This window comes from Caballeronia sp. SBC1, assembly GCF_011493005.1.
Lineage (GTDB): Bacteria > Pseudomonadota > Gammaproteobacteria > Burkholderiales > Burkholderiaceae > Caballeronia.
Genome location: NZ_CP049157.1, coordinates 344,882 through 400,464, shown reverse-complemented (window position 1 = coordinate 400,464; position 55,583 = coordinate 344,882). Strand labels below are relative to the sequence as shown.

Below are 55,583 nucleotides of genomic sequence, written 5' to 3'. Positions count from 1 at the left end.
GGTTGGTGTGGAATTTCAACTCGTCCTGCTTTGCGGCAGGGACCTTGTAAAAGGACAGGGCAATTGCCATGAATAAAATCGACCTCTCAAACGTCTATCGAGGCTACATTGCCTGCCTGAACAAGCAGGACTGGTCGCACTTGGAGCAGTTCGTTCATGAGGACGTGTACTACAACGATCAGCGGATTGGCTTATCAGGTTATCGCGCAATGCTGGAGAGAGACTTTAGTGAAATTCCGGACCTTTATTTCAACATTCATCTGCTGATTTCCGATTCGCCTTGCGTAGCCGCCCGGCTAGGCTTCGCCTGCACGCCAAAGGGAACTTTCCTTGGCCTTCCTGTGAACGGGAAGAAAGTTTCCTTTACAGAGAATGTGTTCTATCAGTTTCGGGAAGGAAAGATCGAGCAGGTATGGTCGGTTATAGATAAGGCGGCTATTGAAGCTCAGCTTTAGTGCGATAAATTACCCATGGTTCGTCACCAGGCGATTGCTTATATTCGTCACGTTGGATTGCAACTAAGGAGTGCGATCAGTCGCGTGCATTTCCGGCGGAATGCACCCCTCAGTGGTCCTTCAACGCGAGACGTCTATCGGGGTAAGTCGATTCCCAGCCGCCGCCGAGCGCCTTGCAGAGGGTGATGAGATTCGCGGCAGCGCTCGCCTTGCTTTCTTCCAGGTTGCTCTGGCCGTCCAGCAGTTGCTTCTGCACGTTCAGCACGTCGAGATAATCAACTGCCCCAGCTTTGTAGCGCTGTTGCGCTACCGAGAGTGCGCGCTGGTTCAGCGCAACCACCGCCGTCAGCCGATCGCGCCGCCGCTGCTCGGCATCGTAGACAACAAGTGCATCGTCCACCTCGCGCCAAGCTTCAAGTACCGTGTGTTTGTAGACGATCGCGGCCTCCTGTTGTTGCGCCTCGCGTAGGTGCAGTGTCCCCTTGAGGCGCCCGCCCTCGAAGATCGGCATTGTGATGGAGGGTCCGACAACAAACTGTCCCGACGCCCAGTTGGCGAGGCTCGAAAGCTGAAGAGTCTGGAAACCCGCGCTGCCATTCAGCGATATACGCGGATAAAAATCGGCTTTTGCCATGCCGATCGACGCCGTGGCTGCATGCAGTTGCGCTTCCGCTCGCCTTATATCGGGCCTGCGTTGCACCAGCTCCGACGGAAAGCCGATAGGCACCTGTGCAGGTAGCTCGGGCACGTCATGCGGCTCGCCAAGCGTTTGACGAAGCGCGCCCGGCTCCTCGGCAAGCAATACGCCAATCGCGTTGATCGTGGTTTCGCATCGCGATTCAAGCGTCGGAATCAGACTTTCGATTGACTCCGCCTGCGCGGACGCGTTGGCCACGTCCAGATCCGTCGTCACGCCTTCATGCACCCGGACCTGAGTAAGCTTCGTGGTATTGCGAGCAATCTCGAGATTTTGTTTCGCAATCCGTAACAATGACTGCATGTCGCGCAACTCGATATAGTCTCGCGCGAGCTCGGCGCGAGCAGACAACAAGACGGCATTTCGGTCTTCGTAGGAAGCGTCCGCCAGCGCGCTTGCGGCTTCGATGCCGCGTCGATTCCGGCCCCAGATATCGAGTTCCCACGATGCATCGAAGCCTGCTTGATAGAGGTTGTAAGCCGGTGAACCCTTCGAGCCCGGCAACGGCGCCACGCCAAGCGGCGCACTACCCGAAGCGGATTGCGGCTGTGTTTCGGTCGGGGTAACCCCGAGCAGCGACAGAATACCGTTCTCGCTTCCGCGCTCGCGATCGTACGACGCTGCGCCGTCCAGCGTGGGATATTCCGCGGCACCCGCCACGCGCTGTTCGGCCCGGCTTTGCCGAAGGCGTGCCGACGCCGCGGCCACATCGAGGTTCGCATCGGCCAGTTGCTGTTCGAGCGCGTTCAACGTGGGGTCGTTAAACAGTGTCCACCAATCTGAGTTGAAACCAGATTCGACAGCCTTGCTCGGTGCTTGCGCAGCTTGGGTACGATCAAAGACTTCCGGCGGCGCGGAGGTGATTGGAGGTTGGAAATCCGGCCCGACCGTGCAGCCCGCTATCACAAGGCACGCCAATATCTCCAACACTAACGCGCCGAAGGGAAAGTTATTCTCGCTCATTTTCTATCTCCCGCTTCCGCCACTGCTTCGGCCACCTCTTTGCCATGCTGGCCGACGGCGACGTCCGTCTCCACAGAAAGCCCCACGCTCAACGCAGACGCCGCCTCCTGACCTTGATCAATAGTGATCTTGACCGGTACGCGTTGGACGACCTTCGTGAAGTTGCCCGTCGCGTTGTCGGGTGCGATAGGGGCAAAGCTCACGCCAGTTGCAGGGGCAAGACTATCGACACGGCCGCGAATCACCACGCCAGGAAAGCTGTCGACCTTGATCTTCACGCTCTCGCCAGGACGCATGTTAGTGATCTGGTTTTCCTGGAAGTTGGCGACGACATAGGCGTCGGAAAGCGGCACTATCGCGAGAACCGGCGAACCGGGCGTCACGAATGCGCCAACCCGCGCGGAACGCCGCCCAACCTTGCCGTCGACCGGCGCGCGAATTTCCGTATAGGACAGATTGAGCTTCGCCTGCTCGAGCGCCGCCTCGGTGCGTGCGAGCGCGCCGGCCGCTTTGTCGCGCTGGGTATCCAGTACGTCCAGGTTCTGCTGGGTCGACGCCAGCGCGGCCCGGTCGTGCGCCTGCTGCGCGAGTTGCTCGGCGAGGGTGCTCGACGCGTGCTGTTGTTCCTGAGCCGTTCCTGCACCGGCTTCCGAGAGATTCTGGTACCGAGATGCGTTGGCTCGCGCAAACTCGATCGATGCGTCGTCGGATTTGAGCGTCGCGCGTGCCTGCGCGACGAGCGAGGGCTGCCGCGCAATCTCGGCATCGTAGTTCGCAACTGACGCCTTTGCCGCTGCCACGTCCGCTTCTGCACTCATCAATGCGGCCTTGAAGTCGCGGTCATCAACTTGTATCAGCAATTGGCCGGCCGTTACTGATTGGTTATCCTTGACGAATACGTCGGATATCTGACCGGCAATACGCGGTGCGACGAGCGTGAAATCGGCCTCTACGTAAGCATCGTTCGTGGATTCGGTATTCGAGCGGCCCAACAACCTTGAGCAAGCGAATGCGCCAACGCTAACCGCGACAACCAGAGCGGCAACACGAATGATCTTGATGGGAGAGCGAGCAACGGATGACATAAATTCGGTCCCTTAATGAGAAGAGGGAGGGGTAGCGCACCACGGCGGATAAATACGCACGGGTAACACGGGCACCAGGAAAAGAAGGGCGATGGCAACACCCGCCATTACCCGATAAAGATCCGCCGAGGTCAGCACCACTGCCTGCTCATGGATCCGGTGTGCAAGTTCGCCGATACCATGAGCCGCGTCGATGCTTTGACTTGCTACAAGCGCGTGATTACCCAAGTGGTCCACGAGCCTGTTCGAATGAAGATGTTCGCGATCGGTACCCAACCCTTCGATCAGACCCGTGGCCACGGCCGCAGAAAATGTTTTAAGCGAGTTGAACATCGCTGAAGCAAATGGACCGTCTGCCGGGGCCAGGCCCGTCGTCACGCCCATCAGGATTGCAAGGATCACCATCGGTTGCGCGATGATCTGCATGGATTGAAGCCAGTAGAAATTGTTGCGAATCCAATCGGACGTGATGAAGGTCCCCATCAGGCACGTGGTGACCATGAGGCACAATCCACCCGCCATGACCCACCGGTGGTCAACCCGCCGCAGATTCAGGAGGGCTGCCGTCAGAGGCAGCGCGATCAATAGAGGGATTGCTATCAGCAAGGACAAGGGTGCAGTCTGCAGTGGCCTGTACGCGTGGACCCTGGCGAGATATTGCCCGGGTATTGCAGCCACGCCGACCAGCAGGATTACCGCGCCCACGAGTGTCATCAGTCCGTGCGTAAAGTTTCTGCGCGAAAGCAACTGCAGCTTGAAAAAAGGCAGCGGGTGAAACCACTCGTTGACGAGGAACGTTACAAACAGCAGCGTCCCGCCAATAAACATCACACGAATGAAGTCGGAATTCAGCCAGTCAAGACGGTCCCCTTGCAGAAGGCCGATCACGACCATGGCCACGGCAGGAAATCCCGTCAGCAACCCGGTCCAGTTGAATGCCTTAAGTCGTTCGAGTTTGAGCGGGTCTGACGGAAGCCCTCGTTGAATCGCCAGGCAACTGACGATTCCAAGCGGCACGATCTGCCAGAAGGCCATTTGCCAACCCACATACTCGGTCCACAAAGCGGCGAGCGGTGTGCCGAGCGACGGCCCAAAGGTTGCTGTAAGTGCGTACCCGGCGAGCCCGTACAGCTTCTCTTTGGGCGGAAGATAACGCAGCGCCACGATGATCAGCATGGGGGGGAGGCATCCGCCGGCAATTCCCTGCAGGACGCGCAACGCATATAGCGTAAGCAGGTTCGGTGCGAAGGGGCAAAGAATGCCGAGGAGCATTGTCGCGATCACGGCACCAATCGTGAATCGCTTGAGCGTGAAGGTGATCCCAAACCACGGAGCAAACACCATGGTCGCGACATTAGCCGCTTCAAATAAAGCAGTCAGCCACGTGCCATCGTCATGCCCAATTGAGAACGCGCCCTGGATGTCCGCCATCGATACTGCAGTGACCTGCTCGTTGAGAATCGCCAGGAGAGACGCAAGCAGCATCCCGACGAGGCCGATGGCGAGACGAAGCGAAAGCGCGGATTGTGTAGGCGTTGGCGGCGCAGGAGCCTTTGTCTGCGGCACAGGAACAGGCACAGGAACAGGCACAGGAACAGGAACAGGAACAGGAACAGGAACAGGAACAGGAACAGGAACAGGAACAGGAACAGGAACAGGAACAGGAACAGGAACAGGAACAGGAACAGGAACAGGAACGGGTGCCGGGGACTCTGCGACGGTCGGCGTTTCCGTTCCAGTTGTCAAAGAGTTGCCTGTAGTCATGGGACTCCCGCTGCTATTCACGTTAAATAGGATATCTAAATATTGATAGTTGAAGGTCACGTGAAAAGCGACGGTCCTCCAACACTCGTAACGGCATGCGACCGGCTTACGCCTGAGGTTGCACCTCTTTAAAGTATTGCGGTGCTTCCCGGCGATCGAACATTCCATATTCCCGGATGATGCGGATATTGCGCAGGCGCGAAGCATCCGCCGTCGGCTCATTGCGTTCCAACGCAACAGCCGCCTTATGGTCGCGCCACGTCACCACCGCGATCACGTCCCCCGGTGCCATCAGTGCGTCGAATACGTCCCAGGAAACGAGGCCAGGCGCGCTTGTATCCACTCCAAGTGATTTCGCCACCATTTCTGCGCTACTCTGCTTGACCCACTCCGGCGAGAATTTTCCGTCATGCAGCGTCACCGCCGTGCCTTGGCCCACCTCAGTGACATCCAGGCGTTGCTCAAGCAAGACCTGTCCCGCGGGTAGTTGGGTATCGCTGACGGTCTGGCCAATGCGCAAGCGATAGTCGGAAAATACCCGGTCACGCGCAGCTTGCATGATCTTGTGGTGCGTCGTCTGGGTACGCCAGCGGATGAGCGACTTCTCGTCGCGCCAGCTCGACAGCGAAAGAAGCCATCCCTTACGCGAGAGACTTGCATAGCGGTTGTTGTCGATAAACCCGTCAATCTTCTCGAGTTCGGGGCGCAGCATCTTGGCCATGCCGAGATACGCGTCGAACTGTTCGGGTATGGGGTGAACTTCAAGCATCGCGGAAAACATGAGCACCTCGTTCGTTTGGTTGGTTGTGCGGCGTGTAGTCATTGTCCAAGATCAGCCACATTCATAGGAGCTCAGGCTAGTGAGGTATTGGGCCAATGAATTGATGAATCTTGCCAACCGGCCATGGACGCCCTCTATAACCATCACTACCTGAAAGAGTCCTTTGCCAACTGATAAGGCAAACTCCGCTGACGCGGGAAAATCATAAAAAGCCGCTACCTGCCAGCTCAAAAGACTTCAGCGTTGAACATTCAGTATCTTCCTTGAATCATTAGATGACGTGGATCGTCACCATGCGGATCACAACGCATAGAATCACGACGTGTAGACGCGCCGATAAGGGTGGGAAGCGAAATGGATAAATTGCGTGAGATGGAGATTTTTGTAGCCATCGTCGACCGAGGCAGCTTTACGGGCGCGGCCGACAAAGTCGGAATGTCGTCCGCCGCGGTCTCGCGGGCGGTCAGTTCGCTGGAATCCCGTCTTGGCACACCTCTGCTTGCCCGGACGACTCGAACGGTTCGTCCGACCGATGCAGGCATGACCTACCTCGAAGCCTGCAGGAAGGTGTTGGACGCCATCACGGATGCGGAAGCAACCATTGCGGCTGATCAACTCAATCCCGTGGGTACGTTGACTATTTCCGCACCGGTCCTGTTTGGCCAGCGCTATGTCGCTCCGCTGGTCAACGCGTTCGCGCTGCGTTATCCCGACGTCAACATCAATGCGGTGTACGCCGATCGAACCACGCGGCTTTTAGAGGAAGGTGTGGATATTGCCATCCGTGTCGGCCATCTCGGCGACTCCTCGACCTTCGCTGTTCCGTTGGGTTTTGTGCGGCGTCGAACGTACGCGGCTCCTTCTTATCTCGCCGCGCACGGGGAACCCCTTCACCCCAGGGATCTGGCCAATCACCACTGTGTGTCCTTCACGGGCGTCTCGCTGCCGCTTGAGTGGGTGTTCAACGAGAACGGTTCGAGGTTGCCTGTCAGGCTTCGGCCCCGGATGATTGTCGACCTCGGTGCCGCTGCCGTGCTCGCCGCCGTCGACGGTGTAGGGATAATCCAGTTGCTGTCGTATCAGGCGGCTCCTGAGGTAGCCGATGGCAGGCTCCAACCTGTCCTGAGCGCATTCGAGCCAGAGTCGACCCCGGTGAGCCTGTTGCATGTGGAACGGCGAAGCGCGAGCGGCAAGATTCGCGCTTTCGTGGAATTCGTGACCGAGACACTGCGCAACAACGCGCATCTTCAGGGCGGCGACGCTACTGCAATGCGGACTTCCCGGTAGGCGGCCACCAGCGCATTGAGATCGAACGCCCTGTTCAGTCCGCTTGGATTGGGCAAGACCCACGCGCGGGCGCCGCCGAATGGTTTGGTTTGTGGTCCCCAATCGATATTGCGCGTGCCGGAGATCGCCGAGAGCGCCATCTTCCCAAGGAAAACGACATACCGCGGTGCGTAGTGCTCGATCTTCCGCCGAAAAGCATCGCCGGCCAGTTCAATCTCCGATCGCGACAGCTCGGCGGCCTGTGCTGTTGGCCGCGCGACGACTGTTGTGAGACCGCAGCCATATCGAAGAATCGTGCGGTCGTCTTCGGGACGAATCTGTTCAGGAGTAAAGCCCGCAAGATGCATGACCCGCCAGAACCGATTGTTCCTGCCCGCAAAATGATGACCTGTCGATGCCGCCCGCATGCCTGGATTGATGCCGCAGAATATTAGCGACAAGCCCGGTTCAAGAAGATCAGGAAGAGATTGTTGGGAATCGACGTCAGTGACAGATGAGACAGTCATTGATAGGACACCTGCTTGCCAGCAGCGTTATCAGCCCACGGCTCTTTGCCTGCCTCGCCGCGGAATCGTTGCCGATATTGCTTGGGTGTTACGTCCAGCCGGCGGGAGAAAGTCGTGCGCATATGCGTGGCGCTGCGAAAGCCGCATTTAAATGCTACGGTCTTCAGCGGTGCATCTGAGTCTTCGAGCAACTTCCTCGCGCTGTCGACGCGAACCTGCTCAACAAACACGGATGGCGTCACCTTTGCATACTTCGCAAATAATCGCGAGAAGGTCCGTCGGCTCACTGCAATTGCGCCCGCGAGCTGTTCGATCGACAGCGCATCGGTTATATGCTCGGTCACATACCGGTACACCTTGCCGATAATCGGATCTTCGTCCCGCCCAGTTCCCATATAGGGGCTGTACTGAGACTGCCCGCCTTCCCGCTGGATATAGACGACAAGACGCTTTGCGACACGCACTGCCAGCTCGTGTCCCCAGTCTTCGGCGACAAGCGACAGGCACAGGTCGATGCCAGCCGTGACGCCTGCCGAGGTAAAGAGGCGTCCGTCGCGAACGAAGATCTTGTCGGGTTGCACACACGCCTGCGGAAATTCGTTGGCGAGACGGCCCGCGTCCGCCCAGTGAGTTGTCACTTCCTTGCCGTCAAGCAGCCCCGCATGTGCGAGCACGAATGCTCCAGTGCAAACGGAGCCGAACCGTGTCGCGTTTTTTGCCTGATTTTGCAGCCACGCCAGAAAGTCATTTGACAGTTGAGCGTCGGGCAATTGCGGCCCTCCTGCGATCAGTAGCAGGTCCCATTGCGTGTCCAGATCAGCGTATCCGAACGGAACGGAAAGCCCCATCCCGTTCGAGCAGGTCACGGTACCGGCCCGGGGGCCCACGAGGCAGACTTCATATTTCTGCTGTTCGGAAAGGATCGTGTTTGCTTCCGCGAACACGTCGAGGGGGCCCGCAACATCGAGCGCTTGCACACCATCGAATATGACAATGGCGACTTTCATGCCGTGACCTTGGTGGAGTGGGTAAGCCCGTTTCCCAATACCGGCGATTCCGTCGGGGTGAGACCGAACGACTGGACCAAGCCTGTTGACCTGTAGTGACGAGCGATGGCCTAGGTTACCGCAATAGTCTAAAAACGGGGACGCACTAGCCGGTAAGAGTCTTTTGCGTCTGTGTAACGAGTCTGGGCTCAAGCGGTGCGAAATGAGCGTCGAGCGTCCGGGTGCAGCGCAACGAAACGTACGACCTTACCGCAGCAGCACCGTTGGCCCTGCGTTGGCCCTGCGTTGGCCCAAATCTCGCGTTAATTGGCCCGACATGGCCACATCCATGTGTTCCTCTCCGCTGCCGGCTGACTAGACTTGGGGGATCGTGGATGCGGCTACAGCCACCCCTTCAAACGTCGCGCTCCAGGTTGATGCGGGGCGGTAACCCAAGGACGGATTCATGAGTCGCTGCTTCGCGACTCCTGCCTGTTTGTTCAGCTTCTATCGTGGTGCTTGTCGAAATCTATGATTGACGAGAATTTAATTTATAGGGCGCTCGCGAACCCGTTCCGACGCGAGGTCTTGAGGTGGTTAAAGACGCCGAACAAATACTTTTTGCAAGGACATGTCGATCTGGGCTGCGGGGTACCGTCAAATGCAATCCACGCGCTCAGTGGGCTATCTCAATCGACCGTATCAGCGCACGTCGCGGCATTGATCGAGGCGGGATTGCTTGTTTCAACCCGCGTTGGTCAGTGGATGTTTCTATCGCGAAATGAAGACGTTATTCGCGCCTTTGCGGTGCAGATCAGGTTGCACCTGTAGCCGCCGGTTTTATCGACTGAGGTGTCGGTCACCTAGGCATACCTTGTTATAGATCGACTAGTTCAGCGGGCTTCGCTGAACATTCAGGTTGGTATCGAAGAACTTCAGCGCGGCATTTCCAATGTACTCGTGCAGTTTGGTGCGGTCTACGCCCGGCGCATCTATACACGATTCCGGCCACGTGTCCCTTCCTTCCTGATCGCATTCGTTGGTGAAGATTTCGTGGTCGACAAGGCCTGGCATCACATCCAGTTGCGCACGGGGAGCGTACTTGGCCGCGAATTGGGCGTTCTCTTTGGGCGGCGCCTGTGTGTCCCTCGCACCAACAATGATGTAGGCGGGCACCTTCAGTTGAGCAACCCCTTCCTCGTCCATTCCGAAACCCGGCAAGTCGCCTGGCGCCATCGCGAAAACCGCCTTGACACGGCTGTCGTACACCTTGAGCGCAGGCCTGGCATCGACCGGCAACCCCTTGCGCAGTGACGCCGGAACCAACTCGTTGTTCTTCCAGCGACGTTGGTACGCGAGGTACTTGTCCGGGTTCACCATTGCGCCACCAATCCAGAGCGACGTGAAGCCTCCCTGCGAATGGCCGGCGACGCCAATCCGGTTCGGATCGATATGCGGTCCCCAGGCTTTATCGTTCAGGAGGAACGTGATGTCCTTGCTGATGTCGACAGGGCGTTGCCAGAGCTTACTCCTCGTGTACATGATCGTTGCGTCGTAAGTGTTGGCGCGGTAGTGATAGAGCGTAGCCACAATATATCCGCGCGACGCCAGAAACTCAGCAAACCAGGCGTAGTAGAGCCCATTGCTGCCATGCCCGTGCGAGAACATGATGAGCGGTCGCTTCACATTGTCTGACACCATGTGAGCGTTCTTGTAGAGGTGCAGGTTGGTAAAGAAAATCATGTGTAACGGCATGTCGGATTTGCTAAGCATAGCTGGGTAAAATAGCGTGAGCGCCAGGTGTCGGTTGCCCTGTGCCGTGTCTACGTATTCCAGCTGTTTCATCCCGACAGGATAGGGAGCGCCAGGCTGATTGGTTTGCGCGCGCGTCATCGCAGACCACGTGCTCAAGCAGCAGCACAGGAGTGCCATTGCAGGACGGATCAATCTACGTTTCGTCAGCAGAGAAGTTTCCATTTTTTCGTCCTCCCGACAACCAGTTAACTTGCGTTGTACGTGAACCCTGCCGGTTTAGCGGACCGTGGCAACGTACGACAGGCCTGAGCGACGACGGTGTGGCCGGGCTGCAACGAGGTCATACGATAAGACATAAGCCAACCGAGGCACGGGCGGCTCGACTCTGTGGCGCGGGCAGGGCGCGCGCTTCACAGCGGAATGAAGTTGATGTGTCGTGCGACCTTCAGGTTATCCCGATGTCGTTTTGCAGAACTGTTCGAAGGACAGCAAATGGCCGCGGTTAGCTAGTCCTCGCTTGTCCACAATATTCCCGCGCTTGAAACGGCCTGATTCCAGGGGCCTGCGCAATGGCATCAATGGCATCGCACACGCTACGCCATGCTTCGGGGAGCGCTCCTGTGATCCCGGGCGAAGCGAGGTGCATCCGGGCCTTTCGATCTTGCAACAGCCACGGTTTTTTGGATACGACGCGGCCCTGTCGATTTCGCGCTCATCGATGGCTGGCCGCTAAGGTCGGGACCGTCGCTGGCCCGGCAAGTTATCGAGATCGTGCCGCCGGAGCTTAGAGTGGGTGGCTTCTTGATGAACGATAACGGCGACCCGGACTATGTCGAATTCATTCGAGATCCTTCCAATGGCTTTCTGTCCGTCAGGTTGCCCATCAAGGGGGGTACGGAACTCTCGGTCAAAATATTCTGACCTTCGATTGTTCGTGAAATCCCTCCAGTCAATTCGTTTTGCGCCGCTTTATCGCGGCCGAAGAGATGTCTACATTTGCACCCACGCAAGTCGATTGGCCCAGAAACAGCCAGTCATTTTGCACGGTACCCACTCTCTTCAAGGAAACGATCATGAGCAAGCTCACAGGTAAAGTAGCCGTCGTCACGGGCGCGTCCAAGGGCATCGGCGCCGCTATCGCCAAGGCACTCGCAGCAGAGGGCGCTTCGGTAGTCGTCAACTATGCAACCAGCAAAGCGGGCGCCGATGCCGTTGTTGCGGCCATTACCGCAGCGGACGGCCGGGCAGTCGCCGTCGGCGGCGACGTTTCGAAGGCAGCGGATGCGCAAGGCATTATCAATGCGGCTATCGACACGTTTGGACGCCTCGATATCCTGGTCAACAATTCAGGAGTCTACGAATTCTCGCCGATCGAGCAGATCACCGAAGAACACTTCCACAAACAGTTCAATACGAACGTATTAGGCGTACTGCTTACCACGCAGGCCGCCGTGGGTCATCTGGGCGAGGGCGGTAGCATCATCAATGTCAGTTCGGTCGTCAGCCGTATTACGCCGCCTTCAAGTGCCGTCTATAGCGGCACGAAGGGCGCGGTCGACGCTATCACCGGTGTGCTGGCGCGTGAACTCGGACCACGGAAAATCCGCGTGAACTCGATTAATCCGGGCGTAGTGGTGACCGAGGGTACGCAAAGCTCGGGGATAATCGGGTCTGACCTCGATGCGTGGGCGCTCGCCCAGACTCCGCTCGGCCGGTTGGGTCAGCCGGATGATATTGCGTCGATCGCAGTCTTTCTTGCGTCGGACGATTCACGCTGGCTGACGGGTGAACAGATTGTTGCGAGTGGCGGCATGCGCTGATCAGGACGGGTGAATGTGCCAGGCGCGGACTGCTGTGGTCCAAGCCGGGCGCGTCGGGATAGTGAACCATTGTTCAGCCGGCATGTGCCTTTACGTAAGCCGCGACCTCCGCATGGGTCGCGAACCAGACGTCTTTCGATTTCGCGTGACGGATGATCTCTTCAAGAATCCAGATCCGCGAACGCGCCGTGATGACATGCGGATGCATCGTCAACTGGAACAGGCCACCGGTCTCGTAGGCATAGTCGAACTCGCGGCGGAAGATGTCGAATACGTCGGCGGGTGGCGTGTAGGGCCGCAGTGACTGGAAGCGATGCATGCTGAAATAGACGGCATCGTCGCGGATCCATTCCACCGGCAGTTCCACGATGCCAGTCGGCTCTCCGTGAAGCAATAGCTCGTAGCAATCCTCGTCCGCCATGAGCGACGAGTCGTAGAGAAGTCCCATCTCCTTCTCGATTGCAAGCGTGTTCGGGCTGAAATCCCACGACGGCGTACGCAACCCGACCGGCCTTATGCCGGTGATTTTTTCAAGCGTATCCGCTGCGCGAAGCATCAGGTCGCGCTCGGCTTCGTAAGGCAGGATAGAGTTCAATTCATGTATCCAGCCATGAATTCCGATCTCATGCCCTTCGGCGACAACGCGACGCTGCTCGTCCTCATGCAGCAGCGCGGCGACCGCCGGCACATAGAAGCTCGCCCTGACGCGATGACGATCGAGGATCTCGAGAATTCGCGGCATGCCGACGCGGCTTCCGTACTGCCCCCAACTGAGCCGCCCGATCGACTTGCCGCCATCGCGCAGTTCGTTCGTCTCGTGGTCACTGTCGAACGAGAGGGCCACGGCGCACTTCGCGCCACCGGGCCAGGACGTCGGCCGCAGCGCGCGGCCCGCACGCGCCTGATTCACGATCTGACGCCATGTTTCGTCTGCCCACTGCCACGGTTCCTGCGCGTGTCCCGATGATGCTGGTGTATTCATGGTTCAGTCCTTGCGAGTGAATGCGGATTAGCGGCCGCCGTCGACCGAGAGAATTTGTCCATTGACGAAGCTGGCAAGATCGGAAGCCAGGAAGATGACGGCGTTGGCGATGTCTTCAGGCGTGCCGAGTCTGCGCAGCGCGATGCCCTCCATCAGCGAGCGTTGCTTGTCCTCCCCGAAAGCGGCCCACTGCTTCTCGGTTGCTTCGTTAGTCCGCACGAAACCCGGCGCGACGCTATTGACGCGAACGCCATGCGGACCGAGTTCGTGAGCGAGCTGCCGCGTGAGTCCCAGCACCGCGTGTTTTGCCGAGCAATAGGCCTGGACGCCGGTCAACGATGCCTGCAACGCAGCGCCCGAGCTGATATTGATGATCGCCCCTTTGCCCGCGCGTTTCATCGCCGGGGCAGCTGCACGGCTTAGCGCGAACGACGCGCCCAGATTGATTTCAATCAAACGGTTCCAGTCGTCGTCACTGACTTTTTCGATTGGTCGATGCGCTTGCCCCGCCACGCCGCCCGCATTGTTGACGAGCACATCGATTGCCATTCCTGCACGTTCCTCCACGCTTTGAATCCATGCCGCCGCGGCAGCTCGGTCAGTCAGATCGACCTTGGTCGTTGTGATACCGTCGCGGGCGAGCTCAGCGAGCGCATCGGCTCTCAGGTCGCAGGCGAACACCATCGCGCCCATTGAAGCGAACCGCTTCGCAATGGCACGGCCAAAGCCGATCGCGGCACCGCTCACAGCTACCACTTTCCCTTCGAATGAGATGTTCATACGCCTAGCAGTTCGTTGAGGTTGTCATCAGAGAGCGGGCGGTCGCCGTTCTCAATTTCGTGGATCATTTGCACCAGTGCGTGCAACTTCGCGCAGTCAATGCCGTGCGAACGGCCGATCTCCACGACCGGCGCGAGCTGCATGTCCACCTCTGTGCGGCGCTTGCGTATCGCTAGATCGCGCCACACACCGGAGTGAGTCTTTGCGTTCGGCCGATTGAACGCCACCATGGCGGCGACGCTGTCGCGTGCCTGGGCTTCGGTGGCTGAACCCCGGAACGCTGCCGGGTCGAAGCCGTTAAAGCCGCGCGGGTTGACGCCTTCGGCGTGCGCTACTTGCATTGCTTCACCTGCGAGGGAGCGCCAGAGCGGCAGGAGTTCGTGTCGTGCAAGACAATCGGCGATGCCAAGCTGGCCGATCGCCTGCGCGAACAATAGCGACCCATAACCCAACTTGCCCCATAGAAAAGACCAGATGTCATCGCTCAAGATTGCGTCCGGTTCGAACGCCTGCATGTCGGCATGCAGTTGCCGCACGCGCGGGGTGATTGCGCCGTCGATCTCGCCGACAACAACTGCCCCACGGTTGCCATAGAGGATCTCGCCTGGCCCGATCCAGTCCGCACCGAAGTTCACGAAGGCGCCTACAGTGCGTTGCGGTCCGACAATGCTCGCGATGAGCTTCTCGCAAAGGCCGTTCTGCAGCGACAGCACGTAGCCATCAGACTCAAGATGCGGTGCGAGCGCACGGCATGCTGCCTCCGTATCCTGTGCCTTCACCGCAAGGAAAATGCGGTCCCAAGTGCCTTCGAGATGTTGCGGCAGAAATGCCGGCGCGGTAACGGTGAAATTGTCGACCGGCCCTGTGATGCGCAGGCCGCGCGACTCGTCGTGAATGGCTTGCACATGCTCGGCCACCACATCGACGAACGTCACAGCGTGTCCCGCGCGGACAAGATACGCGCCTATCGTGCCGCCAATCGCTCCGGCGCCCCAGATCAAGATTCTTTTACCCATCGGATTGATTCCTGTGTGGTTAGAGGAGTTGCTCATGCGCTGTTTCCCGGAAGGTCAAAATGACCAGCCCCGAGATGATCGCGGCCGCCGTCAGATACAGCGAAGGCGAGATAGGCGAGCCGGTCGCGCCGATCAGCCAGGTCGCGATGAAGGGAGCGAAGCCGCCGAAGATCGCGGTCGAAAGGCTGTAACCGATCGATAGCAGCGTCGTGCGGGAATGCGTGGGAAACAGCTCGCACAGCGCAGCAGGCGCGGACCCTGAGAAAGCCGCGATAAACAGGTTGAAGAAAATCTGCACGCCGAGAATGGTGACAAACGAGGCACCGTTGAGAATCACATGAAATAACGCATAGGATAACAATGCAAAACCGGCGCAACAGCCGATTAGGAGCGGCTTGCGCCCAATACGGTCCGACAGAGCGCCGAACAACGGTGTCGCGAGAACAAGAACCAGTAGGGCTCCTGAATTTGACATAAGCGCCTGTGTTGGCGTAAGTCCTGCGTACTTGCTCAGGAAGGTCGGCATATAGCTAAGCATTACGTAGTACGAGACCGTCCAGATGATGGTGAAGCCGAATGCCTTGCTCATCATGGCGAACGCCGCGCCCTTCGGCAGTAGCGTCGTTTTAGCCGGCTCCGCCTGCGCCTGGACGAAAGCCGGCGTTTCGGCAATATTGCGGCGCATGTAGATGCCAATGGGCAGCAAAATTCCGCCGATCAGGAAGGGTAGGCGCCATGCCCATTCCTCCATTTGCGTTGCAGTGAACGATGCGCTCACAATAGCGACGACGACACTGCTGACAAGCGACGACGCAGCGATCGAAGCCTGGCCAAAACTGCCGTACAGACCGCGCTTGGCATAGGGCGCGGATTCAACGATGAACGAAGTGGCGCTTCCCCATTCGCCCCCGGCGGCGAGGCCCTGAATCAGGCGCAGGACCACCAGCATGACCGGCGCAGCCATACCGATGCTGTCATAGGTTGGCAACAGGCCAATACCCACCGTGCCGAGCGCCATGCCAAAAATTGTGATCAGCAATGCCACTCGCCTGCCCTGAACATCAGCAATCCTACCGATCAGTGCCCCGCCGACAGGGCGCGCGAGGAATCCGACACCGAACGCCGCAAAGCTGGCGAGCAACCCGCCAAGGCCGCCGCTGTGAAAGAAGTTCCGGGCCAGCGTGGCGGCAAGGAACGCGTACACCACGAAATCGTAGTACTCCAGAACGTTACCTATCATCGCGGCCATCAATTGGCGGCGAGCTTGAAGCAGCGGAGGTGCATCGGCGACGAACACTGCATTCGCTACCGGGCTATCTACTTGATTCATACGCGTGGCTCCTGAAGAACGACGCACGTGTCGGACACTTTCCTTAGTCGTCGCCGGAGTGTTCGGTCGTTGCGGCTTGCATTGATGGGTGATTGGAAAACTGCGATGAAAATTGCGGAGGTAATCCGGCAATGCAAGCCCGCATGGCCGCGATGATGTTGTCTCGCTTGGCTGCGAAGCGACTTGCCACGCATCCCACGTCGAGCGCCGCCAATGCTGTGCCGTCGGGCCCGAAGATGGGCATCGCGATCCCGATGCCGTCCACAGCAAACTCTTCCTGGACGATGCAGTAGCCGTCTGCCGCTGCGCCGTCGATGAGAACGTTGATCCTGTCCAGGTCCACTACCGTGTCCTGTGTCACCTTCTCGAGCGGCTGCGCGGCGAGGATCGCATCCCGGCGATGGCGCGGCAGAGGAGAGAGCAACACCCGCCCGATCGCCGTGCAGTAAGCCGGGCTGACGCTGCTCAGGTCGACGTCGTATCTGACGACGGAAGCCGCAACCGATTTCGCGAGAAACCTGATGCAGCCTTCGTCGCCCAGCACGCCAAGAATGACTGTCTCGCCGATTTCGGCACAGAGCGCATCCATGGCCGGTTTTGTCACCGCGACGAGCCGGGCCAGGAGATCGCCTCCCCACCCAAAACCACGGCTGCGAAAAGCGTCGTTGAGGCTGTACAACCCGCGTTCGTCGCGCACCAGGTACCCGCGCACGAGCAGTGTGCGTAAGAGGGCCAGCGTGCTGCTCTTCGGCATGCCGAACACGGTCGATACGGTGGTCAATGCAAGTCCTTCCGAAGCCGCCGCGAAATATTCGAGGAGATCGAGCACTCTCGCTGCGGAGCGAACCGAATCGTTCATATATAGGAACTCATTGCAGATATGTGAATTAGCGTAAATGGTGAAAATATGCTCGTCAAGGGGCTCGCGATACGTACCCATTGCGTGTGCCCGAGTGCTGCGGGAAATCCCGGGTAACGGACGTCATCGTGAATTGCATACAATAATTGAACATGTCAGCCGCCAAGCTGGCAAATTCGCAATCCAGGATCTATTTTGCATACAACTGAACCCGCTCAGTCCACTAACAAGTCGGCAGACGACGTCTATTCCGCGATTAAGCGAGCGATTGGGGAAACGCGATATGCGCCCGGTGAATACCTCCGTGAGGAGCAACTGGCGCGCGGGTTGGGCGTGAGCCGCACACCGGTGCGTGAGGCATTTCGCCGGCTCGGGGCCGAGGGTTGGCTAGAGGTCAAACCCAATCACGGCGTACGCGTTAAAAGCTGGTCAATACGCGATGTTGAAGAGATCTTCGAGGCTCGGGTTCTTATCGAGCCTTATCTGACTGGGCGTGCAGCATCGGGCATCGCAGCCCCGGAGCTTGCGACCCTTCGCGCATTGGCGGATGAAATGCTTGAAATTGCGAAGCATCCGATCACGCCCGAATTGGCGGCGCAATGGTTCGCGGCCAACCGGACTTTCCACGACATCATCACCGGGGCGGCCGGGAACGGGCGTCTCGATCAATCGCTCAGGTCGATGAAGGACGTGCCGCTCATCAAGTGGACGTTCGACATATACAGCGACGATGACCGCGCGCGCAGCGCGCGTCAGCACATCGAGATTGTGGATGCATTAGAGAGCCGGGACGCCGTATGGGCCGAAGCCGTCATGACATGCCACATTCGTGCAGCCCAGAAATCGGTAGTCGAAAAATTCAGGCAGGAGCCTGGACAGGCTTGAGATAGTTCTTGAGTTAGTTATCGAGTTAGTTCCGGGGATCACCACGCATCAGCCGTAAAAAGTACACCATCGGAGACAGAACATGTTGAGCACCGTACATGCCGGCGCACGGCTGGACCGATTACCCACCTCCCGTTTTCATCGGCGGATTCTCTGGCTCATTGGTGGCGGCATGTTCCTGGACTCCTTCGACATCTATCTCGCCGGCGGCGTGCTAGGTGCGCTGTCCCGCAGCGGTTGGTCCACGATGCAACTCAACGCCGCGTTCCTGTCATCGACCTTTGTCGGGATGCTGATCGGCGCCTTCACCGCCGGCATTCTCGGTGACGCCAAAGGTCGTAAGTTTACCTATCAGTTCAACCTCGCGATCTTCGGGCTGGCCTCGATCGCGGGTGCGCTCGCGCCGAGTATGAACTGGCTGATCGTCTGCCGCTTTTTCATGGGACTTGGGCTGGGGGCGGAGATCGTCGTTGGCTACGGGTCGATCGGCGAATTCATACCGCCGGCTGTACGCGGCAAATGGTCGGCGTATCTTTCCCTGATCACCAATTCCGCGCTTTTCTTCTCGACTTTCTTGGGATACCTGATCATTCCGGCAATCGGGTGGCGCGCCATGTTCGCGATCGTTGGCGCAGGGGCGCTCGTCATTTGGGTCGTGCGGAAAAAGATGCCCGAGTCGCCGCGCTGGCTGGAGTCGAAGGGGCGTTTCGCCGAAGCCGAAGAGATCCTTGCTCGCATCGAGGGAGAAACGGCGCAGGGACGCGCGTTGCCGCCAATTGCCGATACCACTCCTGTGGTGGCGCGCGTCACCAGTCTGGGCAGCCTGTTCAGACGCTCGTTGATCCGCCGGACGCTGCTCTCGATTTGCGTCCAGGTGGGAATCAATGTGGTGATCTACGGCTTCATCGTTTGGGTGCCGACGTTTCTGATCAAACAGGGACTCGGCATGGCTTCATCGCTCGGTTATACAACCTTGATGTCGCTGGGCGGTCCTGCCGGCGCGCTCCTGGGCGTATTGATCGCCGACAGGGTAGGCCGCAAGAATGGGCTGATCGGTGTTGCGTTAATTGCCGCAGTTGTCGGATGGCTCTATGGTCATTCATCGAGCGTCGAAATGGCCACGCTCCTCGGCTTCGTGCTGTTCACGCTGACATACCTGATGGTGGCCCTCGGCATTGCCACCTACATACCCGAATTGTTCGCCACGGAAAACCGCATGCGTGCCAATGGCATCGCGGGCTCGGCCGGCCGTATTGCGGGCATCGCCGCACCGCAGATTGTCGTGCTGATGTACGCAAGCGGGGGAATCAAGGATGTGCTGTGGGTGATCATCGGCACGTTGCTGGTCATGGCCCTCGTGCTGGCTGTATTTGGCGTTGAAACGAACCAGCGCTCGCTTGAAGATATTTCGGAGCAGCAAGACGAACCCGTTCCCGTTCCGCTGATGGGCCACGACGTCCCACGCGAGCAAAACCACTAACTCTGGAAAACCGATCATGACAAGCAGTACGAAAAGACGCGTCCTGAAAGACAAGCTCGCTGGCGACGAAATCGTAGTGGCGCCTGGTGTTTTCGACCTGATCTCAGTCCGGCTTGCGGACACAATGAGCTTCGATTGCCTGTATATGACGGGCTTTGGAACGGTTGCGTCCTATCTCGGCGTACCGGATGCAGGCATTGCAACCTACACGGACATGCTCAACCGCGTGACGGCGTTTTGCGCCGCGAGTAACACGCCGCTGATATGCGACGGTGATACGGGTTATGGGGGACTGCTAAACGTCGCCAACACCGTGCGCGGATACGAACAGGCCGGTGCTGCCGGCATCCAGTTAGAGGACCAGGAGTTTCCAAAAAAGTGTGGCCATACGCCAGGACGACGCGTGATCGCTGCCGACGATATGGTTAAAAAGATCCAGGTGGCCACGCAAACGCGCCAGGATCCCGATTTCCAGATTGTTGCCCGCACAGACGCGCGTACATCGTTAGGTCTCGACGAGGCCCTGCGCCGCGGAGAGGCTTATGTGAAGGCAGGCGCCGATGTGCTGTTTATCGAATCACCGGAGAGCGCTGACGAGCTGGAGCGAATCGGTAAGTCATTTGACGTGCCGTTACTTGTGAATATTGTTGAGGGTGGCCGCACACCGCAACTGACACCCGCGGAGCTCCAGGCGTTTGGTTTTTCAATCGCTATTTATCCCGCATCCGGCTTTCTAGCGGTGGCAAAAGCGCTCGAGAATGTCTACGAGCAGATCAAGGCTCTCAAGGGCACCGTCCCGGTGCAGGCAGACATGTATTCGTTCGCAAAAATGTGCGACCTGATGGGATTCCCGGCCGTATGGGATTTCGACGAGAAGCATGCGGAGTGACAGGAGAGTAGTCGCTCGCAAAAGCGCCTGCCGAGGGCGCGGCGCGTGCTGATCCGCTCAATGCCTGAGAAACCTGCCGTCGACCGGCGAATCTCTCGTCGAAGCGATGTTAACGCCGGCCGCTTCGGCCCCATACATAGCGCACCCAACGTTGCCACCTGCTCTTCGGTGGAGCGACGGCGTTGCGCGTTGCCTGCGCTTCGCGGTCGCGCTCGACGCTCTTCTGAACCTGTTCATGGATCTGGCGCAACGTCAGGCCGCCGGGGCCCTTCAGTTTGTCGGGATCGGGATTGTCTGTCATGGAAATGGCTAGTTCCTGGCTTGTTACGAATGAGTCAGATTAATCTTGATACAGATGGACAGTCGCGGCAAGCACGTCGGAAGCACGCCGCAGGCGATTTACCGGCCGCAACGCAACGGGACAGGCGCGCAGTCAGAACCGGTAAGCAGCGAAAAACATAGCGAACGCAGATGCGCTCAACCGATGAGCGCGAGGCTTTGACTAGTCCGTCTTCGAATCTGCAGCACTGGCACAATCGGGGAAACCTTCGATCCACTTGGAATCCTCATGCCAGACGCTGTCCCGTCTTCGCCGCCTTCGAAGCCTTCGGTGGCTATCGGCCCCCTGTTTGCGCTGTTTCCCTTCCTGCGCCCCTATGCTGGGCGATGGGCGCTGGCGTTCCTGGCACTGGTGACGTCCGCAGGGGCCACACTGGCGTTGCCGGTGGCGTTCAAATACCTGATCGACCGTGGCTTCGCCGGGGGCGACAGGGCACACATCGATCGCTATTTTCTCGCGCTCTTCTTTGTTTCGCTGGTACTGGCCGGCGCCACGGCGCTGCGCTTCTACCTCGTATCGTGGCTAGGCGAGCGGGTCACGGCTGACCTGCGGCGTGCGGTCTATGACCACGTGCTCAGGATGAGTCCCCAGTTCTTCGAGACTACGCAGACCGGCGAGGTGCTGTCGCGGCTTACCGCCGACACCACGTTGATCCAGACCGTGGTGGGCACCAGCCTGTCGTTGGGATTGCGCAACTTCTTCCTGCTGACCGGCGGCGTGACGATGCTGGCGGTGACCAGCCCGGTCCTGTCGGCGTACATTATCGCCACGCTGGTTGTGGTGGTCGCGCCGATCGTTATCTTCGGCCGGCGCGTGCGCCGGCTTTCGCGCGCGAGCCAGGACAAGGTAGCGAATGCCAGCGCGGTGGCGGGCGAGGTGCTGAATGCCATGCCGACCGTGCAGTCGTACACGCAGGAGCCCTTCGAGGCGCGGCGGTTTGGCGGCGCAGTAGAGCTGGCCTTTGAAACAGCGCTCACGCGCATTCGGGCGCGCGCCTGGTTGACCGCCGTGGTGATCGTGCTTGTGTTCACTGCCATCGTGTTCGTGCTTTGGCTCGGGGCACAGGCAGTGCTCGCCGGGCGGATGACGGCCGGCCAATTGTCCCAGTTCATCCTCTACGCGGTGTTCACGGCCGGCGCGGTGGGAGCCGTCGCCGAGGTGTGGGGCGATCTGCAGCGGGCCGCTGGCGCGACCGAGCGGCTGCTGCAGTTGCTGTCGGCGCGCTCGCCGGTGGTGGAAGCCGAGACAACCGTGCCGCTGCCGACGCGCGGGGAGGGCATCCGCTTCGATAACGTCAGCTTTTCGTATCCGTCCCGCCCTGGTATCGCGGCGCTCTCAGGCCTCTCACTCGACGTCCGCGCGGGCGAGCATGTCGCGCTGGTGGGACCGTCCGGCGCCGGCAAAACCACGTTGTTCCAACTGCTGCTGCGTTTTTATGATCCACAGGCAGGCAGCATTCTGATCAACGGGGTGCCCACGCAGCAAGTGCCGCTCGTCGAGTTGCGCAGGGAAATAGGGGTAGTGCTGCAGGAGTCAGTGATCTTTTCTGGCAGTGTGCTCGACAACATCCGCTACGGCGCGCCCGAAGCCACACTCGCGCAAGTGCAGCAAGCTGCCGACATGGCGGCTGCGGCTGGCTTTATCGAAGAGCTGCCGCAAGGTTACGACACGTTTCTGGGCGAGCGCGGTGTGCGACTCTCTGGCGGACAGCGCCAGCGCATTGCGATTGCCCGTGCGATCCTGAAGAATCCGCCCATCCTGCTGCTCGACGAGGCCACCAGCGCACTCGATGCAGCAAGCGAACGGCTGGTGCAAAAGGCACTGGACAACGCCGCGCAGAACCGCACCACGCTGGTCATCGCGCACCGCCTGGCTACGGTGCAGCAAGCCGATCGCATTGTCGTGATGGAACAAGGCCGCATTGTTGCGCAAGGGCGGCACGCCGAGCTGCTTCTGAGCTCGCCGCTTTATGCGCAGCTTGCTGCCCTCCAGTTCGGCGAGCAACAAGGGCAGGCGGGACAGACGGGGCAGAGTCGCGCTGTGTTCGATCGTGTCGATTCTGCGTGAAGAGCGCGGTACCGTTCAGCCCGCAGAACGCCCAGCCAATGTGGTACCCGCCGCTTCAGCGGGAGGGCCTGCAGGGCCAGTCCGGTCGCCCATCAAGCTTTCGATTTGCTTTGCGACCAGTTGCGCCATGCGGGATGCATCGGCGTCAACGGTCGATTTCTTGTCCCCCACCGCCTTTTTCGCGGCGTCTACTGCCAGCGAGCCGGTCACCACGCCCGGGATCGCGCCGGGCTTTTTGCCGCTCTTCGAATCCAGATCAAACGTCAGTACGACCATTGAGTGGCCCGCTCTCACCGACGACACGTTAACGTGGGTCTTGAGGTCGCTCGCTCCGCTGCCGAAGCCGATCATCACCCGCTCGCTCTTGCTGCCTTCGTCGATCGCAGTGAACTCGCCGTCTACCACCAGGCTCGACACGCCGCCTTCAGCTTTTTCACCGGAGGCTCTTTCTGCCGCTATGTGGTCCTTCTCAAGCTGATCGGTCAGCGCCTTGCAAAACGCGGCTTGAACGTGCTGAGCCAGAACTTGGGGCGTCGAGTCTTCGTCGTTCCCGTGACGCAGCAGCCTGTGCCTGCGCAAACTCCCGGCAATAGAGTGATCCAGCGTGATGTCGTCGGTGCGAACGGTGAAGTCGTGAATCACGACCCGGTCAGGCTTCGGAACGATCTGTCCCTGGCTATTCGGTTCGACTGATTCCACCTTGGCGCTGCCGGTTAAAAAGTTTCCGACGCTGCTCTGGGCATGTGCCCATTGAATCTGCATCACTGTCACGAGCAGAGCCGCGATGACTTTCGGGTTCATCAACATTCCTTCGGGGATCAGCTCGCCGGACGGCCGTGCGAGCCCCGACAACCCGGTTTGGAGTCGCGGAAACAAGCCTGTTAGCTGGTGTGACGCACATGGTGGCGGCTCGACTCTTCAGCTGCCATCCATTTGCGACGAAGCGGCAAGACGTGTCGTGAAACGACGCCGATCCGGCGCAGCATGAAAAAACATGGAACAACATGGAACAGTAAGCACGGTCGGCGGGACCGGATCGGACCGGATCGCCCTGGCTACCGGTTCACAGCGGCACCCTTTGCCGACATACAGTCAGCACCAGTTGCCGGAGCCAACGATGAACAGGGTCGACCTCCAGACGGGGATGCCACATCTGAGAAACCGTAATTTTTTCGGTCGTGACAGGCAGCTCGAAAGCGTAGGTGGTTCTGGATCCAGCCGATTTTTTTGGGTCAGCTTGATTGCTCAGAAACGACGCCGGCACGAGCGCTATCAAATCGGAGGCTCGAGCCACGGTCAGCGCGGCGTGAAAGCTCGGGACCATGGCGACGATCGTGCGTTCTAACCCTAAAGCAGCCAACGCTTGATCCACCGGCCCGCTTGCGCGCCCGTGGCGCGAAGCGACAACGTGGCCGAAGGCGGCGTACCGTTCAGCTGTCACCTCGCGTTCCAATTCGAGTGGATGGCCCTTTCTGACAACGCCGAGAAAGTGATCCCGGAACAGCGCCTGCACGCGGACTTCCGGGCCCATTTCGCCTAAGACGCCAATCTCAAGGTCGACCGAACCTTCTCGTAAATGGGCTGCCGTCTTTTCAGGTTTGGGCGCGAAGCGCAAACGCACGAGCGGTGCGATTGCCGTCACTGCGGCGATAAGCGGAGCGCCAAAGGCTTCCACAAAGCCGTCGTTGGCTCGAATCGTAAAGGTTCGCTGCAACGTGGGGAAATCCGGTTCGGTCGTAGAGGGCCGAAGTACGGCACGTGCCTCATGAACCACATGTTGAGTGCGTTCACGAAGTGCCTCCGCGTGAGGAGTCAATACCATACGGCGCCCCGCGCGAACCAATAGCGGGTCGCCGATCGCCTCGCGCAAACGGGTCAACGTTCGACTCATTGCCGAGGCACTCAATCCCAACCGACGCGCAGCGCCGGTCACGCTGCCATCGGCAAGCAATACGTCAAGTGCAATGAGCAAATTCAGATCGGGTTCGGTCATGCCGGATCGTAGCAGGAAGCGCTCAGGCATGGCGTTTGGTGCAGCTTATAAGTCCAAATCTTGCGTCTTCCGCCATGTGCGCATCGATATATTTTCTGGACACTTCTCGGCAAGCGCGAGGTTCGTCACTGCCACGAAAATTATCAGCGGACAATTTCAACCTTGTCCCTTGATCCGATTCCGATGCGCCGCTTGCTTCGCCCTGTTACCGCAAGCCGACATGCTGCACCAGCGCCGCGCATGCCCCCGGGTGTGATCGGCGAACATCAACGTGCAGGTCGGACCCTCGCACGCCTTCACGTGCGTGAAGTCCTCCTCGCAAACAAGCTTCGCCAGGATTTCCCCAATCGGCAGAAGCAGTGACTCCGGTGAACTCCATCGCCGCGAGCGTTCAAACGTGAGCGCACCCGTAGCCGCATGTTCGTGAGCGACGATCTTCCCAAACGCTTCATCACGCGCTAGCAGCAGGTTCAGAGGCTCCAGCGCTTGCAGATCCGCAGACTCAAGCGGACGGCCTTTGCGCTCACGAACGAACACCCTGAACCACTCGCGCAGACTGCGCGCCTGTTCCGCCAGGCGATCGAACTCGCCGGGCATTGCGCGCTTGCGCATCGTGCGCAGCACTTCCGCCGGTACCAGTTGCGATTGCTCGAGCCAAGCCAGCAGACCCTCGCCATCGTCGATCCAGTCGATCGGAACATTGACGGGCGTGGCCACCGAATTCAAAAAATCCAGGCCAGCCGAATCGGCAATGAACATCGCGGGAATTTGCTGGGGCATTGCCTACCTCTCAGTGGAAAAATAACCTTCTCAAAGACTATTGACAGGTTATCACATCCTGTAATAACCTTCTCAAACGCATTAATGAGGTTACTGAAATTGATGGCCGACTCGCTGTAATAGAGTTTGCCTTCGCGTGAATTTCCCCTGAAGAAAGGAGACGAAAATGGTCGAAAGCGATGTAAAGGTAGTGCTCGTACCTGGAGCCTGGGCCGATGGTTCAAGCTGGAGCAAAGTGGTGACCGGACTCCATGAAAATGGGGTTGGAGCGGTTACGGTTCCTGTCCCGTTGACGACTTTGGACGACGATGTTGCAGCACTTGATCGAACCCTCGAGCGGATTGACGGGCCCGTCGTGCTGGTGGGACACGCGTACGCTGGCGCGGTGATTGGCGCCGCACGCAGTCCCCGGATCAAGGCGCTGGTCTACATCGCCGCGCTTAGCCCCGACGAGGGAGAAACGGTAGCCGATGTGTTCCATCGAAACGAGCCGCACCCTACAGCGCCCAAGCTCGCTCCTGATAAACACGGCTTGATCTGGTTGCCCCAGGAGGCGTTTGCCGCGGCCTTTGCCCAAAACGCATCGGCGCAAGAAGTGGCGGTATTGGCAGCAGTTCAGCGCCCGATTTCGCCGGCTTGTATCAGCGTTCCAGTAGGACGGCCGCTTTGGAAGGAGGTGCCGAGCTGGTATCTGCTGGCGGAGCAGGATCAAATGATTCCGGCTGAGACCCAGCGCTTCATGGCTGATCGCATGAAGGCGCGGGTGAGCGCGCACCCGGTCGACCACACGCCGAGTGTCACGGCGCCGGGTTTCGTTGTTGATCTGATTCTTCAGGCCGTGCGTGAAGTTCGTGAAGTTCGCGAAGTTCTTTAAGCGCGCGTTTGATAGATCGAGAGTTTCGTCGTCTCGCCAGGTTAAACGAGAGTTCAGCCCCACGGGCTTGGGGCTTGTGTCCTTGCGCTGTTGGCTTATCGCTAAGGCCTTCTGGCGTAACTGTAGGCATCAACGAGGAGAATCACCATGACTGGTATCACGTACCGTACCGCGGATGTCGACGGCTTCAATATCTTCTATCGTGAAGCAGGGTCCGCAGGTGCGCCCAAGCTGCTGTTGCTCCACGGCTTCCCTAGTTCCAGCCATATGTTCCGGGACCTGATCCCGCTGTTGGCCGATCGCTTCCATATCATTGCGCCGGATCTACCCGGATTCGGCCGCTCGGATATGCCACCACGCGAGCAGTTCAAGTACAACTTCGAGAACATCGCCGGCGTCATTGATCGCTTTACCGAAGTGGTCGGATTCGACCGTTTCGCAGTCTATGTTTTCGACTATGGGGCGCCGACTGGCTTGCGGATTGCAGTCAGGCATCCTGAGCGAATTACGGCGATCATTTCCCAGAACGGCAACGCCTACGAGGAAGGCCTGAGCGACGGGTGGAACCCCATCCGTGCGTATTGGCAGGAGTCGTCAGAGAAGAATCGGCAGGCGCTTCGCGGCTTCCTGGCACCGGAGGCGACACGCTGGCAGTACACCCATGGCGTGCCCGACGAAGCTGCGGTCTCGCCGGACGGTATCGCGCTGGACAACTTCTATCTGGCGCGCCCCGGAGCCGATGAGGTCCAACTGGACTTGTTTGGTGATTACAAGAGTAACGTTGCGCTCTATCCAGCGTTCCAGGAGTACTTCCGCAATCACAAGCCGCGCTTGCTGGCGGTGTGGGGGAAGCACGACCCGTTCTTCCTTCCGCCAGGCGCAGAGGCGTTCAAGAGGGACATTCCCGGCGCCGATATCCGCTTCTACGATACAGGCCACTTCGCTCTGGAAACGCACGTCAGGGAGATTGCTGCGGCGATCGGCGAATTCCTCTCTCGATGACCGAGCTTGCGCGACAGGTTGGGTCATGCCTGCTGTTGGTGCCGGAGATAGTGACCGCACAATCCAAAGGGTGCGCAGTGCGTGTGATCGTCATCGAGAAGTTCGGCGCTCCCGAAGAGGATCAGCCTGCAAGGACCTTGCAACTAATGAAAGTGCATCGAGTCATGAAGGTCACTCCGGCGAACGAAAAAATGGTGATCGTTCACGACTGAACGCTGGCGCGTTCATAAACTTAGGAGACTTGATATGTCAAACGCAGTCGCTGTTGTTACAGGAGCCAGCCAAGGCATCGGCTTTTCCACGGCAGTACGTCTCGCTCGGGATTTTGACTCGATCGTGCTGGTTGCACGCAATCGGGCCAAGCTCGAGGAGACGGCCGCAGCGGTCAAGGAGAGCGGTGCGGAACCCCTTGTCATTGACCTGGATCTGTCTGACCGGTCGTCGGCTAAGAAGGTAGTAGAACGAACACTCGCCAAGTTTGGGCGCATCGACGCGTTGCTCAATATCGCGGGCGCTGTTCCTCAAATCGACCTGTTCGACATGACCGACGAGCAGTGGGACGCCGGCATGGCGTTGAAGTTGCACGGCGCTCGTCGCCTGACCATTGAAGCGTGGTCTGCTTTGAAGGCGTCCAAAGGTTCTGTCGTCTTGATCTCGGGAAATTCCGCACTCTTTCCGAAAGCACCGTACGCGGCGGTCGGGACGATCAACGCGGCGATCATTGCGCTCGCGAAGGCGTTTTCCGACCGAGGGATCACTGACGGCGTTCAAGTGAACAGTGTGTTGCCTGGACCCGTGATGACCGGGCGTCGGCGCTCTTATCTCGAGCACTGGGCGCCGCTGCACAACATGACTGTCGAGGAGGCAACCGACCGATTCCCGCTTGAAGTGGGGATTACACGCTACGGCGAACCTGAAGACATCGCAGAACTGATGGCATTCCTGGTTTCACCGGGGGCTCGATGGATGACAGGCTCCGCTATTCGAATGGACGGAGGCGAGGTCAAGTCGATCTGAACAGGTGAGTGAATCAGCTTGCACTCAGGCGATCGCGGACTGGTTGGCTCGTATCTAACGGAAATTTTGAATGGCACTCTCCGCATACTGGAACGCACGGGTTTGAAGCGCAGGTTGACTGGCTTATTCCTTTGGTGGCGTGGATTTCCCGCTGCGTCGACGGGGCTTTGGCTCGACACCCACGCGCGGATCGCGTGCGAGCACGAGCGCCGTCATTCTTTTCGCTATGGTTTCGAACGCCGGATCGTCTTGCGGTACATAAAGCCATTTACCAAGCACCGGATGCGGCTGCAGCGCGGGCATTTCATCAATGAGAGCAGCGTGGCGCTCTTGCGATGTGCACACCAGCAAGCCGCTCCACGGCGGGTCGCGATCGGCGGCAACCAGACACAGCAGCCCGTCGATATAAGCAGCGTCGCTACCGAACATCCGCTTGGTGATGTAGGTTGAATCGCTCTCGAATGCTTCGAAGATCCAGACGAGCGAGTTGCGGATTGAAGAGGGCATTGGCGTGATCAATCCTCTACCGGGCGGCGATACAAGCCGTCGAAATCGTACTCGTCAAACACCATCTCGACAGCGTCGGAAAATGGCGGTTGGTGTTCGGGCGACGGATAGCCGTCTTCTATTTTCACCGCGACAATCGTACGTGTGCCGACATCGGTGCAACGCCAAAGCCCTGATTCGGTGTAGAACTCCGTACCAATTCGAAAATCGGAATGAGCGAACGTCTCGTTGCTCTCATTGTTGTCGGTTTCACTCATTGTTTTAAGCCAGTAGTCTTCAGTGCTGGAGACCTCGATCATAGGTCATCTACAGAAGGCGACGCGCAGAGGTCCTCAACCTTAGATTGATCTATCTCACGAAACGAACACGTTAGCTGCGACCGGCCCTGGTCATTCGCCCACTGCGACATTCACGCCGTGGTGAGCGCGAAAGCTGAATATGGGCGGTTTTTATCGGCCGGGGTCGACCTCATTGCCGTGATATTGGTGGAGCGGAAGTCGATGATCGGCGGTTGTCAACGTAGTTGTCGCGTCACTTCAAGCAAACTGCTTTAGTTCTTCCGGCTGCATACGCTCCGGATTGAGCCAGACTTCATCCTTCAATTCCCAATTGCGCGTCGATCGGGACCAACGCTGTGGATTGCGCTGCCTGGCCTCTGCATAAACGGCTTCACGTTGCGCGAGCACTGCGGCGGCTACGCCGTTGTGGCGCTGCGCCGGCGTGACGAATTTCAGGCCGCTGTGTTTGTGCTCCTGGTTGTACCAACGCACGAACTTCTGCGTCCAGGCACGGGCCTCATCCACGCTGCCGAACGGCCTGCGTGGATAGTCGGGCCGGTACTTGCAGGTGCGGAACAGCGACTCTGCGTACGGGTTGTCATTACTCACACGCGGGCGGCTAAACGAGGCCGCAACCCCCAAGTTCTCCAGAGTGGCAAGCATCGTCGCACCCTTCATCGGGCTGCCGTTATCCGAGTGCAGCACCAGAGGACGTCCTGCCAGGCCCTCGGCCAGACTGGCACGCCGCATCAGCAACGCGGCCAGTTCCGCCGATTCGGCTTCATGCACTTCGTGAGCAACAATCTTGCGGCTGAACACGTCCAGCATCATGTACCAGTAGTAGTACTGTCCTTTGACCGCCGCCTGCAGCCACGTGATGTCCCACGACCAGACCTGATTCGGCGCTGTCGCACAATGACTGGTCACCACCCGGGTCGAAGGCTTGCGCGCACGACCCCGGTGATGCTGCTGCGAGGCGCTGCGCAGCACGCGGTAAAAGCTCGATTCCGACGCGACATACACGCCGCGATCCGCCAGGCTTGGCACGATCTGGCTGGGCGGCAAGCTGGCAAACTCCGCACTATTGGCTACCTCAAGAATCTGTTGCCGTTCGGCCTCACTCAGCTGGTTACCCGGCGGCGGCCGTTCGGTCGTGGTACGGCCATCGGCGTGCACCGCGTCACCGTCACCCACCCAGCGCTGGAACGTGCGCAGGCTCAGGCCCAGCTCGTCGCAAGCCTTCTCCAGCCGGCAGCCTGACTGCGCCGCCTCGCGTATCAACGATACACATAACAGGCGATCCGGGACGTTGATTAATCGTCCTCTTTGTCTCCCCAGATCGCCTGGGCTTTTTTTCTCAGAATCAGCAGCGCAGCCGCTTCCGCCAGCGCCTTCTCCTTGCGCTGCAATTCCTTCTCGAGCTGCTGGATCCGCTTCTTGTCGTCCTTCGACTGATGGCGCTGCTCGCGTGCCTGCTCCGTGGCATTCGCATTGGCCGAACGGCAAGCGGCTCGCCAGGCGGATATCTGTTCTGGATAAAGACCCTTTCGACGACAATACTCGGCCAGCTCCGCTGCATTGAGCGGCGCGGTTTCCAGCACTACTGCAAACTTGTCCTCCGAAGACCATGCTTCGGGATTCTTCCCATCGCCCGGCACGGCCAACCCTTGTCCTTTCGCCTGTCGGCGCCACGTGTACAACGTCTGTTCGGTAATCCCCGTTTCTCTGGCCAGCGCCGAAACCAGCGCGTTTTCCGGTGGCATCATGCGCCGCACCAGCGCTTCTTTTCTTTCTGCTGAGTAGGTTTTCATTCACCCTGATTTTACCGCCCCCGGACCATGTCTATAAGAATCAGATAGCACGACAACTATTCTGACGCCGGGGGTGAGCAACGCGCGGGGTATCAGGTACCCATGGGCGGGCAGGCGCTAACTCGCGCCTGTCCGCATAGACCGGTATTCGCGCCGCACAATGTCCATCAACTCGGCAACTGACGTGCTGGCGGCTTCCCGCTCGTAAGTTACGCGGCCACGCTGCATGAGCATGACGCGATCCGCAATATCGAGCGTCTGCGCGTAGTTGTGCATGATCATGACAATCGACAGTCCCTGCTTTTCTTTCAGCCGCAGGACCAGGTCGATGATCAATCCCGCTTCGCGCGCACCCATTGCCGCAAGCGGTTCGTCGAGCAGCAGGATCCTCGCATTCGAATTGACGGCGCGTGCAACGGCAATCGCTTGCCGCTGCCCGCCCGAAAGCTGCTCGACCGGCAGATCAACCGACGGCACATGCACGCCGATCTCTTCCAGGCATTCCTCCGCGCGGTTACGCATGGCGCGGTTATTCAACAGACGAAACGGGCCGCGCCGGACGATCTCGCGATTTAGAAACATGTTGTGATAAATGCTGAGCGAATTCGCTAGCGCCAGATCCTGATAGACGCATTCAATGCCAAGCGACCGGGCATGATCGACGGAGCGGAGCAGTGTTTCCTCGCCACCTATAAATAGCTTGCCACTCGTCTGCTGATGGAAGCCGGTAAGGATCTTGATCAACGTCGATTTGCCCGCGCCATTGTCGCCGAGCACCCCAAGGATCTCGCCTTGCCTGAGCGTCAGCGACACACCGTCGAGTGCGGTCACCGCGCCAAAACGTTTGACGATATCTTCGCCCTGCAACGCGGCCGTCCCCGTTGTTCTTGCCGGCGCAGTCGCTGATGCGTCGCTCATTAGCGGTCTCCCTTGCGAGCAAGACGGACGACGTGGATGTTGAAGATCATGGCCGCCAGGATTGCCGCGCCGAGAATCATGTTGAACGTGAAGGCGTTGATGCCGATAAGCGTAAACCCGTCGTTGAGGATCCCAAGCACAGCAGCGCCAATCAGCCCTCCAATGATGGTGCCCGAGCCGCCGGCGAGCGGCGTGCCGCCGATCACGGCCGCAGCGACGGCGAGGAACATGATCTGGTTGCCGCCGGCCTGAGGATCGATGGACGTTATCCGGAAGCCTTCCAGAATGCCGGTGAAACCGGCAAGCAGCGCGGCAATCACAAAGTTGCCGAGTTTCAGGCGCTTGACCTGAATCCCCGCTTCGCTGGCGCCTAGCTGATTCGCGCCGGCCGCGATGGTATGCAAGCCCCATCGCGTATGGCGAAGCAACACATGCATGACCGCGGCGATCGCGATCGTCCAGATGATTTCGCTGTAGCCCCACTCGCCCATGAACGCCGAAAAACGCGTGCCCTCCGGGGGCGACACCGGCGTGCCTCGTGAGAGGGTCAGCGTCAAGCCATTCACGAAGAACAGCGTGCCGAGCGTCGTGACGAAGGAGGGGATGCGCAGGTACACCGTCACCGCGCCGTTGATCACGCCGACCACGCCTGCCGCCAGCACGCCGGCCAGCAGGGCGAGCCACACGGGCGCGCCTGCCTCGCTGGCGAAGTGCATGATGAACGGTGCGAACGCGAAGACCATGCCGGCAGAAAGATCGATCTCTCCGCCAATCATGAGCATGATTTCGCCGCAGGCAATGATCGCCACAGGCGCGATGAACTGCGAGAGGTTCTCCAGACTCGCGCTGGTCAGCAGGAAGTCATGGTTGGCCGTCTCGAAGTAGGCGCTAAGGATCAGCGCGACCGCAAGGATGCGGATCTCGCTGGATCGCTTCAGCGCGCCCGGCCACAACCTTGGGCGCCGGCTTGCCCGGCTGGCATCCGTCACGGGAGTGGTCACGCCTTGATCGCACCCGTGCGCGGCACGATCTGAGGTTTCGTACTCTTGCCTTCATACCGCGTCTCGGTGTTCAGGTACGGGTCGACGGTGCCCTTGGTGACGAACTTCAGCCCTGTGTTGATATTGGCCGGTCCGACAAGTCCGCCCGAGGACAGGAAAACGAAGGCTTCGAGCACGGTATAAAAACCTTGCACGTAAGGTTGCTGATCGATCGTGAAGTCGAGGAAACCGTCATGGATCAGCTCGACTGTGCGCGGCAACAAATCGAAGCCGCCGCCGTGCACGCCCTTGGAGGGCAGGTTGGACTCCTTCATGACCTGGGCGACGCCTTGCGTGCTGCCTGCGTCGACGGCGAACATGCCTTTCAAATCCTGGTGCCCCAGGTAAAACGACTTGATCTTCGAGAGTTCTTCGTTGACGGTCGCTCCGGTCGCAATGGTTTGCGTGTCGATTTTCTTGCCGGATTTCTTGATCGCATCGATTGCGCCGTCAAGGCGCGGCTGGATGTTGAGCTGGCCGGGTGTCGCGATGAAAAGTGCGACGAGGCCGCTATCCACCAGGCTCGCGATGCGCTCGCCCATCTGGTAGCCCGACAGATACAGATCCTGGCCGATATACGCGAGGCGCGGATTACCGCTGCCGCTGGGAGCATCGGCGTTATAGGCGAACACGGGGATGCCTGCGTCGAGCGCTTTTTGGATCGGCGTATTAAATGCCTTGGGGTCCACTATAGGCACCGCGATGGCGTCGGCTTTCGCGGCAATGGCCGCGTTGACCGCATTGACCATCTCGCCCACGTCGGCATTGGCCGAGCCGGTCCATTGGTAATCGAAACCTAGTAACGCAGACGCATCCTGAATGCCGTATTGCGTGGGGACAAAGAACGGGTTGGTTGTGACGTGATTGACGAATACGATCTTCCAGCGTTTGTGCTGCGGAAACGGGCTGGCATCCGCGGCTTGCGCCGGTGTGATTACGCCGCCGAGCAGCGCCAGCGCCGCAGTCAGGCCAGCGCCTTGCAGCAAACCGCGACGCACGCTTTGAACTTCACCCAGGTCTTCCCGATCTTGCGCCATGTCCATTCTCCCGTGTCGGTGTTTTTGAACAACTCATTTCACATGTTGGCGCGGGCCGGAAAAGCGCCGGTGCCGGGCGTCGCTACACTCCGTGAAACTGGCATGCACAAGCGCACGCACGGTCGAATGACGACGTATCGACATGCTAGAACAGGCACTTGACCAATTAATCAATGTATACCCTTAACTAGTCGGACTATTTTGATCGACGGACTAAATGGCTATTGTCGGGAACTAGGGTTTTGCGGCGGCCAAGGTCAGCCACAGATATAAGAGGTTCGCTAGAGAGTTCAATATTTGGGAACATCGCGCTACTCCCGCAGGTAGTCAATGATCTATTCAGCTTACGATCGTGCTTTCGAATTCATTGCAAATTCGAGCCGGGTTGCGTCATTCCAGGCGCTTGCGAAGTTGCCGGTATATGTAGTACTCCATATGTAGATGAGAGCTTGTTTTCGTCATCAGGTTCGGCTTGCGAAGGCACGCTCGCGTAGAATATGACCGCGATGCCGCGAGGAAACACACCGTTCCCCGTTCACCGCAAGGCGCGGAAATGGATTTTCCTGATGGTCATCGATATATTTATTTGAATACAACGAAGTCGGAGAGATTGAGTGAGCAATACCACGCAACAAGCGGTCGGAGAGAAATTCGTCCTCGAATCCATGCATTACGCGCGCGACAAAACGTGGGAAGTCGTCGAACAAGTGGCGGCTTGCATTCAGCCTGGAATGCTCGAGTCGGAAGCAGTGAGCGAGTGCAAGCGGGTTCTGCAGGAACTAGAGATGGAGCGAATCTGGCATCCCATCCTGATCCGGTTTGGAGAAAACACCTTGCGGACGTTCAAGCAACGTTCCGAAGAAGATCCGCGGCTAAAAGACGATGACATTTTTTTCGTCGATCTCGGCGTGGTCTGGAAAGGACATGAAGGCGATGCGGGCGCGACGTTCGTGGTCGGTGCGGACGCGGAGATGAAAGCGTGCGCGGATGCCGCAAAGACCGTCTTCGATGAGGTCGAACATCATTGGCGAACGACGGGAGCCGGCGGCAAGGCGCTGTATGACTACGCGGCGGAGCGTGCGTTGGCGCTGGGGTGGAAACTGAACCTCGACATCAAAGGGCATCGCGTGAGCGATTTCCCGCACGCAATCTACAAGGCGGGGAACCTGGGGAATTTCGAGCCGCATCCTGAGGCCGGACTCTGGATCCTGGAGATTCAGCTCGCTCATCCTACAAGGCCGTTCGGCTCGTTTTACGAGGACCTGCTTGCCTCAGTCGTGTCGGCGAAGAAAAGCTAAAAAAGGACGCAATGTTCATTCGGCAACTCGAGTATCTCGTCACGTTGGCACGCGAAAAACATTTCGCGCGGGCAGCAGAAGCCTGTCACGTCTCCCAGCCCGCGCTGTCATCGGCCATCCGTACGCTTGAGGCCGAACTAGGGCTGGTCATTGTCGAGTGGACGCGGCGCTTCGTAGGTTTCACGGAGAACGGTGAGCGTGCGCTTGGCTGGGCGAGGCAAGCGCTCGCGTCGCTGCAAAACATGCGGCAGGACGCGTCCGCTGCGCAGATCAGGCTGATCGGGACGCTTCGTATAGGCGCAATTGGTTCGCCGGTCCAGGGGTATGGCAAATGGCACTGGCCGTTGGGCTCGCCATTGGCTTGATGCAGCTTGCGCGTTGCCGTACATCCTCCTGCGGGCGCTGATCCGCTGGTGATCATGCTAAGCGGTAACGCTTTTATAGAATTCCTTTTTATTCCTGTCATTAGCGGATTTTTCTTGCTGCTGATTATCGCAGTCCTATTCAATAACGTCGTGCGCGGCCGGCGATGGCATGAAAGATGGACGTGAGGACGTGAGATCGTGACATGCTTATCCGGTATCGGCAACGCTTTGTGGCTACAGGATAACCATATTCACGCTTACGCTTATTGTTCGAACCTGTTCCCCTGGTTGCGCAATATTCGAATCGAGCTGTCCAGGTGCGCGCGGGCGCTTTCTGCATCGCCCAAGCGCATTTGTTCATACGTGCGCTGTGCGACCTCGTGCGGCACGGGTTTAAGCGGCTGGTTGCTGCTCATGGCCTTAAGCTGGACCTCTGCCGCACGCTCCAGATAATAGAGATCGTCCCAAGCCTCCGCTATGCTCGCCCCGGCCACCATCACGCCGTGGTTCTTCAGGAACAGGATGTCAGCGTCGCCCATGGCGTCACCAATGCGATCTCCCTCCGACTCACCCAGTGCCAGGCCGTTGTAATCCTCGTCGACGGCAGTGCGGCCATAGAATTTCAACGCCGTTTGCCCAAGCCACAAAAGTGGCGGCCCTTCGATCAGGCACAACGCGGTCGCGTTCGGCATATGCGTATGGAAAGCAGCTTTTACGCGCGGTTTTGACCGATGCAACCGCGCGTGGATATAAAACGCAGTGGCTTCCGGCTGGCCTTCACCAGCGATCACATGCCCCTCGAAGTCGCAAACGAGCAAGCGCGATGCGGTGATCTCGCTAAACGCATAGCCATACGGATTGACAAGAAACAGATCATCTTGCCCCGGCACGACGGCTGAAAAATGATTGCAAACGCCTTCCTCGTAACCTCGTTGTGCCGCGAGCTGGAAACACGCGGCAAGTTCGATGCGTGCCTGCATGACAGCGTCGGAATCAAGACGTGGGGTATGCGAGGTGTGCGAGCGAGCAGGGGCGCTGTCGACTGAAAGCGAGTGAGCCATGACGATTGATTACCTTGAAAATTTACCAGCCTGATCTATTGAAAAGCCCGGGCACCTGGTCGAGCGTCGCAAGCGTTGCGTCGGGTGTGTAATCCGGCAGCGCCGTGCGGCCCGTACCACGATCGATCCACACGCAACGAAAGCCGACTTCGCGCGCAGCCGCATGATCGAGGTGCGGGCTGGCGCAAATATGAACGACATCGTCCCTGGTTACGCCCAGCGTTGCAAAAGCATAATCGAATATTTTACGCGATGGTTTGTAAGCCCCGGCCTGCTGCGCCGTGACGACTCGATCGATCAACCCGCCAAGCTGCGCGACATTGCCGGCGATGATCTCGTCATCCGTATTCGACACAATACACAAACGATAACCCGCTTCCTTAAGCCGCTGCAAAGCAGCGGTCACTTCGGGAAACGGCGGCATGGCGGAGATGCTGTCGGTTAGCACGCGGGCGTCATTTGCGTCGCTTTGCAAGCCTAGTTCATTGAGTGCGAGCCGCAATGCATCCGCGGTCACGCTGCGAAACGACCGATGTGGCGAGGTTTGCTCAAGCGCGTGTTCATGCCGATCGTAAATGCCGATGAAGCGGGCTGGATTAACCGCCTCTGTTTGCTTGGCGGACAGTATCTTGCGGACTGCGGCTTGCAGTCCCTCATCCCACTGGATCAGGGTGCCATAGCAGTCGAAGGTAAGCCATTGCGGCCGGCGGGTGTGCTCAAGCGCGTTAAGAGCCATGATTTGTTCGCCTGGTTGTTAGGTAGATAAGTGATTGAGTTGAGGCAATGCTGCAAGCGTAGAAGGATTGATCGATATTTGGAAATTAAATTAAACTCTGTAGATCAGTCGAAATTCAAATAACGCGGCGGTCGACCATGCTAGATCTCGAGTTGTTGAACACCTTGGTTTGCGTTGTCGATGAAGGCAGCTTTACGCGCGCCGGCGAACGCGTCCACCGGACCCAGTCAACGGTGAGCCAGCAGATCCGCAAGCTTGAGGCAGCAGTAGGCCGCACGTTGCTGCTGCGCGACCGGACGGGCAATCACGTGAGCGCTACCGAGCACGGCGAGTTGCTCGCGCACTATGCGCGGCGGCTGCTTGCGTTGTCGAGGGAGGCGCAGGATGCGTTGACCAGCGACGTCGCGCTTGAGCCGGTACGCATTGGCGTACCCGAGGATTTCGACGCGCGCCGCATGTCGGCCATGCTGTCGGGTTTTGTGAAGATGAAACCCGGCGTGCGGCTTGAAACGGTAAGCGGCATGAGTGTCGATCTTCAGCGTAAGCTGGCGGCCGGCGAGGTCGAGATCGCGTTGCTCAAGCGCGAGCCGGGCAGCGGCGAGTGCCTTGCATCCTGGCCCGAATCGCTTGTCTGGGTGAAGGGTGAGGGCGTTGAGGGCGAAGGCATTGAGCTGACGGACGAACCGATCCCGCTAGCGTTGTTTCCGCAAGGTTGCGTGTACAGGCAACGTGCGATCCGAGGCCTGGACAAAGTGCGCCGGCGCTGGCGGGTTGCGTTCGGGAGTCATAGCTTGACCGGCATCCAGGCGGCTGTTTCATCGGGGCTTGGAGTGTCGGTCTTGCCTACGACCGCCGTGCTTCCTGAGCATCGTATCTGTACAGGTCTGCCGGACTTGCCTCCAACCGAGCTAGCGTTGGTGAGCGCGGGCGGCGCACTCAGTGCGGCCCAGCAGGCATTGATCGATTTTCTGCGTGCAGAGATCAAGGCTTAGCACGCGCTACCGCGATGTCTTAGTGGGGGACTTCTGACTCCGCCTCCAGTTCGGCCGCCGCGGTAGCGTACGCAACGCAGCGTTTTGCCAGAATATCCGTCGGATCGACTAGCGTGATCGTTCGTCCGCTAGCGCTTAGCCATTGAGCGCGCGGAAGCAGCAATGGCAATTCCGTACAGCCAAGGATCACGACTTCGACCCCTTGCTCGACCAAGCCTTCCAGCGCCGCTCGGATGTCGTCCATGCACTGTCCGTTCACGAAGCCGGCCTTCACTCCCTCCTTGCCGTAGATCGCATTCATCACGCTTGCCTGCAATGCAGGACTCGGCAAGACCTGCCGTAATCCTTGCGCTTCAAGCGCTTGCCGATACACCCCGCTTGCTACCGTCCCCGATGTAGCTAGCAGCCCGACCTCGCTAAGCGACGGAAACGAATCGCGAAGCATCTCGACCGTCACGGTCAGCATATTGACGATCGGGATGCCGAGATACGGCTGGATCCGCTGCACAAACGCGTGCGCCGTGTTGCATGGAATCGCGATGATATCGGCGTCGCCGCTCTCGAGTTTCTTGCACGTGGCGTACAACGAGATGGTGGGGTCCGGGCCATCGCCGATCAGGTTGTTGGTGCGATCGGGGATCTGCGGATTCTGCTCGACCAGCAGCTTGATATGATCCTGATCCCGCTTCGCCGGTGTGTTGCTGACTATCTTCTGCATGAAGTCCACTGTCGCCGCAGGGCCAACGCCGCCGACCACGCCGACCTTGAACAGCTTGGCCGGCGACTCGTACTGGCCCGACACAATGTACTGCGCATACGCAAGATTCGAGTCGATCAGAGGGACGCCGAACGTGGCTGGTTTAGCGCCAAGCTCATCTGCAACGAGCGCGATCTCGGTCATGCCCGGCACGATGATCTCGGCACCTTGCGCAATGAGATCGTCGCAAGCGGCTTTCAGCAGCGCAACCGGCTGACCCAGCAGATGGCCGGACTTGATGCCATTTTCCCCATACACCGCACGCGTGACCAGGTCCGTGGTTCCATCGATACGCGGATGAATGACGTCGAATTCGGGCGCCGAAAAATAGCGCTCGAAGAGACCGTTGCGCCGGGTGTAGTCCGATGCCAGCACGCCAATGCGACGCACGGAAGGGAATTTGCGCCGCACATGGTGTCGCACTGCCTCGATCATGTCCACGATCTGCAGGGACGAATTGGCCTTCAACTCGTCCATGAAAGTGTGGCTCAGGAAGCAGGGCAGCACGACCGTCTCTATGCCGCGTTTCTCGAATGCACGAATGAGATCGAAGATGTAGAGCTTGCGTTCCACCGTCGCGGCGCTGGTGGCGCCGGCGCCGCGAAACGGATGCTGCTCGAAGACAACATCGAAGTGATCCGCGTCGCCGGTTGCGGGCGTCGACTTCACGAGTTTGAAAAACATGTCGGCGCTGGCGAGCGGGCCAAGTCCACCAATGACGCCAAAAGATCGGCGTCCCTGCAAATGCTTCTCTCTCATTTTGCTTCGCCTTGCAGCTGATCAAAGGTCACGGCTTCCGTGCGCGTGACACGAGCCGTCTCCCACTTCGCAATCACGGCCGTTGCAATGCTGTTGCCGATCACGTTGGTCGCGGTCCGGCCCATGTCAAGTATCTGGTCGATCGCGAGGATCAGCACGACGCCGGACGGAGGCAGATGGAACATCGGCGCAACGGCGGCAACGACCACGACAGAGCCTCGCGCCACTCCGGCCATGCCCTTGCTGCTGATCATGAGCACGAGCAGCATCAGGATCTGCGTGCCTACGGGCATATCGATACCAAAAGCCTGCGCAATGAAGATGGCGGCGAATGCCTGATACATCATTGAGCCATCCAGATTGAATGCATACCCCAGCGGCAGCGTAAAGCCAACCACCTTCTTGTCCACGCCGAACTCTTCCAGCTTCTCCGTCAGGCGCGGATACGCTGCTTCGCTGCTCGCGGTTGAAAACGCCAGCATGGCGGGCTCGCGTACTGCTCTGAGCAACGACCAGATGGCGTTGCCAAGAAACGCGTACCCGGCGCCGATCAGGATCACCCACAGCAGCGCAAGTCCCACATAGAAGCTGCCGATCAGCTTGCCGTATGTCATCAGCACATCGAGACCATGTAACGTCACAGCCGATGCAATTGCGCCGAATACACCCACGGGTGCAAGGCGCATGACGTAGTCGGTGAGCTTGAGCATGGCGGGAACGAGGGCGTCGATCGCTTGCACGAGTGGCGTCACCCTTGGGTCCGACTTGATCGCACCCAACACAACGCCGAAGAGCACGGAGAACACCAGTATTTGAAGGATGTCGTTGCGCGCCATTGCGTCGAGAATGCTCGTCGGAAATGCGTGCGTGACAAAGTCCTTGAAGTTCAGCCCCGCGGTATTCAGGCCCGTGCTCACGTCGGTACTGGTCTGGACCATATGCAGGCTCGCACCCGGTTGCAGGAGGTTGGCGAGACAGAGACCAAGGGCGAGTGACATGAGGGAGGCGCAGACGAACCAGCCGACTGATCGAATGCCAATGCGGCGCACGTCGCTCGTTCCGTCCATGCCCGCAAGGCCCGACACCAGCGTGGCGAATACCAGCGGCGCAATGATCATCTTGATGAGCCTCAGGAAGATATCGGTGATGATGGAGAAGTAGCCGGCGACTTCTTTTGCTGCGTTCGAATCCGCGGCGCTCCGGTGACAGACGTAGCCGATCACGACGCCAAGCACCATGCCGATGACTATATAAAGCGTTAACCGGTTTTTCATTTCAATTCTTCCAGAGGTGTCTCGCACGAAGATGAGCGTGGGCCGCTGTGCGATGGGTTTGACGAAAAGTGCCTTGGCTTAGGGGCGTTTTCTGTCTCTGGACGGATAGTAGAAGCGAACAAAAAAACCGCGATGCGGGTTCAGCATGTCGTTATGCGAGCGTCGCATAACAAGGGTAAACGCTAAGTCAATAAAACTCAGGCGGATGAGCGCAGGTATCGCCACAGAGTGTCAATGAACTCGTTTTTATTCGATGCGTCGCGGTACACACGCAACTCGACTTCGAGATTCCATTCCTTGCCGCCAGCCGGGACGAGTTCACCATTTTTCAGCTCGGTTTGTATGGAGCTTTTCGGCAGCCACGCAATGCCTTCACCCTCCAGTACCATCTTCTTGAGCACTTCCGCCATATCCGATTCGTAGTGCGGACGCAGCGCCGGTTGCGTCTTGGCGCGGCGCAGCAGCAAGGCCAGGCAGCGGCCAAAATAGCTGGTCTCGGTGTACGAGATAAGCGGCAAAGGGCGGCTGACGGTGCCGGGCAAGCGCAGAGAAGGCCCCGACTTTTGATTCGGTTTGCAGACAGGCATGAATGTGTCGATGCCAACCGTCAGGTACTCATAGCGCGTGGGATCGAGATGAAGCGGCAGGTCGGGGTGGTGATACGCAAACATCAATTCGCAATTGCCGTTCACCAGCATCAGGATGGAATCATGGACGTTGGTGGGAATCACGCGCGCCCTGACATCGCGAAATTGTGCGGTAAGCGCGTTGAGCCAAGCCGGAAGAAAACTGAGCGCAATGGTGTGGCCCGCTGCAATTTGCAGCCCGATGCCGGGCATTCGCTGTTCCGTACGAATGATGGCCCGGGTGTCGAACAGGCGATTGAGAATGTCGTCGGCAGCTTCCCTGAAGAGACGCCCGGCGGGTGTCAGTGTGGGCGGATAACTGCTGCGGTCGATCAGGTCGGCTCCCACCCATTGTTCGAGCGCCTGAATACGCCGGCTGAAACCGGACTGAGTGACATTGCGAACCTCAGCAGCACGCGAAAAACTTTGGTACTGGGCAAGAGCAACAAAGTCCTCGATCCATTTAATCTCCATACCACTCCCTTCCGGCTTCTCAAGGAGAAGCTATTGTGTGCATGTCGGGTGAGTCAACTGGCCATGTAACGAATGGCAAGGTTTTGCTTGAGCGAAATTAGGCGAGTTGATCCAAGTTATGCCCTCAGGCAAGACCGCTCAGGCAACGTCACTTGCGCTCGTGTATGTGCTCGACCAGATAATCGATCAAGACCCGCACCTTGGGCGGCAGAAATCGATTCGGCGGATAGAGCAGCCACACTGAGCCTACATAGGCGCGCGCTTCGAGATCCCAGTCGGCGAGCACTTGTACAAGTTCGCCACTCTCTAACGCACCGGTGGCGGTGAATTCCGGCAGGTTCGCAATGCCGAAATCCTGCTGCGCCGCTTCGAGTCGCGCACCGGCATGATTCGCTATATATCGCCCGCTAACCTCCACGGTCTGCGTCTCAGTGCCTCGTCGAAAACGCCAGCGGTTGTCGTCGGTGGTTTCGCCCAGATAGAGGCAGTCGTGTTGCGCGAGATCGCACGGGTGTGTGGGCGTGCCGCGCGCACGCAGATACGCTGGCGACGCGCACAGCACCCAGCGTACCGAACCGAGCCGGCGTCCCGCCAGACCGGGCGGTGGTCGATCCGTTAGCCGGATCACGAGATCGAGATCGTTCACTAGCGGATCGACCTCATGATCCGCGTATAGCAACTGGAGATCGACCTCCTCGTAAGTGCGCAAAAAGCCCGGCACGAGCGGATGAATCACCGTTTTCGCAAACGCCGTTGGCGCGCTCACGCTGACTTTTCCCTGCGGCCGGCCGGCCAGTGAACCGGCTGCATCTACGGCGCTCGACGCCGCGCTCACCATGTCGCGGCAGAATCGAACGACCTGTTCGCCCGATTCGGTCACCTTCACTTTGCGAGTTGATCGCTCGAGCAGACGCGTGGCCAGCGCTTCCTCAAGACGCTTGATCTGGCGGCTGACCGTCGACGGCGTGCTGCCGAGCTGGCGCGCCGCCACCGAAAAGTTGCCGGCATCGACGACACGAGCGAATACGGCCATGTCGGGCAGCAAAGCAAAAAATTCTGTTGGATTCATCGGACCGTCGCGAGTGGGGCGCAGGATTAATGCATCTGCGACATAAAGGCTTTGCGCACCGACCCGATTATCGTCGCAAGTGCAACGCTCGACAATACGGACTCATCTCCGGAGGTCCGACTATGTCCAAGCAAAACCGCCTGCTCTTACTGTCCGACCTGATGCTGCTCGTGGTCGCGGTGGTCTGGGGCACCAGTTATGGAATCGTCAAGAGCGCGCTTGTGTTTTATCCAGTGCTGGGCCTGCTGACGCTGCGATTCGGCATGACGTTTGTCATGTTGTCGCCCGCGTTGCGGAGTTTGCGTCACGCCGACGCGCGCACGTTGCGCGGCGTATTTATCGCAGGCTTGCTGCTGCTGGGTATTTTCCTGAGCGAAACGTTTGGCGTGCTGCTGACGCGTGCCGCCAATGCGGCGTTCCTGATCAGCCTGTGCGTGGTGCTGACGCCGCTGGTCGAGTGGATGCTGCTCAAGCGCCGACCCGGGCGGATCGAGTGGGCAGCAGTCGCGCTCTCGCTGTTAGGTGCATGGCTGCTTGCCGGTGACGGCGCGGTCGCCTTCAATCCAGGCGATGCGCTGATCCTGCTGGCTGCCTTACTGCGCGCGCTGAATGTCTGCGTGACGAAACGCGTGTTGCGTGACTCGGTGCTGCCGCCTTTGTCAGTGACAGCCGTGCAGTCGGGCGTGGTCGCGTTTGGCAGTGCCGCCGTGGCGCTCGTGTTTGCGCCGCAGCAGTGGCAGCACGTGCCGTCATTCGCGGGGCACGAGCCGTTTTGGGGCAGCGTGTTTTATCTGGTTTTTGCGTGCACGCTGTTCGCGTTCTTCGCGCAGAACTATGCGATCAAGCGCAGCAGTCCAACCCGCGTTGCGCTGCTGATGGGCAGCGAACCCGCGTTCGGCGCGTTGTTCGCCTGGTTTTGGCTGGGCGAGAAAATATCGCTTATTGCATGGGTTGGCGGCGGGTTGATTGTCGTGGCGTCCATGCTGGCGACGGTGCGCTGGCGCAAGGCGATACCCGTTAGCGTCCCTCGCGCTTCAGAGGTTCTGCCCTGACGCAGACGTGATCTCGGCAGTCTTCAGATTGGCGTTTTCTATCGCCGCTCTTGCCCCGGCTTTCAACTGCGTGACCGCTTCAATCAACGCGCGCCGGAACACCTCGTTCGAAGCGAGTTCGGGACTAAATACATCGCGACAACCGAGCAGTGCGTCGGGAGGACCTGCAGCACGCCTGACCGCCTTGTTCAGCGAAAACGTTATCCGTTCCTGCACACGCATACAGCCGCTGCGCTGTATGCGTGTGCAACGCGGCGCCAAGACTAATACGGCTGAGGTCCATCTTGTAGCCGAGTTCCCATTCTCGGCTTCTGTATGGCGCAAGACTATTGCCCGCATTCGCAGAACCTAGCGTTTCCGTGCGGGTGCGGCGCGAAATACCAGCATCAGGCCCGCGAGGATCGATACCATTCCAGCCACGCCAAGAGGTGCCAGACGGTTTCCCAGCACGAGATAATCCATGATGGCGGTGACCACGGGCACGAGATAAAAGAGGCTCGTCACGTTGACCAGGTTACCGGCCTGCATCAGCCGGTAAAAGAGCAACTGCGCGAATACCGATATCACAATGCCTAGCCAAAGCAGCGGTATAAGAAAATCCACACTGGGTACGAACGTGACGGGCTCGAACGGGACGAACAACATGGCGAGCGTGAGGCCAACAACGTTCTGAAGCGGCAGGACATCGGTCGGTTGTTGCTTCACGCGTTTTTGCAGGATGGCGCCGATTGTCATGCACGCTAGAGAGGCCGAGCCGAGAAGCACGCCCGCTAGAGGGAAGCGCTCAGCGTTGCCGGCTGCGAACACGACGAGGGACAAACCGCCCAACGCAAGCAACAGGCCGCCCAAGCGTGCCGCGGTCAAGCGACGCTCCACCAGCACAAGCGTGAGAATGGGCTGCGCGCCCAGGAGCGTTGCAAGAATGCCGGGTGTCAATCCGCGATCCAGCGCGAGCAGATAGCAAATAGGATAACCACCGGTCAGCAACGCGCCGGTGATTGCAACTTGCAGACGCGTTCCAGACGCCGGCAACCAGCGCCCGCGCCATACACCAAGCATCGCGAGGACGCTCGACGCCAGGGCAAAGCGCAGCACGAGGAAAGCGAAGGCCGGGGCGTGATCGAGTCCCAGTTTTGAAACGATTGCACCGCTGCTCCACAGCAGGACAAAGAGTGCCGTCGAACCATACGCGGCGAAGGCGGTTTTTACAAAAGCCATGAGTATTCACCTGTCGAGGGAATAAAGGACTTGGGCGAGCACGGTCAAGCCGCCAAGCACCAACAGGTGCTGCGGTCAGGCCGGAAGCCTAAGACTTGAAGGGCGTGAGATCAGCCAGGAACGACCGTGCGCGGCGGCGCTACTACGCCAGCCGGAACGGTGTTGGGGGGAGAAACGACAGGTGGGGAAACAGAGAAACCGCAACCGCTGAAATCCTTAAAGCGCGCATGACCGGCCTTCGAGTCAGGCTCGATAGCGGCAAGGCGTATGTGCGCAAGGTTTGTCATGGACAAGCGGCTTAAATAGAGTCGCGTACTAAGGATGCGAGATTACCGCTTAGTCGCCGGTTGCGCAACGGTGGTCGGCCTTAGGCCCTGGCTGAGTGGCGTGTTCGTTATCTTGCTTGGGCGTTAGTCTTTATCGAACGTGTTTGCTAAAACGTCCGCTTCGATCGACGACTGAATTTCTGCTCGGTCACATGAGTTCCCCACTGTGACCCTTCAGCTTCCTCGGTCAATTGAAAGCCAGATGACTCGTACAAATGACGCGCTGCATCAAGGCCCTTGAAGGTCCAAAGATAGGTTTCATCGAACTCCCGGTCGACAAAATCCAGCGCCTTTGAGAGCAAACGGCGCCCGACACCTGAGCCGCGCAACGACTCGTCGACAATAAACCATCGCAAATGGGCAAGCCGGGCGTTGGCATGGTCTGCGTCTATCGCGATTGAAGCGAGCGACCGGCCGTTTTCGACATAGAGCCAGAGCGCCTTGCCCGAAGACGGCAAGGCCATGGCAAATTCCGCCAGCTCAGTAGCCACTTTCTTTTCGAAGAAGACCCCAAAGCCTGCTGCCTGCGAATAGAAGCGGGCATGCAGGCTTGCTATGTTGCCAATGCATCCGGGCTGATAACCCTCCAGGATTTTTTCATCGATCGATGCTGCCGCTCGCGGCATCTTGTTGACGTTGTCCTGCGCCAAAGCATCCGCGTAAAGCGCTAGAGAGCGGACCAGCGTTTGCTGGTCGGCGGGCACCAGCCGCCGCAGTGCATTGGAGACTTGATCGGTCGCAAACCGGTCGATCTTTTGCCGCAACTTCTTGCCGGCGGGTGTCAGGAATAGTCGTGACGACCGGCCGTCGTCGCTTGCTGCTTCTCGCGTGACCAGTCCCAATGACTCGAGCTTGGCTAACTGCCGGCTGGTGTTCGACTTGTCGAGCCGGAGAGTGTCGGCCAGGTCGCGCGCCTGAAGCCCGGGCGCGAGGCCAATTTCAATCACGGCGTGAACGGCCGACGGCGCAAGGTCGCTGTCGGCCAGCGTATTGCGCATGAAACCAAGCTCGCGTACCAGTTTTCGCGAAAAGTCGCGGAGCTCGAGGATGGTGTGATCCCGCGATTTATCAGGCAATTCGACATAGTCCATGGCTGCTCCAATAAGTTGCGCCTCGCAACCAATATACTTGCGCGGCGCAACTTATTCAAGCCCGTTCCACCACCGCTGCAGCCGCTACGCTTCCCCAAGCGGCTCTGCGGAAATGAGCGGCGCAACAGCTCTTTCCGAGGCCGCTTTCACGCGGCCGACCCAAACTGCCGCGAAAGATACGAGCGCGGCAGCCAGCAAGCCGTTGACGCCATAACCGCGGATAAACCCATGCGTATCGAACGACAGGAACAGTCCGCCGAGCCACGCACCGCAACCGGCACCGAGTGCTTGCAGTGCGCTGTTCGTGCTGAGGAAAGCGCCGCGATTAGACGGTTCGGGAACGGTCGTCAGCAACGCCTGCATAGGTACCATGCGGCCGGACACGATCACCATGAACACCGGGAACAGCAGCACCATCGCGATGAACGGCAGGCTCGGCAGGTGAGTGATGAACAACACCGGCAACAGGGACAGCACGACCATCAGACGGAACATCCGGCGGCTGCCGTAACGATCAGAAAGTCTGCCAACAAGCCGCGCTGTGAAGAACGTCGCGGCGCCGCCCGCCATGTAGAGCCATGACAACTGTGCGGGGGCTACACCGTGGTTAGCCACAAGCATGGGCGAGATGAACGGGATCACCAGCATCTGCGAGACCATCACGATGAACGTAAGCGCGAATGCGTTTGCGTTACGCGGGTTCGACACCAACCTCCACAGCGTAGGCAACACGCTGCCCAACGCGGGTGGCGTGCGGCTCAGATGTTCGGTAAGCGAGGGCACGATTTGCATTCCGGCCAGCCAGATCACGACCGACAAACCCGCCAGCAAAATGAATGGCGTGAACCAGCCGAACTGCGCGCCCAGCAAAACACCGGCGGGGACGCCCGCCACTGCGGCAAGCGAAAAGGCCGTCATGATCGTACCGGTCGCGGCGCCGCGGCGGGCGGCGGGAATAACGTCGCTGACGATCGCCATGATGACCGATCCCAGCACGCCGCCGGTGATGCCCGCGAAAGCGCGCGCGATCAGCAGCATGGGAAAGCTGGTGGCGCAGGCGCACGCAAGGTTCGACAGCGCGAACAGCGCATAGACCGCCAACATGAGGCGGCGGCGATCGAAGCGGTCAATGTAAGTGGCGGCAAGCAGCCCCGAGAGACCGGAACACCACGAGTAGGCTGAAACAGCGGTGGCGAACGCGGCCGGTGATATCTGAAAGCTCCGCATGATCTGCGGGCCGAGCGGCATCATCACCATGAAGTCCATGATGATGGTGAACTGCGTAAGCGCAAGCAGCCAGAGAAGGCGCCGCTCGCGACTCGCGTCTAGACTATACATATAGCCATCCTGATTAAATTTTTTTCCAGCGGCTAAAATGGAAAAGGCGCAAGTCAGTTGTCGATCGATTCGTGAACCGCTTCCGCACCACGTTTCCAGTAGCTGGCAGCGCGAATCCGGGTCTTGTCGACACCCCGTTCCGTGCACAGGTGCTGGCGTACGGCACGCATGATCGTGGCTTCACCCGCGGCCCAGACGTAGCCTTCACCGGTCGGCAGATACATTTCGCGCAAGGCCAGCAACAAGGCACCGCCGGGGAAGTCCGATTCGCTGCGATAGCGCCATTCGGCGTACAGATCGGTCTGCGTCGTAAAGTCGATGCGTGCAGACGGATCTTCCACTTCGATCAGCGCGGCCACGCGAGTTCCCGGCGGCAGCTCTTCCAGTCGGCGTGCAATGGCAGGCAGTGCAGTCTCGTCGCCGATCAGCAGATGCCAGTCGAAACCCGTGGGGATCGTAAAGGAGCCGCGCGGGCCGCCGATTCCCAGATACTGCCCTACCTTCGCTTGCGCTGCCCACGTCGCGGCGGGTCCCGCCTCATGCAACGCGAACTCGATATCGAGTTCGCGTGCTTCGCGGTCGTATCGGCGCGGGGTGAAGTCGCGTGCGATTGGCCGCGGCTGGTCGTCCGCGAACACCGGGCCATTCGGGCCGGCTGTAGGCATGACCGGCTTGTCGGCTCCGGGTGGCGGAAAGAAGACCTTGATGTGGTCGTCGAAGGACGCGGATTCAAAGTCGTGGAGATCGTCGCCGCTTAACGTGATGCGCACGAGGTGGGGCGTAAGCGGTTGAACGCGCTTGACTTGAGCCAGGCGGAATTTAAGTTGATGGCGGACGCGGCCGACCGCCAGATCGGGTCTGCTGTTTTGCATTGTGTGTTCTCTTAAGTGTTGATTCACGCGGGATCGCCGCCGGTTTTTCCTTCGATCTCGGCAGTCGCACGCGCAAGAATGGCGGCGATGCGACGTTGCTCGCTAGCGGGTGCATCGGTTCGCATCAGCAGCGCGTGCTTAAGGGCGCGGCGTGCCTGGATGAACTCGGGCAGCCATGCGTTGCTCTCGCCGTTAGCGTCCGCGTTTTCATCGCCTGCTTCGCCTGCAAACGCGCGGCGCACTGAATCCATCTTGCGGGCGAAATGGCTTAGCTTGGCGAGCATCAGATCGACGCGCTCGCGGTTAGTCGCCAAGTAATTGCGTCCGGATTCGGCTAAGGCATAACGCTTGCGATTGCCTTCCACTTCGACTGTTGCGTAGCCCAATTCTTCCAGGTAAGTCAGCGCGGGATAGACCATGCCCGGACTCGGGCTGTAAAAGCCGTTTGAGCGAACTTCCAGTGCCTTGATCAGTTCGTAGCCATGGCGCGGTGCTTCGGCCAGAAGGGCGAGCAGGAGCAACTGGAGGTCGTCGGAGGTGAACTTGCGGCCCCGCGGCATGCCGTCGTCACCGCGGCCGCCGAATCCTCCCGGGCCGCCTGGTCCACCCGGGAAGCGGCCGTCATCGTCATGGCGGTGGTGGTGGCGGCCGATTGCATGCCACAGTGCGTGCATGGAAAAACGGTCTGAAGATTCAAACCCAGCTTGGGGGTGAGCGAACTCGCGATTTCGTTGATGTCTCATCGTAAAACTCCGTGGTTATCGTAAAACACATCTTAAGATATATATCTTAAGATGTGTTGTCAATATTTTTTTCGGAGGAAGCGAGGAGGAGGGTTGGCGCGTGGAGACGTCGCGTTCTAACGGATGGCTCCGCGCCCCACACGAGTCGTCACGGGCATCCGGCAGCTGTGCTGAACTCTGCAATGCTTAAGTATCTGGCCGTCATAACCATATCGGAATTGAATAATTCTCAAGGGGGCGCGGCGTTGCTACTCTGGGCGCTGATTTCGCCCGCGAGGATTTATGCAGATAGATGGTTCTGATGTTTTCGCTGGACGGCGGCGCGTATTACGCCTGCTGGGCGCCGCGCCAGCGGTCGCCGCGCTAGGTAGTTTCGGGTCGCAGGAGGCGAGGGCGGCGAATGCTGCGCTCGCCTCCGTCACGCTTGTGCTGGGCGATCAGGCGGGCGGCACGCGCGCGTTGGCCGAGGCGGCGAAGGTGCTCGACGGCGCGCCGTATGCTTTCAAGTGGGCTAATTTCCAGGGTGCTGCGCCGCTTTTTGAAGCGCAACGCGCGGGTGCCGTCGACCTGGCGCCTGCTGGAGATTTGCCGGTGCTCGCGGCGGCCGTTGGCGATCCGACACTCAAGATCGTTGCGACGCGCGTTGGCTCCGGCTCGCAGTTGGGCATTCTCGTTCCGGCGGATTCGAAGCTGCGCCGCGTGGCGGAGCTCAAGGGCCGTACGGTGTTTGTTTCGTCGGCACGTGGCAGCATTTCGCAGTTCCAGCTCTATGGCGCGCTGGCAGAAGCCGGCCTTTCGCGCGAGGACGTTTCAGTGCGGTTTGTATTGCCGGTCGACGCGTTTACTGCGTTTGAATCAGGGCGCATCGATATATGGGCGACCTTCGATCCGTACTTTGGAACAGCAGTTCAGCGGGGCGCGCGGGTGCTGCGGGATGGTACCGGGATCAATAGCGGTCTGGGCTTTGTAACGGCGTCCGGGAGCGCGGCAGCCGATCCCCTTAAACGCCTGGCCATTGCAGACGTGCTGCAGCGTTTGCAGCGCGCGGGCGATTGGGCGGTTGCCAATCCTGATGCATACGCGCATGTCTACGCGTCGCTCACCCGGCTTCCCTTCGATGCAGCCAAGACCATCACCGCGCGCTCGGCGTTGAAGCAACGCTTTGTTGCCGAGAACGATATTGTCGCGTTACAGCGGGTTGCGGATATCGCTTTCCGCGATGCGATCCTGCCAAGAAGAATCGATGTGCGCGCCATCTCGGATACGCAGATCGCCAAGGCTTGACGGTGGTGGTAGTTAAGGTGATGAGTAGTGCATCGCCTTAACTACTATGCGCCGTTTCAGATCAATCAAGCAGATCGGGTTCGGCTTCGACCAGACCTTCATACAAACTCTCGAACGAAAACAGCGCGCCTCCCGGGCGGCCGACCCGCTCATGCGTCAGCGCCGCGACGTCATGCGGAATGCGCTGAGGCGTTCCGGCAGCTTCGGCGAGTAGTTGCGTGTGGCACGCGTTATCCAGCGCGAGATACCACCATGCGGCCGCTTCAACGGTTGGCCCCGCGGTCAGGATGCCGTGGTTCTTCAGGATCACGGCTTTGCTCGAACCCAGCGCCTCGGCAATGCGTGCGCCTTCCCTGGTGTCCAGTACCACGCCTTGAAAATCATCGAATAGTTCGTGATCCTCATAGAATGAGCAAGAATCCTGAGTGAGTGGATCGAGCTTGCGCCCGAGGGTCGACCACGCTTTTCCATACAGCGAATGCGTATGCGCAGCCGCAACAATATCCGGACGGGCTTCGTGAATGGCCGCGTGAATCGCAAACGCAGCTTGATTAACCGGGCCCTTGCCGACTACGATCTCGCCGGCGCTGTTCACCAGCAGCAAGTCGGAAACCCGCATGCGTGCGAAGTGCCGCCCAAGCGGATTGACCCAGAAATGATCGGGCCATTCAGGATCGCGTGCAGTGATATGTCCGGCCAGGCCTTGATCGAAACCGTAGCGGGCGAACAGACGAAATGCGCCGGCAAGCCGCTCCAGGCGATGTCGGCGTTCGGCAGCAGGCGTAGCCGGAGCCGGGACTTCATCGAACCAGAATTTGCGGACGGGCGTGGCGTGCAGGGTGAGGCCGGGCGGGTCGGTGAGAGTGCTCATTGTTTTGATGTCCTTTGGCGTTCAAGCGGTGTCCTGACTTGTCCGGATTAGCTCGTGCCGCTAGCGGCCAACGCGAGTTCCGGCGAGTGTGAACAGTCTCAAAGGCTAGCACCCGGGCACGCAAAGCTTAAATATCAAATGAAGATAACCATATTGATCGCGCATGCGTGGCGCTCTTCCATCTTCCAAAGACCCTGTAGAAGTCACGTCCCTTCAAGGCGGGGTATTCCCCAGTTAACCGCGTTAACCCCAGGATGTGCGGTGCGCCGGAAGATCCTTGTCGATACCCCGGAGCGGCTGTACGGGTTCGATGTTTGAGTCGCTGAGCATGGTGCAGCAGGCGGCCCCATGTCGTGCACGGCAGTTCATATCGTGAACTTAAGGGATGGCTGCGCGCTGGCAACTCCGCTGCGATATTTACTGCTACTGCGATTTCTTTTCGATGCGCATGGCGCGGGGCGAGTCCGTCATCACTGCGTCGATCCCGAGGGCGGAAGCGGCTGCGTATGCGTCGGCCGAGTCGACACCAAACGCGACGATCTTCACGTCTCCATTGGTCTTGAAGCATTTGACGGCAGCGGGCGTCCACCACCGTGCGTCCACCTTCGATACCCCGGTCCCCAACGTGAAGTGCTCGATCACTTCGACTTGACGATGCAACTCGATTCCCACCCAGCTTCCGGCGGGAGGCGGGTTGTCACAGGTCCCGCCGAGCGAAAGATCGACCAGACGATTGCGGGTCGCATCGCGTGTCTCAAACACCTGTGCCTGGGGGTGCACCTTCATCAACTGGATTGCTTGGGCGTCGGTGGAATACAGGCGTACGCGCGACCATGCGTTCGCGTTGTCCAGAACCTGGGCGACCGCTTCGGCCAGCGGCGCGGCTGGCGTTTGCTTCATGTCGAGCATGATCGGTACATTTCGCGGCACCGCGTCCAGTGCTTCACGTAACGTGGGGATGCGCAGAGGGTTGGCGCGGTACGGGTAGCTGAGTTGTCCCGAGGCGTCTTTGCGACTGAATGAATAACCCGCGTTGAGTTTGCGAAGGTCATTTAGCGTGATCTCGTCGAGACGGCCCTGTCCGTCGGTAAGCGACCCCAGGTCCGCCGGACGATAGAGCACGGGAACACCATCCTTCGTTACCTGGACAGTCATCCAGAGCGCGTCGGCGCCGTTCTCAAGAGCGGTGCTGAACGCTTGTAGCGTGTTCTCCGGCGTGTCCCCGGTGCCGCCCCGATGCGCGACGATTAGCGGCGCGGCAAGCGCAGGCGTCAGCGGGAGCGCGGCGATGATTGCCAGTGCAAGCGCCGCGACGCGCAAGCATGCATACCGTCTAATTCGGATCGACCGGACGGGTGTTAATCCCGTTGGCGCAAAATCAGCGTTGATTGCTAGTGTCATTATTTTGTCATCCGTAGTACATAGTAAATGACTCTATATCCGGCATGAATTGCTGTATTGAGCCGGCGCAAAAGACGCTCATTGATTGCGTTATGCGGTTGCCGGGAAGCTTTGCGGCAGCGCATTATAGAGAGTCGTTGGCGCGGGTAGCACGAAGAACACGCCTGATTTTGCCACTTACTGGATGACACCGACCATGACCTCACAAACTGACGCTACCGCTGCATTCCCGTCTTCCGTCGTTACTTTGCGAAGCAAATACGACTTTGAGGCGACCGTCTCCCGGCTCAAGGCAGCGCTGGCCGCGCGTGGTGTGACGCTCTTCGCCGATATTGACCAGAGCGCTGCCGCTGCTGAGGCCGGCACTACCTTAAGACCCACGCGGCTCCTTCTGTTCGGCAATCCGAAGGCGGGTACGCCTGTCATGGAAGCCAACCCGCATGCAGCGCTTGAGCTACCGCTGAGGGCAGTTGTGTGGGAAGACTCAGAGAGCACGGTATGGGTGGACTATCAGGACGTGACAACGGCGCTTGAGCTGGACTATAAAGTCGACGCGAACTTGATCGCTCCGCTGAAGCAGATGCCAACACTGCTAGGCGGAGCCCTGGCTTAGCGGTATGCAACGTGACGCGAACGCGTATTCGAAAAATGGATTGCGTTTTGCTCGCGTGGAGACTGGATCTTATCTGGCGCGGTACCATCGTCGGTTGAATCCACACCTCTTAAGACTCGATCCAATGACGATGTCACTCGCCCTCGATCCCAACTTCTGCAATCTGCTGACGGATAGCCACTTCCGGGTGGTGGGTGCGCCGTTGCTCGATCCGGAAGTCTTGCAGGCCGATGCCGCACGATGGTTATACGAAGACGCGCCATTTTGCGTAGTCGCGCACAACACGGACGCTGACCCGCGCTTTGTTTACGCAAACCGGGCGGCGCAGCAATGTTTCGAATACACGTGGGACGAAATGACGGCACTGCGCTCCCGGTTATCCGCGGAACACCCTAACCGCGAGGAGCGCGACGGTTTGCTCGAATCGGTGCGAACCAAAGGCTATGCAAGCGGATACCGTGGCCTTCGTATAGCCAAGTCGGGAAGGCGCTTCTGGATCGAGAACGTGACGGTCTGGAACCTGGTTAATCGGGAGGGAACCTATTGCGGGCAGGCCGCGACTTATCGCCAGTGGAAGGATGTTTAAGCGGTCTGGCGTTGAGCTGTTGGGGAGACGAGTCAGATATTGCAGAGCGCTGACGGCTCGTCAAGAGGACGTGGCTTGCGCCCGGCATAGCAATAGCACTTGATAAAAAATAGTGGACGGTTCATTACGCCCGGAATCACGAGAGTCTTTCTCCAGGCTTTCATAGTTCTGACCGCCAGGCTTATGAGTCGTGCATCGCGTATCTTGCTGACAGGGCTCAAAGAGGCATACAACGGGCAATTGCTTATTTCCGATCTTCCTAGCGAATACTGTTGACTTGTGATTTAGCGGCTGCCTAAAATCCGGTCATTGTCATAAATCGGGCTAGTGCCTTGGACACTTGTAGTCGTCGCCCCTTGGATTGTTTAGCTGCCTGACCGGCAGGACTCCGCGCTTGAATTCCTAGCCGCCGTCTTGCCAGCAGGCAGATGGTGCGCGTCGCAGTATTTTCCCCGTGCATCCCTCAGCGCCAATCGGCCGCAGTGTTTTCCTGCGTCTGTATGGAGCCTTGCCGCGAGCTAATTCGCGGCTGCCTGTGCTCGCGCCTGTTCCTGACCGCCAGCACCGGCCCAACAGAGTAGTTTGCCGGCTGTCATCGGACTGTCACACGCAGACAATACGGTGAGCCGCGCTGGCATAGCGTCGGCGCGGCCATTGAGAGTGCTTGAACGGTCTTCGTCAGGCATTGCATGCGAACATTACAATTCAAAGAATCGCTTTATGATCTACGAGTACATTCTTCCCCTGATAGCAGCTTTGTCGTGCGGCATCGGCATCGGTCTGGAGAGACAGA

At 59.1% G+C, this 55,583-nt stretch carries 56 protein-coding genes and 2 pseudogenes (1 of these 58 cut by a window edge); 22 read left to right on the top strand and 36 right to left on the bottom strand.

The window, feature by feature from the left end; all coding sequences use genetic code 11:
- The first annotated feature begins 68 nt into the window (after nt 1-68).
- A complete protein-coding gene (locus SBC1_RS19730; RefSeq protein ID WP_165098498.1) occupies nt 69-455 on the top strand; it encodes an ester cyclase in 387 nt (128 codons plus the stop codon).
- A gap of 109 nt (nt 456-564) precedes the next feature.
- Here the strand turns inward: SBC1_RS19730 and SBC1_RS19725 are convergent, their stop codons facing one another.
- Genes SBC1_RS19725 through SBC1_RS19710 form a run of 4 tightly spaced genes read right to left on the bottom strand, consistent with a single transcriptional unit; the run spans nt 565 to nt 5,745 of the window.
- The gene (locus SBC1_RS19725; RefSeq protein ID WP_165098501.1) at nt 565-2,115 is read right to left on the bottom strand and encodes an efflux transporter outer membrane subunit; all 1,551 of its coding nucleotides are present in this window, start codon (nt 2,113-2,115) and stop codon (nt 565-567) included.
- Nucleotides 2,112-3,200, bottom strand: coding sequence for an HlyD family secretion protein (locus SBC1_RS19720; RefSeq protein WP_165098504.1), 1,089 nt, complete (start codon nt 3,198-3,200; stop codon nt 2,112-2,114). The genes SBC1_RS19725 and SBC1_RS19720 overlap by 4 nt, the downstream gene beginning before the upstream one ends.
- A 12-nt stretch (nt 3,201-3,212) precedes the next feature.
- Entirely contained in the window at nt 3,213-5,024 is a 1,812-nt protein-coding gene (locus SBC1_RS19715) for an MFS transporter (protein ID WP_243830308.1), read from the bottom strand.
- A gap of 46 nt (nt 5,025-5,070) precedes the next feature.
- Nucleotides 5,071-5,745 carry an antibiotic biosynthesis monooxygenase gene (locus SBC1_RS19710; protein WP_165098507.1) on the bottom strand — a complete coding sequence of 225 codons (675 nt, stop codon included), beginning with the start codon at nt 5,743-5,745 and terminating at the stop codon, nt 5,071-5,073.
- 354 nt (nt 5,746-6,099) lie between these two features.
- On the opposite strand from SBC1_RS19710, the gene SBC1_RS19705 reads away from it, so the two are divergent.
- The gene (locus SBC1_RS19705; RefSeq protein ID WP_165098531.1) at nt 6,100-7,032 is read left to right on the top strand and encodes a LysR family transcriptional regulator; all 933 of its coding nucleotides are present in this window, start codon (nt 6,100-6,102) and stop codon (nt 7,030-7,032) included.
- Here SBC1_RS19705 and mug read toward each other — a convergent pair.
- Complete coding sequence (mug, locus tag SBC1_RS19700; protein ID WP_165098534.1) at nt 6,993-7,538, bottom strand: G/U mismatch-specific DNA glycosylase; 546 nt, start codon at nt 7,536-7,538, stop codon at nt 6,993-6,995. The genes SBC1_RS19705 and mug overlap by 40 nt on opposite strands.
- On the bottom strand, nt 7,535-8,545 hold the full coding sequence (locus tag SBC1_RS19695) for a GlxA family transcriptional regulator (protein WP_165098537.1): 1,011 nt from the start codon (nt 8,543-8,545) through the stop codon (nt 7,535-7,537). The genes mug and SBC1_RS19695 overlap by 4 nt, the downstream gene beginning before the upstream one ends.
- 510 nt (nt 8,546-9,055) lie before the next feature.
- On the opposite strand from SBC1_RS19695, the gene SBC1_RS19690 reads away from it, so the two are divergent.
- Nucleotides 9,056-9,355 (top strand): helix-turn-helix transcriptional regulator, encoded by a 300-nt coding sequence (locus SBC1_RS19690; RefSeq protein WP_165098540.1) that lies wholly within the window; start codon nt 9,056-9,058, stop codon nt 9,353-9,355.
- A 57-nt stretch (nt 9,356-9,412) separates the two neighbouring features.
- Here the strand turns inward: SBC1_RS19690 and SBC1_RS19685 are convergent, their stop codons facing one another.
- Nucleotides 9,413-10,279 (bottom strand): lipoprotein signal peptide, encoded by an 867-nt coding sequence (locus SBC1_RS19685; protein WP_241202154.1) that lies wholly within the window; start codon nt 10,277-10,279, stop codon nt 9,413-9,415.
- A gap of 693 nt (nt 10,280-10,972) precedes the next feature.
- Between SBC1_RS19685 and SBC1_RS39955 the strand changes: the two are divergent.
- Both SBC1_RS39955 and SBC1_RS19680 read left to right on the top strand, forming a co-directional pair.
- Nucleotides 10,973-11,200, top strand: a pseudogene (locus SBC1_RS39955) (methyltransferase); the annotation flags it as partial.
- Between the two features lie 152 nt (nt 11,201-11,352).
- Entirely contained in the window at nt 11,353-12,099 is a 747-nt protein-coding gene (locus SBC1_RS19680) for a glucose 1-dehydrogenase (RefSeq protein ID WP_165098544.1), read from the top strand.
- 73 nt (nt 12,100-12,172) lie between these two features.
- Here SBC1_RS19680 and SBC1_RS19675 read toward each other — a convergent pair whose 3' ends face one another.
- Genes SBC1_RS19675 through SBC1_RS19655 form a run of 5 tightly spaced genes read right to left on the bottom strand, consistent with a single transcriptional unit; the run spans nt 12,173 to nt 17,066 of the window.
- Complete coding sequence (locus SBC1_RS19675) at nt 12,173-13,081, bottom strand: polysaccharide deacetylase (protein WP_165098547.1); 909 nt, start codon at nt 13,079-13,081, stop codon at nt 12,173-12,175.
- A 27-nt stretch (nt 13,082-13,108) separates the two neighbouring features.
- Nucleotides 13,109-13,861 carry an SDR family NAD(P)-dependent oxidoreductase gene (locus SBC1_RS19670; RefSeq protein WP_165098551.1) on the bottom strand — a complete coding sequence of 251 codons (753 nt, stop codon included), beginning with the start codon at nt 13,859-13,861 and terminating at the stop codon, nt 13,109-13,111.
- The gene (locus SBC1_RS19665; protein ID WP_165098555.1) at nt 13,858-14,877 is read right to left on the bottom strand and encodes a ketopantoate reductase family protein; all 1,020 of its coding nucleotides are present in this window, start codon (nt 14,875-14,877) and stop codon (nt 13,858-13,860) included. Before SBC1_RS19665 ends, SBC1_RS19670 begins: the two co-directional genes overlap by 4 nt.
- 19 nt (nt 14,878-14,896) lie before the next feature.
- Nucleotides 14,897-16,207, bottom strand: coding sequence for an MFS transporter (locus tag SBC1_RS19660; protein ID WP_165098564.1), 1,311 nt, complete (start codon nt 16,205-16,207; stop codon nt 14,897-14,899).
- Between the two features lie 43 nt (nt 16,208-16,250).
- Nucleotides 16,251-17,066, bottom strand: coding sequence for an IclR family transcriptional regulator (locus SBC1_RS19655; protein ID WP_165098567.1), 816 nt, complete (start codon nt 17,064-17,066; stop codon nt 16,251-16,253).
- Nucleotides 17,067-17,261: 195 nt separating this feature from the next.
- On the opposite strand from SBC1_RS19655, the gene SBC1_RS19650 reads away from it, so the two are divergent.
- The 3 genes from SBC1_RS19650 (at nt 17,262) to SBC1_RS19640 (ending at nt 20,320) form a co-directional block, all read left to right on the top strand.
- Nucleotides 17,262-17,951: a GntR family transcriptional regulator gene (locus SBC1_RS19650; protein ID WP_241202155.1), complete on the top strand. Its 690-nt coding sequence runs from the start codon at nt 17,262-17,264 to the stop codon at nt 17,949-17,951.
- A gap of 82 nt (nt 17,952-18,033) precedes the next feature.
- On the top strand, nt 18,034-19,431 hold the full coding sequence (locus SBC1_RS19645; protein ID WP_165098570.1) for an MFS transporter: 1,398 nt from the start codon (nt 18,034-18,036) through the stop codon (nt 19,429-19,431).
- 16 nt (nt 19,432-19,447) lie between these two features.
- Nucleotides 19,448-20,320 (top strand): oxaloacetate decarboxylase, encoded by an 873-nt coding sequence (locus tag SBC1_RS19640; protein WP_165098589.1) that lies wholly within the window; start codon nt 19,448-19,450, stop codon nt 20,318-20,320.
- 109 nt (nt 20,321-20,429) lie between these two features.
- Here the strand turns inward: SBC1_RS19640 and SBC1_RS19635 are convergent, their stop codons facing one another.
- The gene (locus SBC1_RS19635) at nt 20,430-20,621 is read right to left on the bottom strand and encodes a hypothetical protein (RefSeq protein ID WP_165098599.1); all 192 of its coding nucleotides are present in this window, start codon (nt 20,619-20,621) and stop codon (nt 20,430-20,432) included.
- 267 nt (nt 20,622-20,888) lie between these two features.
- Between SBC1_RS19635 and SBC1_RS19630 the strand changes: the two genes are divergently transcribed.
- Nucleotides 20,889-22,727 carry an ABC transporter transmembrane domain-containing protein gene (locus SBC1_RS19630; protein ID WP_165098614.1) on the top strand — a complete coding sequence of 613 codons (1,839 nt, stop codon included), beginning with the start codon at nt 20,889-20,891 and terminating at the stop codon, nt 22,725-22,727.
- 15 nt (nt 22,728-22,742) lie between these two features.
- On the opposite strand, the gene SBC1_RS19625 is transcribed toward SBC1_RS19630, so the two are convergent.
- The 3 genes from SBC1_RS19625 to SBC1_RS19615 all read right to left on the bottom strand — a co-directional run bounded on the left by SBC1_RS19625 (nt 22,743) and on the right by SBC1_RS19615 (nt 25,500).
- A complete protein-coding gene (locus tag SBC1_RS19625) occupies nt 22,743-23,528 on the bottom strand; it encodes a DUF4410 domain-containing protein (protein WP_165098620.1) in 786 nt (261 codons plus the stop codon).
- A 262-nt stretch (nt 23,529-23,790) separates the two neighbouring features.
- Nucleotides 23,791-24,720, bottom strand: a complete 930-nt coding sequence (locus SBC1_RS19620; protein ID WP_165098623.1) for a LysR family transcriptional regulator — start codon at nt 24,718-24,720, stop codon at nt 23,791-23,793.
- 156 nt (nt 24,721-24,876) lie between these two features.
- Nucleotides 24,877-25,500, bottom strand: coding sequence for an ABATE domain-containing protein (locus SBC1_RS19615; protein WP_165098626.1), 624 nt, complete (start codon nt 25,498-25,500; stop codon nt 24,877-24,879).
- Between the two features lie 166 nt (nt 25,501-25,666).
- Here SBC1_RS19615 and SBC1_RS19610 point away from each other — a divergent pair, with 166 nt between their 5' ends.
- From SBC1_RS19610 to SBC1_RS19595, 4 genes are all read left to right on the top strand, one after another.
- Nucleotides 25,667-26,374, top strand: coding sequence for an alpha/beta fold hydrolase (locus SBC1_RS19610; protein WP_165098629.1), 708 nt, complete (start codon nt 25,667-25,669; stop codon nt 26,372-26,374).
- Nucleotides 26,375-26,521: 147 nt separating this feature from the next.
- Nucleotides 26,522-27,376 (top strand): alpha/beta fold hydrolase, encoded by an 855-nt coding sequence (locus SBC1_RS19605; RefSeq protein ID WP_165098633.1) that lies wholly within the window; start codon nt 26,522-26,524, stop codon nt 27,374-27,376.
- A complete protein-coding gene (locus SBC1_RS19600) occupies nt 27,373-27,588 on the top strand; it encodes a hypothetical protein (RefSeq protein WP_165098637.1) in 216 nt (71 codons plus the stop codon). The genes SBC1_RS19605 and SBC1_RS19600 overlap by 4 nt, the downstream gene beginning before the upstream one ends.
- 34 nt (nt 27,589-27,622) lie before the next feature.
- Nucleotides 27,623-28,393, top strand: a complete 771-nt coding sequence (locus SBC1_RS19595; protein ID WP_165098641.1) for an SDR family oxidoreductase — start codon at nt 27,623-27,625, stop codon at nt 28,391-28,393.
- 123 nt (nt 28,394-28,516) lie between these two features.
- Here the strand turns inward: SBC1_RS19595 and SBC1_RS19590 are convergent, their stop codons facing one another.
- The 6 genes from SBC1_RS19590 to SBC1_RS19565 form a co-directional block, all read right to left on the bottom strand.
- On the bottom strand, nt 28,517-28,900 hold the full coding sequence (locus tag SBC1_RS19590) for a hypothetical protein (RefSeq protein WP_165098645.1): 384 nt from the start codon (nt 28,898-28,900) through the stop codon (nt 28,517-28,519).
- Between the two features lie 8 nt (nt 28,901-28,908).
- Nucleotides 28,909-29,199: a hypothetical protein gene (locus SBC1_RS19585; RefSeq protein ID WP_241202156.1), complete on the bottom strand. Its 291-nt coding sequence runs from the start codon at nt 29,197-29,199 to the stop codon at nt 28,909-28,911.
- A gap of 237 nt (nt 29,200-29,436) precedes the next feature.
- Nucleotides 29,437-30,989 (bottom strand): IS3 family transposase gene (locus SBC1_RS19580; RefSeq protein ID WP_241202151.1). Its coding sequence is split into 2 segments (ribosomal slippage): nt 29,437-30,527 and nt 30,527-30,989, totalling 1,554 coding nucleotides; the frame shifts between segments, so codons are not numbered across the junction.
- A gap of 117 nt (nt 30,990-31,106) precedes the next feature.
- Nucleotides 31,107-31,907 carry an ATP-binding cassette domain-containing protein gene (locus tag SBC1_RS19575; protein WP_165098654.1) on the bottom strand — a complete coding sequence of 267 codons (801 nt, stop codon included), beginning with the start codon at nt 31,905-31,907 and terminating at the stop codon, nt 31,107-31,109.
- Nucleotides 31,907-32,908, bottom strand: a complete 1,002-nt coding sequence (locus SBC1_RS19570; protein ID WP_165098661.1) for an ABC transporter permease — start codon at nt 32,906-32,908, stop codon at nt 31,907-31,909. Before SBC1_RS19570 ends, SBC1_RS19575 begins: the two co-directional genes overlap by 1 nt.
- On the bottom strand, nt 32,905-33,984 hold the full coding sequence (locus tag SBC1_RS19565; protein ID WP_165098664.1) for a sugar ABC transporter substrate-binding protein: 1,080 nt from the start codon (nt 33,982-33,984) through the stop codon (nt 32,905-32,907). The genes SBC1_RS19570 and SBC1_RS19565 overlap by 4 nt, the downstream gene beginning before the upstream one ends.
- 614 nt (nt 33,985-34,598) lie before the next feature.
- On the opposite strand from SBC1_RS19565, the gene SBC1_RS19560 reads away from it, so the two are divergent.
- The 3 genes and pseudogenes from SBC1_RS19560 to SBC1_RS40620 all read left to right on the top strand — a co-directional run bounded on the left by SBC1_RS19560 (nt 34,599) and on the right by SBC1_RS40620 (nt 35,833).
- Nucleotides 34,599-35,282: a M24 family metallopeptidase gene (locus SBC1_RS19560; RefSeq protein ID WP_165988979.1), complete on the top strand. Its 684-nt coding sequence runs from the start codon at nt 34,599-34,601 to the stop codon at nt 35,280-35,282.
- A gap of 11 nt (nt 35,283-35,293) precedes the next feature.
- Nucleotides 35,294-35,587 (top strand): annotated as a pseudogene (locus SBC1_RS19555) (LysR family transcriptional regulator); the annotation flags it as partial.
- A gap of 114 nt (nt 35,588-35,701) precedes the next feature.
- On the top strand, nt 35,702-35,833 hold the full coding sequence (locus SBC1_RS40620; RefSeq protein WP_371826761.1) for a hypothetical protein: 132 nt from the start codon (nt 35,702-35,704) through the stop codon (nt 35,831-35,833).
- Between the two features lie 77 nt (nt 35,834-35,910).
- On the opposite strand, the gene SBC1_RS19545 is transcribed toward SBC1_RS40620, so the two are convergent.
- Both SBC1_RS19545 and SBC1_RS19540 read right to left on the bottom strand, forming a co-directional pair.
- On the bottom strand, nt 35,911-36,708 hold the full coding sequence (locus SBC1_RS19545) for an aldolase (RefSeq protein ID WP_165988977.1): 798 nt from the start codon (nt 36,706-36,708) through the stop codon (nt 35,911-35,913).
- 22 nt (nt 36,709-36,730) lie between these two features.
- Nucleotides 36,731-37,444: a haloacid dehalogenase type II gene (locus tag SBC1_RS19540; protein WP_165098696.1), complete on the bottom strand. Its 714-nt coding sequence runs from the start codon at nt 37,442-37,444 to the stop codon at nt 36,731-36,733.
- Between the two features lie 137 nt (nt 37,445-37,581).
- Between SBC1_RS19540 and SBC1_RS19535 the strand changes: the two genes are divergently transcribed.
- Complete coding sequence (locus SBC1_RS19535) at nt 37,582-38,436, top strand: LysR family transcriptional regulator (RefSeq protein WP_165098700.1); 855 nt, start codon at nt 37,582-37,584, stop codon at nt 38,434-38,436.
- A gap of 19 nt (nt 38,437-38,455) precedes the next feature.
- Here SBC1_RS19535 and SBC1_RS19530 read toward each other — a convergent pair whose 3' ends face one another.
- The 4 genes from SBC1_RS19530 to SBC1_RS19515 all read right to left on the bottom strand — a co-directional run bounded on the left by SBC1_RS19530 (nt 38,456) and on the right by SBC1_RS19515 (nt 43,395).
- A complete protein-coding gene (locus SBC1_RS19530) occupies nt 38,456-39,952 on the bottom strand; it encodes an aspartate/glutamate racemase family protein (RefSeq protein WP_165098703.1) in 1,497 nt (498 codons plus the stop codon).
- Nucleotides 39,949-41,226 carry a dicarboxylate/amino acid:cation symporter gene (locus SBC1_RS19525; RefSeq protein WP_165098710.1) on the bottom strand — a complete coding sequence of 426 codons (1,278 nt, stop codon included), beginning with the start codon at nt 41,224-41,226 and terminating at the stop codon, nt 39,949-39,951. The genes SBC1_RS19530 and SBC1_RS19525 overlap by 4 nt, the downstream gene beginning before the upstream one ends.
- A gap of 197 nt (nt 41,227-41,423) precedes the next feature.
- Entirely contained in the window at nt 41,424-42,326 is a 903-nt protein-coding gene (locus SBC1_RS19520; protein WP_165098716.1) for a LysR substrate-binding domain-containing protein, read from the bottom strand.
- 148 nt (nt 42,327-42,474) lie between these two features.
- Complete coding sequence (locus SBC1_RS19515) at nt 42,475-43,395, bottom strand: LysR family transcriptional regulator (protein WP_165098719.1); 921 nt, start codon at nt 43,393-43,395, stop codon at nt 42,475-42,477.
- Nucleotides 43,396-43,517: 122 nt separating this feature from the next.
- Between SBC1_RS19515 and SBC1_RS19510 the strand changes: the two genes are divergently transcribed.
- Nucleotides 43,518-44,447, top strand: coding sequence for a DMT family transporter (locus SBC1_RS19510; RefSeq protein WP_165098724.1), 930 nt, complete (start codon nt 43,518-43,520; stop codon nt 44,445-44,447).
- On the opposite strand, the gene SBC1_RS19505 is transcribed toward SBC1_RS19510, so the two are convergent.
- The 6 genes from SBC1_RS19505 to SBC1_RS19480 form a co-directional block, all read right to left on the bottom strand.
- Nucleotides 44,430-44,669, bottom strand: coding sequence for a hypothetical protein (locus tag SBC1_RS19505; protein ID WP_165098731.1), 240 nt, complete (start codon nt 44,667-44,669; stop codon nt 44,430-44,432). The genes SBC1_RS19510 and SBC1_RS19505 overlap by 18 nt on opposite strands.
- Before the next feature lie 126 nt (nt 44,670-44,795).
- Nucleotides 44,796-45,665: a DMT family transporter gene (locus SBC1_RS19500; protein WP_165098735.1), complete on the bottom strand. Its 870-nt coding sequence runs from the start codon at nt 45,663-45,665 to the stop codon at nt 44,796-44,798.
- Between the two features lie 433 nt (nt 45,666-46,098).
- Nucleotides 46,099-47,082 carry a helix-turn-helix domain-containing GNAT family N-acetyltransferase gene (locus SBC1_RS19495; RefSeq protein WP_165098739.1) on the bottom strand — a complete coding sequence of 328 codons (984 nt, stop codon included), beginning with the start codon at nt 47,080-47,082 and terminating at the stop codon, nt 46,099-46,101.
- A gap of 84 nt (nt 47,083-47,166) precedes the next feature.
- Complete coding sequence (locus SBC1_RS19490) at nt 47,167-48,420, bottom strand: MFS transporter (RefSeq protein WP_165098743.1); 1,254 nt, start codon at nt 48,418-48,420, stop codon at nt 47,167-47,169.
- A 53-nt stretch (nt 48,421-48,473) separates the two neighbouring features.
- Entirely contained in the window at nt 48,474-49,292 is an 819-nt protein-coding gene (locus tag SBC1_RS19485; RefSeq protein WP_165098746.1) for a siderophore-interacting protein, read from the bottom strand.
- Between the two features lie 23 nt (nt 49,293-49,315).
- Nucleotides 49,316-50,035: a PadR family transcriptional regulator gene (locus tag SBC1_RS19480; protein WP_165098749.1), complete on the bottom strand. Its 720-nt coding sequence runs from the start codon at nt 50,033-50,035 to the stop codon at nt 49,316-49,318.
- Between the two features lie 282 nt (nt 50,036-50,317).
- On the opposite strand from SBC1_RS19480, the gene SBC1_RS19475 reads away from it, so the two are divergent.
- A complete protein-coding gene (locus tag SBC1_RS19475) occupies nt 50,318-51,319 on the top strand; it encodes an ABC transporter substrate-binding protein (protein ID WP_165098754.1) in 1,002 nt (333 codons plus the stop codon).
- 61 nt (nt 51,320-51,380) lie between these two features.
- On the opposite strand, the gene SBC1_RS19470 is transcribed toward SBC1_RS19475, so the two are convergent.
- Nucleotides 51,381-52,190, bottom strand: coding sequence for a class II aldolase/adducin family protein (locus SBC1_RS19470; protein WP_165098757.1), 810 nt, complete (start codon nt 52,188-52,190; stop codon nt 51,381-51,383).
- A gap of 423 nt (nt 52,191-52,613) precedes the next feature.
- Entirely contained in the window at nt 52,614-53,591 is a 978-nt protein-coding gene (locus SBC1_RS19465) for a glycerophosphodiester phosphodiesterase family protein (RefSeq protein ID WP_165098779.1), read from the bottom strand.
- 196 nt (nt 53,592-53,787) lie between these two features.
- Here SBC1_RS19465 and SBC1_RS19460 point away from each other — a divergent pair, with 196 nt between their 5' ends.
- The 3 genes from SBC1_RS19460 to SBC1_RS19450 all read left to right on the top strand — a co-directional run.
- Entirely contained in the window at nt 53,788-54,204 is a 417-nt protein-coding gene (locus SBC1_RS19460; RefSeq protein ID WP_165098782.1) for a DUF302 domain-containing protein, read from the top strand.
- A gap of 124 nt (nt 54,205-54,328) precedes the next feature.
- Nucleotides 54,329-54,790 (top strand): MEKHLA domain-containing protein, encoded by a 462-nt coding sequence (locus SBC1_RS19455; protein ID WP_165098787.1) that lies wholly within the window; start codon nt 54,329-54,331, stop codon nt 54,788-54,790.
- Nucleotides 54,791-55,510: 720 nt separating this feature from the next.
- Nucleotides 55,511-55,583, top strand: the beginning of a protein-coding gene (locus SBC1_RS19450; RefSeq protein ID WP_165098790.1) for an MgtC/SapB family protein. It continues 635 nt past the right edge of the window; only the first 73 of its 708 coding nucleotides appear in the window; the start codon lies at nt 55,511-55,513; its stop codon lies beyond the right edge, outside the window.

Excerpts from the sequence above, each read along its gene's own strand:
- SBC1_RS19730 (WP_165098498.1), top strand. The coding sequence starts at position 69 with ATGAATAAAATCGACCTCTCAAACGTCTATCGAGGCTACATTGCCTGC.
- SBC1_RS19725 (WP_165098501.1), bottom strand. The coding sequence starts at position 2,115 with ATGAGCGAGAATAACTTTCCCTTCGGCGCGTTAGTGTTGGAGATATTG.
- SBC1_RS19720 (WP_165098504.1), bottom strand. The coding sequence starts at position 3,200 with ATGTCATCCGTTGCTCGCTCTCCCATCAAGATCATTCGTGTTGCCGCT.
- SBC1_RS19710 (WP_165098507.1), bottom strand. The coding sequence starts at position 5,745 with ATGTTTTCCGCGATGCTTGAAGTTCACCCCATACCCGAACAGTTCGAC.
- SBC1_RS19705 (WP_165098531.1), top strand. The coding sequence starts at position 6,100 with ATGGATAAATTGCGTGAGATGGAGATTTTTGTAGCCATCGTCGACCGA.
- mug (WP_165098534.1), bottom strand. The coding sequence starts at position 7,538 with ATGACTGTCTCATCTGTCACTGACGTCGATTCCCAACAATCTCTTCCT.
- SBC1_RS19695 (WP_165098537.1), bottom strand. The coding sequence starts at position 8,545 with ATGAAAGTCGCCATTGTCATATTCGATGGTGTGCAAGCGCTCGATGTT.
- SBC1_RS19690 (WP_165098540.1), top strand. The coding sequence starts at position 9,056 with ATGATTGACGAGAATTTAATTTATAGGGCGCTCGCGAACCCGTTCCGA.
- SBC1_RS19685 (WP_241202154.1), bottom strand. The coding sequence starts at position 10,279 with ATGCCGTTACACATGATTTTCTTTACCAACCTGCACCTCTACAAGAAC.
- SBC1_RS19680 (WP_165098544.1), top strand. The coding sequence starts at position 11,353 with ATGAGCAAGCTCACAGGTAAAGTAGCCGTCGTCACGGGCGCGTCCAAG.
- SBC1_RS19675 (WP_165098547.1), bottom strand. The coding sequence starts at position 13,081 with ATGAATACACCAGCATCATCGGGACACGCGCAGGAACCGTGGCAGTGG.
- SBC1_RS19670 (WP_165098551.1), bottom strand. The coding sequence starts at position 13,861 with ATGAACATCTCATTCGAAGGGAAAGTGGTAGCTGTGAGCGGTGCCGCG.
- SBC1_RS19665 (WP_165098555.1), bottom strand. The coding sequence starts at position 14,877 with ATGGGTAAAAGAATCTTGATCTGGGGCGCCGGAGCGATTGGCGGCACG.
- SBC1_RS19660 (WP_165098564.1), bottom strand. The coding sequence starts at position 16,207 with ATGAATCAAGTAGATAGCCCGGTAGCGAATGCAGTGTTCGTCGCCGAT.
- SBC1_RS19655 (WP_165098567.1), bottom strand. The coding sequence starts at position 17,066 with ATGAACGATTCGGTTCGCTCCGCAGCGAGAGTGCTCGATCTCCTCGAA.
- SBC1_RS19645 (WP_165098570.1), top strand. The coding sequence starts at position 18,034 with ATGTTGAGCACCGTACATGCCGGCGCACGGCTGGACCGATTACCCACC.
- SBC1_RS19640 (WP_165098589.1), top strand. The coding sequence starts at position 19,448 with ATGACAAGCAGTACGAAAAGACGCGTCCTGAAAGACAAGCTCGCTGGC.
- SBC1_RS19635 (WP_165098599.1), bottom strand. The coding sequence starts at position 20,621 with ATGACAGACAATCCCGATCCCGACAAACTGAAGGGCCCCGGCGGCCTG.
- SBC1_RS19630 (WP_165098614.1), top strand. The coding sequence starts at position 20,889 with ATGCCAGACGCTGTCCCGTCTTCGCCGCCTTCGAAGCCTTCGGTGGCT.
- SBC1_RS19625 (WP_165098620.1), bottom strand. The coding sequence starts at position 23,528 with ATGAACCCGAAAGTCATCGCGGCTCTGCTCGTGACAGTGATGCAGATT.
- SBC1_RS19620 (WP_165098623.1), bottom strand. The coding sequence starts at position 24,720 with ATGACCGAACCCGATCTGAATTTGCTCATTGCACTTGACGTATTGCTT.
- SBC1_RS19615 (WP_165098626.1), bottom strand. The coding sequence starts at position 25,500 with ATGCCCCAGCAAATTCCCGCGATGTTCATTGCCGATTCGGCTGGCCTG.
- SBC1_RS19610 (WP_165098629.1), top strand. The coding sequence starts at position 25,667 with ATGGTCGAAAGCGATGTAAAGGTAGTGCTCGTACCTGGAGCCTGGGCC.
- SBC1_RS19605 (WP_165098633.1), top strand. The coding sequence starts at position 26,522 with ATGACTGGTATCACGTACCGTACCGCGGATGTCGACGGCTTCAATATC.
- SBC1_RS19600 (WP_165098637.1), top strand. The coding sequence starts at position 27,373 with ATGACCGAGCTTGCGCGACAGGTTGGGTCATGCCTGCTGTTGGTGCCG.
- SBC1_RS19595 (WP_165098641.1), top strand. The coding sequence starts at position 27,623 with ATGTCAAACGCAGTCGCTGTTGTTACAGGAGCCAGCCAAGGCATCGGC.
- SBC1_RS19590 (WP_165098645.1), bottom strand. The coding sequence starts at position 28,900 with ATGCCCTCTTCAATCCGCAACTCGCTCGTCTGGATCTTCGAAGCATTC.
- SBC1_RS19585 (WP_241202156.1), bottom strand. The coding sequence starts at position 29,199 with ATGATCGAGGTCTCCAGCACTGAAGACTACTGGCTTAAAACAATGAGT.
- SBC1_RS19575 (WP_165098654.1), bottom strand. The coding sequence starts at position 31,907 with ATGAGCGACGCATCAGCGACTGCGCCGGCAAGAACAACGGGGACGGCC.
- SBC1_RS19565 (WP_165098664.1), bottom strand. The coding sequence starts at position 33,984 with ATGGCGCAAGATCGGGAAGACCTGGGTGAAGTTCAAAGCGTGCGTCGC.
- SBC1_RS40620 (WP_371826761.1), top strand. The coding sequence starts at position 35,702 with ATGCTAAGCGGTAACGCTTTTATAGAATTCCTTTTTATTCCTGTCATT.
- SBC1_RS19545 (WP_165988977.1), bottom strand. The coding sequence starts at position 36,708 with ATGGCTCACTCGCTTTCAGTCGACAGCGCCCCTGCTCGCTCGCACACC.
- SBC1_RS19540 (WP_165098696.1), bottom strand. The coding sequence starts at position 37,444 with ATGGCTCTTAACGCGCTTGAGCACACCCGCCGGCCGCAATGGCTTACC.
- SBC1_RS19535 (WP_165098700.1), top strand. The coding sequence starts at position 37,582 with ATGCTAGATCTCGAGTTGTTGAACACCTTGGTTTGCGTTGTCGATGAA.
- SBC1_RS19530 (WP_165098703.1), bottom strand. The coding sequence starts at position 39,952 with ATGAGAGAGAAGCATTTGCAGGGACGCCGATCTTTTGGCGTCATTGGT.
- SBC1_RS19525 (WP_165098710.1), bottom strand. The coding sequence starts at position 41,226 with ATGAAAAACCGGTTAACGCTTTATATAGTCATCGGCATGGTGCTTGGC.
- SBC1_RS19520 (WP_165098716.1), bottom strand. The coding sequence starts at position 42,326 with ATGGAGATTAAATGGATCGAGGACTTTGTTGCTCTTGCCCAGTACCAA.
- SBC1_RS19515 (WP_165098719.1), bottom strand. The coding sequence starts at position 43,395 with ATGAATCCAACAGAATTTTTTGCTTTGCTGCCCGACATGGCCGTATTC.
- SBC1_RS19510 (WP_165098724.1), top strand. The coding sequence starts at position 43,518 with ATGTCCAAGCAAAACCGCCTGCTCTTACTGTCCGACCTGATGCTGCTC.
- SBC1_RS19505 (WP_165098731.1), bottom strand. The coding sequence starts at position 44,669 with ATGCGTGTGCAGGAACGGATAACGTTTTCGCTGAACAAGGCGGTCAGG.
- SBC1_RS19500 (WP_165098735.1), bottom strand. The coding sequence starts at position 45,665 with ATGGCTTTTGTAAAAACCGCCTTCGCCGCGTATGGTTCGACGGCACTC.
- SBC1_RS19495 (WP_165098739.1), bottom strand. The coding sequence starts at position 47,082 with ATGGACTATGTCGAATTGCCTGATAAATCGCGGGATCACACCATCCTC.
- SBC1_RS19490 (WP_165098743.1), bottom strand. The coding sequence starts at position 48,420 with ATGTATAGTCTAGACGCGAGTCGCGAGCGGCGCCTTCTCTGGCTGCTT.
- SBC1_RS19485 (WP_165098746.1), bottom strand. The coding sequence starts at position 49,292 with ATGCAAAACAGCAGACCCGATCTGGCGGTCGGCCGCGTCCGCCATCAA.
- SBC1_RS19480 (WP_165098749.1), bottom strand. The coding sequence starts at position 50,035 with ATGAGACATCAACGAAATCGCGAGTTCGCTCACCCCCAAGCTGGGTTT.
- SBC1_RS19475 (WP_165098754.1), top strand. The coding sequence starts at position 50,318 with ATGCAGATAGATGGTTCTGATGTTTTCGCTGGACGGCGGCGCGTATTA.
- SBC1_RS19470 (WP_165098757.1), bottom strand. The coding sequence starts at position 52,190 with ATGAGCACTCTCACCGACCCGCCCGGCCTCACCCTGCACGCCACGCCC.
- SBC1_RS19465 (WP_165098779.1), bottom strand. The coding sequence starts at position 53,591 with ATGACACTAGCAATCAACGCTGATTTTGCGCCAACGGGATTAACACCC.
- SBC1_RS19460 (WP_165098782.1), top strand. The coding sequence starts at position 53,788 with ATGACCTCACAAACTGACGCTACCGCTGCATTCCCGTCTTCCGTCGTT.
- SBC1_RS19455 (WP_165098787.1), top strand. The coding sequence starts at position 54,329 with ATGACGATGTCACTCGCCCTCGATCCCAACTTCTGCAATCTGCTGACG.